The following is a 57,671-nucleotide window of genomic DNA, read 5'->3' as shown; positions in this document are numbered from 1 at the left end:
GCAAATTAGTAATGTCAGTGTACATAAAGCATTACATTCTTTGGAGAGCTCATTACGTTGTCCTTTATTTAAAAATGAAGGTCGAAACTTAATTCCTTTAAAAAGTGCTTACGTACTTGAAGAAAATTCAAAGAAAATAGTTCAAGATATTGTTTCTACAATTAGTAAAACCCGTGAGGCAGCTGGATTTGCAGCCAAAATCTTTCATTTAGGCTCTTTATATTCTTTAACAGTGACAACTTTGCCAAGTATCATTAGTGGGGTAAAACTTAGACGTGGCGAACTAGATATTCAGCTTTTGTTGAGTTCCAATCTCGATTTAATAAAAAAATTAAAAGAAACAGAATTAGATGCAATTATTGTCGCACTAAATGAAACAACCTCTGGTCAAGAATTCGAAAATTTACCGATGTTTCAAGATGATATTTTTTTAGCAGTTAATAAAGATTCTAAATATGTAGTCTATGATGAAATTGATTTAAGCCAACTTAAAGATGAAACTTTTCTAACATTGGCAAAAGGTTTTGCAACACGCAGTGATAGTGATGTCATATTTAAAAAAGCAAAAATTGATCCCAAAGTTTTCTTACAAGTTTCTGATATTTTTACGCTAATTAGCATGGTCAATTCTGGTGTTGGCTTTGCTTTGTTACCTGGACGAATTTCATCGATTTATGAAAGCTCAGTGAAGTTAATTCGATTAAAACAGGAGTATCAAATCAAGCAAGAAATTGGTTTGGTATTTTTAAAAAGTAAAGAGCGAGATCCAAATTTATTGGCGTTGATTGCTGAATGTCGCATGTTTACCCAAAAATATAATGCACTAAACGCACAAAAAGGTAATTTTCCACGTTAAGGAGAATTACCTTCTTCTATTAAGTCTTTATTAACCTACTAACAATTTTACGCATAAAAATAATATAGTAGGTCCCATTAAGCAGCCTAAACCTGTGTGGAAAGTTGCAGTTAATGCACCATAAGGTACTAAACGACGATCTGTTGCAGCTAATCCTGCTGATACACCACTTACCGTTCCAGCTAATCCACCAAAAATCATAGCTGAACGTGGATTATCTAAGCCCATAAATTTTGCAGTCATAGGTGTAGAGACCATAACACAAATCGCTTTTACTAAACCTGTTGCAATAGATAAAGCCATAACTTCTGAACTTGCTCCAATTGCGGCACCTGTAACCGGTCCAACAATATAGGTTACTGCGCCTGCACCAATGGTGGTAATGCTGACTGCATCGCGATAACCAAAAATCCAAGCAAAGATACAACCGACAATGAAAGGAAAAATAGTTCCTAAGAAGAGTGCCAACACACCAATAAAGCCCGCTTTTTTCGCTTCAGTTGCTTGTACTTCAAATGCTGTTGCTACGATAGCAAAATCACGTAACATCGCTCCACCCATCAAGCCAACCCCTGTAAACAAAGCAATGTCTGTAATGCCCTTTTGGCCACCTGTTACACTTCCGCCGATGTAAGCTAAAATTAAACCAATTACAATTGCAATTGCAGAAGCATGCACACGACCTTTGGTTAAATATTTTGACAGCTTGGTTGAAAGCCACATTATTAAAGCAATCAAAGCAAACGCTGTCACTAAACCCAAATGGGTTAAACCATCTAACATTAAATCAAACATGGGCTTTATCTCCTACTTTAACTGTATTGAACTCATCTTCATCTGGTAAAGGTTCGCCTTTTTTATAACGACTTAAACCAGCAATCGTAAGAGTACATACAGCCACTGTAGTAATAGCTGCGAATATCGCCATATGACCACTTGATACCGCAGAAATCACATTTTGTTGTGCTGCCATTGCAACCACAATTGGAATATACATGGTGCCCCAAAACACCACACCCATTTCCGTTTCCGCAGTCATGAAGCCACGTTTATCCATCCAAATTCGAATAAAAATAAGTAAAATCATGGCAATACCAACACCACCAACATTTGATTTCACACCAAACAATACACCTAACATGTCACCCACCACTACACCTACAAGTGTACATAGTGCGAGTAAACCAACGCCGTAAATAATCATGGTAATTCCCTCATTTTCCTTGGGTTATTCCAGTTTCAATTGTCCTTAATATCAATGTTCAATCAGCAATTATTGCCTGTTGACGCATTGCAACTATCAGACTGTCTCTGCGAGTTGTTTGAAATGACAAAACGCTACCTTCTTTAAAAACTTTTCTTGCTAGTCCAGTTAAAACTGAACCTGGTAAACCTTCGATTTGTAACCTTACACCTCGCTCCCACGCCACTTGAACTGTGCTTTCCCAATCAATGGTTCGACACATGTTAAAAATTAAATCTTGTTTAATTTGTTCTGTTGCATGTACTAATCGTGCGGATGTACCACTTAAATACTTAAACTTTGCTGGATGTAAAGCAATATTCTCCATCGCCTGAACCAACTGTTGTGCCTGTTCATCCAATAATTCGCAATGTGATGGCACACTAACATTTAATTTTTTAGCAATCGCTCCCTGATTTTTTGCAATCTCCACGACCTGCGCCATTGCTTGTTCTGAACCAGAAATCACAATTTGGTTAGCCGCATTTAAATTTGCGATATAGACCTTCCCTACTTTTTGATAGACCTCGGTAACCCATGTAATCACTTGCGACTTATCTGTATTCATAATTGCAGTCATTCCGTAGCCAAAAGGATAAGCCTTTTGCATAAGCTGACCGCGTAATGACACTAATTTCAAACCATCTTCAAAACTGTAAACACCCGCCACTGCTGCTGCTGTCCATGCCCCAATCGATAAACCTGCGACATAATCAGGTTGAACTGCTGCATCAAGTAAAATTGCAGAACTGATATATCCCGCCAAATATAAGCACAGTTGTACAGCTTCAGTTGAAGCGAGGGCTTCGGGTTGATCTAAGGTCAGTACATCACGCTGCAAAGCCACAGAAGCACGCTCTAAATAATGTCGTACTAAAGGATGCTCAGGTAAGTCATGAAGCATATTAACTTTTTGAGCACCCTGTCCTGGATATACCCACATCGTACTCATATAAATTCCTTTTCCTGCCAAGGGTTTTCGACTAACACCGCAGCATGGCTAGATTTAAGCAAAATTTTACTTGAACCTGTCGCCCATTCCTTCAATGCCACACCACCTTGTGGCGTTTGTAACTGTACATCCAACTTTTCTGTCGTTTCTTCCAATTGAATCAACATCTGATGCGCAAGCTGCTTATCCAAATAATTTGGCATTCGCATGATTAAATCAATATCACTTTGTGCATGTACAGTTTGAATACCTGTAGCAAGCTCAAAACCAACACTGCCTGTGTAGCCCCATTGCACTGCAAAGCGATTCAGAACTTTTGAAATACTGACTAAGCGCTGTTGCAAATGTGGAAATTGACATAAATCAACATTCACCAACTGCTCTGGACTCACACAACGAATAACTGCAGATTTTTGCATCTGTGTGGCATAACGCTGATGGCGCGCACTGCCACGTATGCCGACTGCAACCATCGATGAATCTGTGATCGCTCGCCTAACCACGACTGGATGTCCAGCTTGCAGAGCTTCTATTGCCCATGCAGGTGCTGAATTTTCCAGTGTTTGAGTGGTCAGGGCCCATAACAAATCATGGGGTTGCAGGGCTTCCATGCTGTTACCAATCTGCAGCCAAACGATCACGAACCAATTTGGATGCTTGTCGATTTACACCATGTAAACGATTTTCTAGTCCAACAGAACCTTGTTGTTGCACATCAACAATTGCTTGCTCAATGCGTTGCTGAACTTGTGCAACATCTGCATCAGTGGGTTGAATAGGATTGGATACCGTTAAAATATCTGTCAGCAACCCCAAACTAGAATAACTTTCAATGTCATAGGCCATCGGAGGAATACTGGCAGCCAATTTTTCTAACTCATCAACAGAACGTAAAGTCACACGAGCAGCCGACTCTTTACCCATTGCATGTACCATGACCCCTTCATCATTCAGGGCAAAAATACGATTAGCCTGATAACCATGCGCAAGAAAAGCACCTGACATCGATTTACCCACCAGTAGACTAATCACAGGATGTTTGGCTAATCTAGCTCTGGCATAACTATCGACAGCACCAGCTAAAGCTAGATAAATCCCGAGCACTTCTTCACGGCGACCATAAGCTTGACTTGGTACATCAACCACACAAATAATAGCGCGCTTAGACTCAAGCTGATGGTCTTGTTGAATCACATCATCAACTGCTTTAGCCAAAGTCCAACCTTCTAAGACACCTACTTCACCGTTACGGGCACGTGGATATAAATTTTCTGTATTGGGTACGACAGCAATTACGCGAACAGCCTGTTGCTGAAAATGACCATCTGCAACCAAAATAGAATCGGTATATTCTGTAACTTGGCGACAACTCGTCGTGAGTGCATTAAACCAATTTAAGCCACGCACTGAAGTGTTTTGATCAATATCATGACTCATAATGACGCTCCTTGATAAAGTGCTTGTACTTGCGCTGGTGTCAATTGCTCAGCAGTATCAATATTTTCTAGACGTGGCAGATAAAACTGATAATTCGAACTGCGATGTAACTGTGGTACACCTTGGGTCATAAAATCTTGAATCTGTTGTTTAATTTGATTACGGTTATCTTCAACAAAACTGTCAATCATGGCACTAGCAGTACGTTGTTGCCCACCTGTGATACTCCAAATAAATGGACGGTCTTTCGAGTCGTACTCTTGAACACCTGCTTCTTGTTCAATGACTTGTGGCCCATTGAGTCCCAGACGACCTTCTTGCGTCATGATTAAATAACTGCATAATCCCGCAGCAATTGACATGCCACCAAAACATCCAACACTACCTGCAACCACACCAATCACTGGACGATACTGGCGTAAATCTACAATCGCAGCATGAATTTCGGCAATCGCTGCCAAACCTAAATTGGCTTCTTGTAAACGCACACCGCCTGTTTCAAGCAACAAAATCGCGGTGGTTGGAATTCCTTTGCGGTTATCTTCAGCCGCCAGTTCAAGCGCACCTGCGATTTTTGCGCCACCGACCTCTCCCAGACTCCCCCCCTGAAAAAGACCTTCAATTGAAATCACGACTACAGGTTGTTGTTGGATAATGCCTTTGGCCACCACCACACCATCATCCGCTTGGGGAACGATATTTTGCTTCATCAACCACGGTGACATAATTCGTTCAAAAGGATCTAATAATTCACGGAAGCTATTTTCATCTAAAAGTGCTTTGACACGTTCACGTGCATTCAGTTCAATAAAACTGGGCTTATTGAGTAACATTGCTAAATCAGCCACGGTTCACCTCCTCCAATGCTTGTTCAAAACGTAAACGTACTACACCTGGGGTTGCACCAAAGTCATGAATATCTGCATGAACTGCGGGGGGAGTTTGCGCACTGAACATCCGTTCAAATAAATTTTTCCAACGCTTCGAGCTTCCATCCACAGATGTGACCACTTGAATGGTTATTTTCCCTATTTCATTCGGCTGCATTAATATTTCAAGGTCGCCTGAACCTACGCAACCAACCAAAGCTTTTTTGGCTGGTGCGGTACTTGCAGGAAACTCAAAATTCAGTATTTCCATTACTTTTCTTCCTATTTATTTTGAATTAAAGTTGTTCAACGCGGTCAAGAAATAAAGTCGCCGCCAATAAATCGGCTACTCCTCCTGGGGAAGCATTCAAACGCATTAAATCTATTTCTAAAAAATTGAATGCACGCTTGCCTGTGTCCGTGGCATACCCCCCTAATTCAAGTACATATTGCGCACCTTTCTGCATCCGCTTTAAACCTAATTCGCCCGAACGGTACAACACACAGGTATCTTTAAGTGTTGCCATCATGGCCAACAAACTGTCTACTCGCGCTACGACTTCAGTGTGATGCTTTGCACGACTGGCACGTAACTGAGGTAAGCCAAAATGCATAATCACTGGGAAAGCCTGTTGTGCCTGAAGTTTTGCACCACCTGCACCATATTTTTTCTGCACATATTGCCCATGACTTTGCTGTTGTTGCGGTATAAATCTATCTTCTAAACAAGCAATTTCTGCTGCAATTTGACAAATTTCGCTTGCCTTGATATTCATTTTCTGGCTATGCATAGCTGTTGCCGTAACCAATAAGCCCAAAGCCCAAATTGCACCACGATGTGTATTTATTCCTTGAGTTTCCATCAACATCACAGCTTCACCATCACGTCCAATTTGCCCAATCGCTTCACGTAAATGCTGTGAAACAGTGCCATGTTCTAAAGCTACTTGAGCCATAGCCTCAAACATTGGTTTTAGGCTTTTGGCTGAGCGCTCCATCAGTTCTAGCGTTAAATCATGATGTGCACCATTCCCTCTACGATCGACCAATGCCGGTTTCGGGGTTAAATTCACCTCATCAATTAAAGCATGGACAGCAAATTCAGCTAACAAACTGCTATAAGATCGTTTCTGATTCTGTACAAATGCATTCATTACCAACTCCTGAATTTTGCAGGCGGTTGATATAAACCATCAGACCATGTCACTAAGTCACTGATATTTTTTGCTGCTAATAATTCACGTGTTGCATCTGTACGACGAATACCTAAATCTTCAGGGAAAACTACCAATCCTTCTTGTCTTAAACGTTCTGTTGTTTTAGGATCTTGCTTAAGCCCAATTTCAGTCACGCCTGCAACTGCTGCAATCATTTCTTCCCGTTCTTGTAAGCTGCTAGCTTTATACAAGTAAGCAATGCCTTCTTCGGTCAATAAGTGGGTGACGTCATCGCCGTAAATCATAATCGGTGCTAAAGGCATATTGGATTTTTTAGCGACATCGACTGCATCTAAAGTTTCCACAAAAGTAGGCTTACCACCCTCTTGGAAGGTTTCAACCATTTGAACCACAAGTTTTTTACCACGTGATAAATAAGTATCGGTTTCTGTCGCACCTACTAAACGCATATCCAGCCAAGCAGGTGTAGCATGACGACGACCTCGTGGATCATGTCCCATATTCGGTGCACCGCCAAAGCCTGCTAAACGACCTTTGGTGACCGTTGATGAATGACCTTGACCATCTACTTGTAATGTTGCTCCAATAAACAAATCAACTGCATATTGCCCAGCAAGCTGACACATCATACGATTAGAGCGTAAGGAACCATCACGACCAGTGAAAAAGATATCTGGACGGGCTGCAATATATTTTTCCATGCCTAGTTCCGTACCGAAACAATGCACACTTTCCACCCAACCTGATTCAATTGCAGGGATTAAAGTTGGATGTGGGTTCAAGGTCCAATTACGACAAATTTTACCTTTTAAACCCAATGATTCGCCATAAGTCGGTAAAATCAATTCTATTGCAGCGGTATTAAACCCAATACCATGATTAAGTGACTGAACATTGTGTCGCTCGTAAATACCGCGAATGGCCATCATTGCCATGAGTACATGCATGGAAGTAATATGCTTTGGATCACGTGTAAATAGCGGCTCGATATAAAAAGGCTTGTCTGCAACCACAACAAAATCGACCCATGAAGCAGGAATATCAACACGTGGTAAATCAGTAACATCTTCAACTAGCTCATTGACCTGTACAATCACAATTCCATCGCTAAATGCAGCAGGTTCAATCAATGCAGGCGTATCTTCTGTACTTGGGCCTGTATAAATATTGCCCTGACGATCAGCTTTAAAGCCTGCAGATAACACTACATTTGGAATTAGGTCGACCAATAGACGTGAATAGAGTTCGATATAAGTATGAATCGCACCGACTTCCAATAAACCATCTTCAAGTAATTGGCTGATACGCAAACTTTGTGTACCTGCAAATGAGAAATCTAGTTTTTTAGCGATACCTTTTTCAAATAAATCAAGATGTTCTGAACGACCTACGCTCGGCATGATCATATGTAAATTATTTAACACAGCAGGATTAGTTTGCGCCAATGAACGCGATAAAAAATCAGCCTGCTTTTGGTTATTTCCCTCTAATACAACACGATCACCTGATGTAATCAGTATTTCTAATACTTTAATAATATCTTGAGTCGGAATCACTACACCATCTGTATACTGGCATACTTGATCGATTTTTAACTGTTTTCTCTGACGGCGTGTATTCCACTTACGCTCTTCATGCTGAACAGAACCTTCCATGTCATTATCCTAGTTTTGTATTGTCGTCTTAGTCTATAAAAGCCTTTTATTCGGGTTTAATCAATCAACCTTGAATCACTTTTATTAACTTGAAGTTAATACAAATTTTGAATATTCATGTAAATATATTTGAAATTAATGAGAATGATTTAAACAAAAAAGATTTTCCAGATAAAAAATCGCAGAGGCGAAATTCATACAGATTATTCGCCTTTTCGCCATGGATTTTACAGCAACAGACACTGCTGAATTAACCAATATTTCTGTCCGTTCAATTAATTCAATCTTCATCAAAATTCGTCATAAAATAGCCCAAACATGTGAAGAAATCTCTCCCTCTGAAGGTGTGAATGTTTTTTCTACATCTTAAACAGACGAACTACCCTTTCAACCATCAGCACAGTAATTTGTATCTCAATTTGCTTAAAATACTCCGTGAAAACCCTCTTTAGCTTCCTAAGCTCCTACCTAAGTACTGCTTTAAAATATTCTTATTCTTTATCACTTCATCGCATAATTATTATTTGAAGTACAATAGGCCTCTTGCATTAGTCGAAATTTGAACAGGGATGACCTTTGATAAGATATTGTATAAATCGAAAATGACTAAAAACCTCGCTTACACAAGAGGTCTAATATGTATAACAAACTGAGCTCATATACATAGATTATTCAAACGAATTCATTCTTTTCGTGTAAATGAACGTTTAGCTCCAAAAGAAACTTATAATTCGTAGAAAAAATATAGTATATTTAACCAAAGAGTATATTTATACATATTGCAAATATGATTTTATTTTTATGCTCCATAGTAAATTTAAGATTATTCTTACTCAAATTATTTACACAACATTATAATTTTATGAAAACATCTATTTATGCTTTAGTTATTTCTATTTTGATTACTTCATCCACAGTTTTATTTGCGGAGAGTCACGATTCGTCAAATTTTAATATCAAGATTACAATTAAAGAGTCTTGTAATATTTCATCTAAAACTACATCGGATCTGGATTTTGGAACAGTTGAACGCTCTTCGCCAGAGGTTTCAACGCAAGGTAATTTGAATGTCACTTGCACTCAAGGCACGCCTTATAATATTTCGCTTAAAAGTAAGCGTCTCATGACTACTCAAACAACACAAATGACGATTCCATACCAGATCTACCAAGACTCAACTCAACAAGTTATTTGGGGCAGTGATGTAAATAATGCTTATACCAATATAGGCACAGGTACAACACAAAATATTCCTATCTGGAGCAAAGTTACTGCTGAGCATACCAATGTTCCAGCAGGAAACTATTCAGATACGGTAACTGCTGTCATTAACTATTAACCTCATTCTTTCTGGCTCTAACTATTCACTTTAATAAGTTAGAGTCACTGTTACAGTATCAACATAATCACCAGCAGGAATTATTAAAGCTTGTGCTGGAACTTTGCCATAAATTGAGATTTGTTGCGTACCACTTGTACCAGTACCTTGTGAATCACCTGTACTTTCCCACGGCTGAGATAAATCGGCACTCCTATATAATGCATATGGAATAAATTGATTGCCATTTCGCATACGACGAGTCGAACCATTATAATTTAAGCCATTATCCAGACTAACTCTCCATGTTGTATTTGTTGGACATAACAAGCTGATGGAGGTAGAACTGCTTACAGAGTGATTTAAATCGCTCACTTGACCAAAATTTAAATCAGGCATGTTATTCAAAACACAACTATTTTCATAATTAGTATCAATTTCAAAATTGTTATTTGCTTGTTTATTTTCAGTAATGACATCTGCAACTGTTGGAACTTTATTTTCACTAAAAGCATATAACATAGACATTGGAATATTATAGCTCTTATAGTGATCAGCCTTTACATTTTGTCCCGCATAAATCTTTCCATAAATCGGGATATTATAAACAACCTTATTTTCGTTAACAGCAACAACCTTATATACACATTTTAAAGTTGAAGGATTTATATGTGTATCTATACGCTGACTAAGTGCTGGATCATAAAATAAGTCATAAGATAGATAAGCAAACTCCCAAGTATCAGAAATAAGACGTCTACGGTTATTGGATAAAGCTGGTTCACCTGGCTGAAAGTAAAAACAGACTGCTGTATTCACAGGTTTCGTTTGATGATTTACCTGACAAGTCACAGTTGCATTGGTATTGCTTGATGTACCTTTACTATTCACCATCCCGAAGCTTAATTTGTTTGCTGAAACCCAACAACTTCCAGAAGGTGCAGCTTGAGTTTCTGGACTATAAATCAAGCCAAATAGCATAAATAAAATTCCAACGTTCAATAGAAGATTGCGGAAAATTAATCTTATTGTCATGTTTGATACGCTTATCTCAGGCAAAATAGCAAACTGATTTATTCGCATGTCTGGTTTCCTAAATCGATAAAGCCAAATTGATCTTTCAAATCAAGCAGCTTCAGTTGACAATATTGTCCTTCATTTTCTATATAAATATTTGAGGATACTGGATTTTCTAAATATACCAAGCCATCACGAGCAACAATAGTAAGCTCTTTACTTTCGCTTGTTGGTAGCTGATCTTGATTCCAGACGCGACTTCCCATTGGGAATATTTGTCCTAAATTATTCAACAATGTAAATTGCACAGTTTTAATTCGATATAGCGGGAATTTGATATATACGCCTGCCCCATTCTGCGGTACTGCATCTATTCGAGTCGTTTCAATTTTATAATCATAAGGTAGACCTAAAGCATCAATTGAAACACTATTATGCTGATAAGCATTTAAATCTTTAACCAACAACAAACCCTTTTTATTCGTTTTGCCAACACTTCTATTTTCAAGTTGCACAGGCACATTTTGCATACCATCTGTAGATACTACAGCAAAAGAACCGAGGGATTGGCGCATTGCAAATAAATCATAATCCATCATCACAACACTTCCCCGAGCTGATGCCATAGAAGTCGTGTAATTCTGACCATTTGCTTTTGAATTTTGTATACCTACGTTCCATTCACCATAATCATTCTGACGTTGTAACTGACCCTGTATCATATAATTTTGTTGATCAGTAAAATTTGCATCAGCCTGCCATCCCCAATCTGGTTGATCTTGTACTGCAGTACGGCGAGCATTCACTGCATATTGCGTATGATCACGATCATGCTGAACAGAAGCCTTCGCATTAGTTTTGCGATCAAGCGGAATATTTAAAGACAAGTAAAATGAATTTTCTTGATTGCCCAAATCACGCGTCATACTCAAATTTAAGTATTGCCGTGATGGAAAGACATAAGACCAGTTAAAAATCAGAAACTCATTTTCAGATTGGTCATATTGCTGACGAGCATAGCTTCCACCAAACTGACCATAATTTGTATTGACACCTAAAAAAGCCTGATCTGACTTTTGGATATAAGCATAGTCCTGTATTGTTGCAATATCAGCAAAATCCTCTGTTGCTTGCTGATGATTCAGTGAAAAGTTAAAAGTCCGATTGCTCCATTGGTAACCCAAGACATAATGTTGCCCAATTTGATCATTTAATTGACTATAACTATACGAACCATTAAAAATACCATACGTTTTCGGTAAACGATGAATCAATCCAAGCCCTGCAAGCTGTAAATCAGGTGCAATTTCTGCGTGACTTTCAATCGTTGTATCTTGAGTTAAACCATATCGATATGAACCATTTGCAACAAAATCATCATCATATTTGAATGACTTCAATGCATAATTGAGCTTGTTCACACCAAAATTAATATCCCAATCGGATAAGCCTTGACGTAATAATTGTGCTGTACCAAATAAGGAAACATTCACGATACGCTGTTGACCATTTAAATCAGTGATTACAAGTTGGGCATCACCCGCACCCGATATCGACGGTACAGTTTGTAAATTAAACTGTCCAGGTTGTGCCTGACTAGTACTTTGCTTCACGCCATTAATGAGTAAATCAATAGATGATGGTAAGAGTACTGAGCCTTTAAACGATTCAAGTGGAGATGTCACTTGATAAGGTTGTAATTCAAAATTACGAGATAACTTTAAACCCGAAATACGTGTTGAACGCGTCCAATCCAATGCTCTAGATTGCGCATCGCCAATTCGTAATGAAATTGCCTTATTTTGGAAATCTTTTTGCCAATACGTATCTAATATTGTACTTTGTACTCTCTCATCAGGATCTTGATCGTTATAAAGATGATTGGCTGAAACACTAAAAATACTTCCTTCAGATAATCCCCATAAACGTAATTCATTCCAGGCACTTAGAGTTATATTATTTTGATTATGCTGAGCATATACATCGTAATTGAACATAATACCGGGCTTATTTTGCTCAGGTCGTATTACGGCTTGCTTAGCGGTTTCATATCCTAGTATCTGTTCATTACCATTTAATAATAACTCAGTGGCTGTAATCTCAATAATTTGTTCAGAAATATTATAAACATAATGTAAACCAATAATATCATTAAGTTTTATAAACTGTACTTTATCATCCATATGAGAAATTACCGATTGAAACTTCAATTTTTGCAAAGTTTCACGGTCAATCAGTAAGTCGTCACCAATTTGCTTAAAATGCCCAAGAATAGATTGCGTAGATTGATTTAATACAATATTAAGATATAAATCTTGACTCGTATTCAACTGAGGTGAAATTTCACTCTCTTGTGCGAAAGATGCTGTTGTGAACTGACAGCACAGACTAACGCCTGCGATCTGAACCCATTTGCCATATCGCTTCGAAAAATTCATCAAAAATTATTTAAGATTCAAAATTTGAGGGTTGCTATCCATATTAATTTTTGCTTCAAATTTTCCATTAGGAAGCATTTGTAGTTGTTCGGGAAAGTTCCAAGACATATTTTGTTGTGCCAATACATAACCAAGTAAACCTTTTATTAGAGGAATTTTTTCACCATTTGGATTGATATAATTCAATTGGCTTATACGTACATGGCTATTGGTATGATTTCGAACTGAGATGGTATTTTGATGATATGCAAACTCAACCTGATCTAATGATGTTAAACCATTACGAGAAGCAATCACTTGATTAGGTTGAAAAAAAACAGGAACAGAATACTGTAACAATAATTGCAGACCTGTACGGTCTTCTTGTAATTTAGTACTTGGTAATTCATCAATGATGAGACGATAAGTTTGTTCTTGCGATTGAGGTAGATTAACAATTTTAATGACACGAATCAGTTGCTTTTCACCTGCTGGAATTTCTGTCACCATGGGACTAGCAACAATATTTTTCGTTGCAGTAAGTACATCTTGACCGTCTTTTTGGACCCACTCCTGCACACGTGTTTGTGCACGAATGGGTTGATCACTAGTATTGGTTAACCAAATTTCTTTTGCATTTTCAGTTGTAGAAAACTTTAAAGAAATCGGTGCAACTTGAAGACTTGCCGCCCACGCAGAGATCGTACAACTACTCATTGCTGTAGCTAATACCCAAGCGAATGCATATTTCTTCATTTGCCCAATACCCTTATCATTTATGCCGTGATATTACTGGAAATCAAATAATCAAATTGAAATTAGTAAGTTACCGTTGCAACCACTGTATCTAAATAATCACCAGCTTCAACATTCGTATTTCCTGCCAATTTTGCATAAACAGAAAGTGATTGAGAATTTCCCGAACCTGTATTCGACAACAGATTTTGTTGATCCCACGCAATCGAATTTTGTAAATCTTGATATAAGTTATAAGCAATTGTACTTGCTGAGCCTAATTTGCTCATTTTCCCATTACCAGCTAAAGCAATTTTATATGGTGTACCCAAAGTACATGTAATATCTAATTGACCATCAGCAATGCGATCGACATTGGTTGAACGATCTAATGCTACAAAATTAATATCTTTTGCATTGCTAAACTTACAAGACTCATTTACAGTAATTTTTACTTTAAATTCCGTCGAATCAGTTGCAGCAATAGATGGAGAACTTACAACAACTAAGCTTGCACCTAGAAGTAGAGAAGAAACGATAATGTTTCGCATAATGACACCAAAATGTGATAAGTCATACAAATTTGCGATGTATTATAGACTTAAAATTAACCGTGTAAAGAATTTACTTTTACAAGTCATTTACAAGCCCCAATTAAACAAATATAAAAATCATCAAAATATAATTGCATTATTAGAATATTTTTTAATTTTTACAAAGTGTTAGTTAAATAAATTTAATACGATTTTCAATTATAATTATTTTGTAACAAGAACACATAAAATGACTTTTTTAGTTAAATAATTTTATATTCTTATAAAAAACTATATATAAAAGTTTAAAATTCATACAATTTAAATTATATGTAGGGTTAAATTTAAATTAATCCAATTCGTTCTATTTAATTTCTTACTCTACAATTTTTTCGTCTTCGACTGAAAGATATATGCTGAAATTATAGGAGACTTCCAATTGGGATATTCTAGACATCTAACTTCTAAAATTTCTCTACCATTTAATTCGGTGTCTTAAAATTCAATTCTTTTTGAATTTTCTGCTGAATATAAAATAAGTCCATGTAAATTTGCTAATGTACAGCCTTTGTAAAATATGCTTTTTGTTCTTCCCTTGTTTTATAATTTCGATCGGTTTGGTTGTACAAAGATTTAAATTGAAATACCGTCTCGAACTAAATAATTAATAATAATTTGTATATATTTATTTAGATCATCTTTAAAAAGCATATATTGTAAGGCTAAACCATAACTTAATGAGATAAGTTCTAAACTCTTTGACTCAGCCTCTTCAGGAGTAATCTTTTTATAAGCAGAGAAAAGTTTAAACAAAATATTAGTAATTTGTTCTTTATGAATTTGCCAAATATATTTATATTCATTAGCAAAATCTTTATCACGTATTGCATACATTTGTAGTTCAATTGAAATTTTTAACCATGATTCATTTTTAAAAAAATCAGTAAGCCATAATTCTAGTTTTTCTTGTAGTGAAGAAGAATTTACACTTATATCAGTTAATATTTGTTGTAATTGAGCATTTTCTTTTTCAAATTGAATCCGCATAAGAGTCAGTAAAAATTCTTCTTTATTGTTAAAATTTGAGTAAAAAGCACCTTGAGTAAATCCCGCATATTTTGAAATATTTCTAATAGATACAGAACTATACCCTTGTTCAGAGATCAATTCGAATCCAGCCTTGATTAAGTATAAACGAGTTTGTAATTGTTTATCATTACGAGAAATTTGATCCTTTTCCATATATCGCTACAAATTATAAATATCACTTGATATCTTAAATTAAATACGATAGTTTTGCGATTAACTTTTCAGATATCAGTCGATATCTTAAATTTAAATTTCAAAACACAGGGAAACTTATGAGTGTAGCCCCATCAAAAAAAATTGTAGTTATTAATGGCCATCCTTCTCAAACTAGTTTTAATCATTCTTTGGTTCACACTTATCTCGAAGCAACTATTCAATTCGGTGTTCAAGTTGAGTTAATCGAAATAGGTCAATTAAATTTTGATCCTAATTTAAAATTTGGCTATGAAAAAAGAATAGAGTTGGAATATGATTTATTAGAATCGTGGAAAAAAATTATAAATGCTGATCATCTCGTATGGATTTTTCCTGTTTGGTGGGGCGGCTTACCTGCTATTACAAAAGGATTTATAGATCGTCTTTTTCTACCCTCAATGGCTTTTAGTTATTATGACAATAGCAACCGTATTCGTGGCAATCTTCAAAATAAAACAGCTCGAATTGTGACTACTTTAGATCAACCAGGATGGACTTATAAGTGGTATTTTGGCGAGCCTAGTACTAGGCAACTCAAACAAGCAACTTTACAATTTTGTGGAGTTAAAAAAATTAAAACAGATTATATCGGTTCTATACGAGGCTCAAGTCTAGCTCAACGAGAAAAATGGTTACAATCTATGGTAAAAATGGCACAACAGGACTGCTCATAATAAAAAGTTTTGGTTTTGCGAGCATCTGTTTGTTTTTCATTTTGAGAAGTATCAACGTTTATGGCGATCAAGCATGGTTAATAATGCCGACATCTATCGAAACGATAATGAGCTTTATGAAGCTGACCAAATATCCTCCATCATTGCTGATTATATTATTTAATGTTGATTTGGGTGTAGTCCTTTTAGTTTTGCTTCAAAAAGTTGAAAGTAAAAACTGGATAAACCCATTGATTGTTTTTGGCTTCGTTCTAATGTTCTTTTATATTGCACACTTATATGTGCTCAAAGCTCTCTATCTAGTTGCGGTAACACTATTTGATACTCCTTATGGCGAATATTTAGGAGTCTCTCGCTTTCATCTTTATGGCTTATTTCTTTGACTTTAAGTATTTTACTCTAGCCACTGAATCTTAAATTCTCAGATTTTAAACATAAGAATAAGCATACTCACATTCTAAAATATTTTTAGATGAATACTTTCCAAACCTAAATAACCTTTCACTTTAGTTACTACGGTGATAATTCATTTTTTGATGTTATCACCATGAAAAATAGAAGAAGATATAAATTTATATTTCACAAAGTTAACTTATGTAATAGTATAACATTACACAAGTTAACTTTCTATTTACTATGATTTCAAAATTATACTTATTGACATCTTGTTCACTTCTATCCCACTTTACTTGGGCTCAAACTGCTAATCTTCCAGAAAAACTCCCAACTATTGTAATTGAGGCTGAACATACAACAAATAATTTAACAAAAAACTTAGTAACCACTAAATTTACCCATGATGTTATCGATGTTCCTTTTAGTCGAAGTTTTGTGTCTGAAGAAATGTTAAAACAGCAAGATATTCAACGTATAGATGATGTTTTAAATCAAGTCAGTGGCGTATTTAGTCAAACGAATTATGGTGGCGGCTTCTGGGATAATTTTTCATTTCGTGGATTTAGTAGCGACCCGAATATCGGACCTCAAATTATTAGAAATGGATTAAGTGTAAATCGGGGTCTAAGTGCTTCTCGGGATATGGTTAATATTGAATCTCTAGAGTTTCTAAAAGGTCCAATGGCTGCACTATATGGTCGAGGAGAAATAGGTGGTTTACTCAATATCAATACTAAAAAGCCATCTTGGGAATCCTCTAGTGAGATCAATTTAAGAGCCAATAGTTTAGAAAAATATCGTGCTAGTTTTGAGCATACCGCCCCCATTAATGACCAATTTGCATATCGCTTTGCTATTGCACATGAAGACAATCAAAGTTTTCGGGACTATGTAAGTAATTCACGCTGGTTTTTATCTCCCCAATTAAGTTGGAAGTTATCCGATCGAACTCAATTGGACTTAGATACAGAGTTTACTCACGTAAAAGGATTATTTGATCGTGGTGTTAGTGCTTATCAGAAGAAAATTGTGATGAATCCAAAAACCTATACAGGTGAACCAAGCGATGGAGATCATTTACAAACTGATAATTTTTATCAAATTCGGCTCACGCATCAATTAAATGACAATTGGAATGTTAAAAGTGCTGTGAGTTTGAAAGATAGTTTATTAAAAGGCTTTTCAAGTGAACCTCGTCGTATACAAAGCGATGGTCGTACTTTAGAGAGGCAGCGACGTTATCGTGATAATAAAAGTGATGATGTATTATTCCAAACAGAAATTTTAGGCACGATCCAGCAAGACTGGGCAAAACATGAAATATTGCTGAGTGCAGAAACAGGACAAATGAAATATCACCAATTACAGCTACGCCGTAATCATAGTTCAGACATACCCAACACAATAGATATATATCAACCTACCTATGGAAAATTTTTACCAGACCTTCCTTTGTTTATTGACACTGAAGATCGACAAAAATACTTCGCCTTCAATGTCCAAGATCAGGTATTTTTAAATGATCAATGGAGTGTTTTACTTGGTCTACGCTTTGATCATGTCACACAAGAATTTGTGAATAAAATTGCCATGACCTCAAATCAAAAAGACTTACAACAAACCAGTCCACGTTTTGGTTTGAACTATCGTTTAAGTGATGCATGGTCAGTCTATGCCAATTATGGACAATCATTTGCAATTAATAGTGGAATGGATCGCAATAATCAAACCTTTGACCCAGAAAAAGGTCAAAGTTATGAGATAGGCAGTAAATACCAACTCAACTCTCAAAGTCTGATTAGTGTTGCATTATTTAAAATGGATAAGGAAAATGTGCTAACAACAGACCCAATGGATAGTAACTTTCAGATTACTGCGGGAGAAGTTTCCAGCCAAGGGATAGAGCTAGATCTCGAAACACAACTGAATAACCAATTATCGCTCCGCGCCAATTATAGTTACACAGATGCACAAATTGAGAAGGATCAAATGCTTGCTAAAGGTTCACGCCTAAGTAATGTTCCTAAACATAGTGGTTCAATCAGTACAAATTATGAATGGTTGTTATCTGACAACTCAAATGTAGGCATTGGGGCAACAGCTGTTCATGTTGGGAAACGTAGTGGTCATAGCACTGATAATGGATTCAATCTTCCTGAATATACATTACTTAATTTAAATGCTTACTATGCTCCAAGTAAGCAAATACGTTATCAGTTCAACCTGAATAATCTTCTAGACAAAACCTATTACACGGCGAGTTATAGTGAGATGTGGATACAACCTGGTGAACCATTGAATGCATCATTAGCATTACAATGGAAATTTTAAATGCTTAAGTGAATACATTAGGGCTAGCTCTTGTCGCAGAGTATCTACTACTAAATGAATTCGTAACTGGCATTGTAGGTGTTAGACAGTCATCCACCATCAACGGAGTGGATCTGGCAGAGGGCTTTCAAGCTATTTAGGTCATCCCGTATCTTATATCTTATTGTAGCTTGGAATCCGAGGCTTTTGGCGAAATGACCACGCCTTTATTTGGCTCTAATGCAGCAGCAGGTGTCGTTGCAAGTTATCAGATGCAAATGCGGGCTTCCACAAATGTAATTGATCATAATTAGCATATGCTTGGGTTGACGCCTCGCACACTATTACAATGGTTAACGGCTTTGTTGCACAAATCTAGCATATAGACTTATTGGGCAATAACATTTCAAAATGAATAGGTCTCCCCCTAAAATCTATCGCATAACCAATGGGTCTTCGTATAATCGGCCTTCATTAATCGAGGCAACATTTCCATTTAGAATAATGTCAGTGATTCACGAGTACTAGAAGATTTACTTGCCCAATTTCCCTTGGATGAGTAAATTTATTCTGTCTATACAGATGGGGCTTATGACACAAAGCATTGCCGACAAGTCATTTAGATCGAGATGTACATGCGATCACTCTGCCAACGAAGAATGCAAAGGCTTGGAAGGTTCAGCAAGCGTGGTCTATGGAGCAGAATGAGTCATTGAAAACAATCAAATGGCCAATAGAATCTCTTTGGAAAAAATGGTCTGGTTATCATCGTAGAATTTTGTTTGAAACTAAGATGCATTGCATCAAATTATTAGGCGATAAATTAACAGCAAGGAGTTTCCCTTTATGCCTTAAATATAAATTACTAAAAGAAGATTTAAATTTTTATATAACAAAGTCTTATAAACATTAAATCAACTTTATTCTTTTTAAAATTAAAATAAGTTAATAATTGTACTATTACGATTTTAAAAATATTAAATTTTGATTGCTTATCAATTTTAAGTTCAAAAGATATAAGAAAATCTGGTCTTTTTAATACTTAACACTTAAGTAAGTTCAATTATAATTATCTTCTTAAAAATTTTACATGATTTAGCTTTATGAAAATATTAGATGGTGGTTTTGGTCGAGAACTTGCACGTAGAGGAGCACCTTTTCGTCAACCAGAGTGGTCTGCTTTAGCATTAACAGAAGCACCTGATATTGTAAAAGAAGTTCATTTAGACTTTATTCGTGCTGGTGCTGAAATAATTACAACGAATAACTATGCTGTCGTTCCATTTCATATTGGTCAAGATCGCTTTGACAAAGAAGTTAAAGACTTAGTACAAGTCGCTGTAAACCAAGCGAAACAAGCAGTTAAGGAAAGTGGTCAAAAAGTTTTAATAGCGGGATGTTTGCCACCACTTTTTGGTTCATATCGTGCTGACTTATTTCAAGAAGATGAAGCTGAAAAGTTAGTAAAACCAATTATTGATACACTTACTCCACATGTTGACTTTTGGCTAGCTGAAACTCAGTCTTGCTTAAAAGAAGTTGAAACCGTTCACGCATTACTACCAAAAGATCACCGTGATTTTTGGGTATCATTTACCCTGCAAGATGAAATAAAACGAGAACAGCCTTTACTTAGATCAGGAGAAAGTATTCAACAAGCTGCTGCAACTATTATACGTGTGGGCGCTACAGCTGTACTGTTTAACTGTTGCCAACCTGAGATTATTTTACAAGCCATCTTAGAAATTAAAAAAATTCTGCCAGAACATGTACAAATTGGCGCTTATGCCAATGCATTTCCGCCGCAGAACAGTCAAGCAACTGCAAATGATGGTTTAGATGAAGTACGTGCAGACTTAAATCCAGATTTATATTTAAAATTTGCTCAAGAATGGCAAGCAGCAGGTGCCTCTCTAATTGGTGGATGTTGTGGGATAGGTCCAGAGCATATTTCAATACTCTCAAAATTCTTTAAGCAGTAAACTTCGCACATGTCTACCACTAAAATTGGCTTACTTTCTTTAACCGCTCTTGTTTTCAGTTCAATGGTCGGTTCTGGCGTATTTAGCCTTCCTCAAAATATGGCTTCTGTATCCAACGGCCAAGCTTTACTTATTGCTTGGCTCATTACAGGTATTGGAATTCTTTTTCTCGCATTTGCACTGCTCTATTTAACTCGGCAACGACCAGATTTAGATGGAGGAATCTATAATTATGCACGTGAAGGTTTTGGAGAACTTATTGGTTTTTGCTCCGCATGGGGTTATTGGCTGTGTACTACCATTGGTATTGTCGGATATGTTGTGATTGCTTTCTCTGGCGTAGGTATGTTCACGGATCGCCCTGATCATGTTTATTTCGGTGAAGGTAACACAATTTATGCACTTATTGGCTCTTCAATATTTGTATGGATGGTTCATTGGTTGGTCAGTCGAGGAATAAAAGAGGCATCATTGGTTAATTTAATCGCGACTATAGCCAAAATTGTACCCATCGTCATATTCATCGTCTTTACTTTCCTTGCATTTAAACTCGACCTTTTTAAACTCAATTATTTTGATTTTTCATTACAAATGCCAGTATGGGAACAAGTCAGGAATCTCATGTTGATTACACTTTGGGTTTTTACAGGTATTGAAGGTGCTGTTGTTTTATCATCTCGTGCAAGGAATCGAAATGACATTGGTCGTGCTACGGTATTAGGTGTATTACTGGCATTAAGTTTTTATGTCTTAGTGACGGTTCTTTCTTATGGTGTGACCAGCCGTATAGAAATAGCCAATATGCATAACCCATCAATGGCTACTATTTTAGAGCAACTAATTGGCTTACCAGGCACAATCATTATTACTTTAGGATTAATTATTTCGGTAAGTTCTTCTTATTTAAGCTGGACACTTTTTGCTACAGAAATCCCCTTTCTCGCTGCAAAAAATAGAGCTTTTCCTAAGGTTTTTCTGAAAACTAATCAAAATAATGTGCCGATTGCATCATTATGGTTAACATCAGTTGTGGTTCAAACTTCATTAATTGCAGTATGCTTTTTCGACAAAAACTATACTCAATTATTATTAATTTCTTCCGTAATGATCTTATTACCTTACTTTTTAGTTTCAGCTTTTTATTTAAAAGAATCATGGAAAAATAAAAGAACCAAACATATCTGGATTGCATTGATTGCTGTGATCTATGCCTCTTGGTTACTTTATGCCGCTGGAATTTCTCTCCTTCTACTTTCAGGTTGTTTATATTTAGTTGGTTTATCTATCTTCTTGTATAGCAGATATACAAATAAAAGAGAGGTTTGCAACAATTTATAAAGTTTAAATTAGGATGGCTATCGTCATCCTAATTTAAATATTAAAAAGGATATACATGTTTATATTTAATTTAAGATCAAGTAAGCTTTTAGAATTAGCTCCCAAAAATTGTGTTAAAAAATGAATTCAAACTTTAATTTTTGGCAAGCATTTTTCCGTTTATTACACATGTATGCTGGAGTTTTTATTGCTCCATTTATTTTTATTGCTGCACTCTCTGGCCTTTTTTATGCTGCAACGCCTCAAATTGAACAATTCATTTATAAAGATGTTTTATACATCGAACAAAGTCATTTAAAGATACACCCTCTCAGCCAGCAAATTGAAAAAGCTAAGCAATTGTTATCTCCTACTGCTCAAATTACTGAAGTGCGTCCTTCTCCCGCAGTAAATCAGACAACACGGATTATTTTTTCAGATTCAGAATTAGAGTTGAATAATGAAGCCATCTTCATTGATCCTTACACACTTGAAGTAAAAGGTCAGTTAGCTGTATATGGAACAAGTGGCTTACTACCTTTTAGAACTAGGTTGGATCATTTACATCGAGATTTATTACTCGGAAGCTGGGGAAGATTTTATAGTGAACTCGCAGCAAGTTGGTTAGCAATTTTGATTTTTACAGGATTTTTTCAATGGTATAAACGTCATAATACGGTAGGCAAGAACAAGACCAATCAGAATAATTACATCAAAAAGCATAGCACTATTGGCTTAGTACTATTCCCCCTACTGCTCTTTGTTGCAGTGACTGGCTTAACTTGGTCTGAGTATGCCGGTGAAAATATTCGAATATTTCGACAAACGCTTAGTTGGCAAACACCTGTTTTAGCGACATCTATCAAAGCCGAATCTACATCTCGAATGATTATGCATCATGAAGATCATTCGATGGTTCATAATGATGCTCCCGTACAAGTCACTTCTAGTGATTTCGACATAGCATTAGATCTCGCTAGAAAATATGGTATAGATGCCGCTCAGATACAAATCAAACCACCTTTAGATAAAGATCAAGCTTGGAGTATTTCTGAGATTCAACTCCATTGGCCTACACAAGCAGATCGCATTGCAATTGATATTTCAAATCACAGAGTAATTGATAAGCTGTATTTTGATGACTATCCATTAATTGCTAAATTGACACGCTGGGGTGTCGATGCCCACATCGGAATTTTATTTGGTTGGATAAACCAGTTGATACTCATCATTTACTCACTAGCACTATGTGTAATGATTCTTTATGCATATTTAGCTTGGTACAAAAAAACAAACTTCAAACAAACGGTAATACAATTTTCAAATTTGTTCTTAAGTGTGTGGACAAATTCAAACATGCTTCAACGAGTTACTCTAGGAACTATATTGATTATTTTTGGGGTGCTACTGCCTTTATTTGGATTCAGCCTAATTGTTGGATTAGTCGCTATCTTTATTGGCAGCATTAATGAGAGAAAAGCTTAACTAATAGTTAGGCTTTTCTCATTAATTCAAAATCTAAATAGGCTTCGTAAAGTAGACCAGTCTTTGTATCCAAAACCTCCACATAGTCCTGCTGCCATAAAATTGTATTTTGCTCAGATACACCATTAAGCTGAATTTTAAGCTTCCCATTATCAGTGAATACAAATTTTCCTTGGAATATTTCAGGTTTTTAGCGTCCACTATTACTAGTCCTAACCAATTTAAATGTTTTGTCTTCCTTAACATCCAAACTGAGTGTTGCTTTAAGGGATTCACCCTCCTGCACCCAGTAATTTGTATAGCTTGCGACGTAGTAATCTTGATCAATGAGATTATAAATATTCGATTGCGCGCACAAGTCTAGTCGTAGCTGAGGAATAGCTCTGAACTATTAGGTTAAATATGCCAATGACAGTCTGGTAAATGATCAAACGCTGAAGGCTGACTATAGGAAGACCCATTGGTTGTGCGATAGTTTTTAGGAGGAGGCCTATTCATTTTAAAATGTTATTGCCCAATAAGTCTATATGCTAGATTTGTGCAACAAAGCTTATGTGACGTTAACTTTACATTCGATTCCATACCTAATTAAACCAGATACTTCATTAGTATGATCACGGTAGGTGCAAATAGAACCATCATAATTCCTGAAATAATCATCGAGAGGCTGGCAATCACTCCCTCCAATTCATGTCGTTGTCTCGCTCGAGCAATACCCATGGCATGTGCGGCATTGCCCAGTGCTGCACCAGAAGCAATATGATTTTTAAACCGCATCCATGACAGCAAAACATCTCCTAACAACATACCGACCAAACCAGTAATTACAGTAAAAAGCGGAATCAAACTGATTGAGCCACCAATTTTTTCAGTAAGCACCAAAGCAAAAGGAATTGAAATAGAACGCGCCAACAAACTATTTTTAACAATGTCATCAAAGTTAAATAGGCTCGCAAAAAACCAGCTGCTGAAAATACCCACCAACATGGCGAGACTAGAACTAATGATCAGCACTTTAAAACGTTGCCGAATCATATTACGATAACGAAATACTGGAATAGCAAACGCCACCGTAATTGGACCAAGCATAGCCACTAAATATTGAGTATAACGGTAATAATCTTGAAATTGCTGCTGTAAAATAAATATCAATACAATGCTTAGAATAGGGACAATAATAATCGGAGATAAATAGATTTTTTGCGTTCGAACAAAGAGTTGCTTTACCATAAAATAGCACAGCACTGTCCAAATCAAGTAAAAAACACCCCAAAACTCAGTCATACTGATCTTCCTGTTTTAAGAGCAATCGTATGGTGGATACAGAAGCCATCATCACCAAAGCCGTACTGATCAAAATCACCAGCAATATTTTCCAGCCACTGGCAATCAATAAGTCCTGATATTGAATTACGCCAACAACGGGCGGAATAAAAAATAGCAATAGTTCAGCCAGTAACAGATCAGCACCTTGTTCAATATGAGTTAACTTCAACCAGTTCATTTCAAGCAAAAATAAAAGCAGAAAAAAGCCGAGTACGCCTGAGGCCAAAGGTAGGTTAAATAGCTTTTGTAATATATAAGCACAACCCCAAACTGCCAAAATGATCACAATTTGATGGCTATAAATTTTCATCCTACTTAACAGATTACGAACATCGAACATGTCAATTTATGTCCGCATAAGCCCGCTCTTTAAAGGGCTGAATAGAGACACGTTTGTATGTTTCTAAAAAGGATTCATGCTCCAAACGCATATCCAGATAAGTATTTAAAATTTCTTCCAAGACATCAGGAATATCTTCTGCGGGAAATGACGGTCCTAAAATATTGCCGATGGATGCATCATGATCTGAGTTGCCACCTAAAGTAATTTGATAATATTCAGCACCTTTTTTATCTACACCTAAGATACCAATATTACCAACATGGTGATGTCCACACGCATTCATACATCCCGATATATTCAGATCAACTTTACCCAAGTTATATAACGTATCTAAATCATCAAAACGGCGCGCAATCGCTTCATACACAGGAATGGATTTAGCATTTGCCAATGAACAAAAGTCACCACCTGGACAGCAAATCATATCGGTCAGAAATCCAATATGCGCGCGTGCTAAATTGCCACGATCTAACACTTGCCATAGTTCAAATAAATCTTTTTGTCGTACATCGGTTAAGGCAATATTTTGTTCATGTGTAGTACGTAGCTCACCAAAGGTATATTGTTCAGCCAAATCTGCAATTAAACACATTTCATCAGAAGTCATATCACCTGGTGCTACACCTGCACGTTTCAAGCTAATCGTAACGATACGATAGCCCTCCACCTTATGTGCATGGGTATTGATATTGAACCAGTGTTTAAACTTTGGATACTTCTGAAATAAAGCCTCAAAATTTTGTTGGTCTAAGTGTTCATACGTAAACGGTTGAAATACTGCATCCATTTGATCTAAAACACTAGGTTGAACCTTGAGCAAAGTTTGAGTATGTATAAACTCAGCTTCAACTTTTTCAGCAAAGCCCGCTGGGGTTAAAGCTTTCACTAAAATTTTAATGCGAGCTTTGTATTTATTGTCACGGCGGCCATGCAAGTTATACACCCGCATGATGGCATCTAAATAGGCAATTAAATCTTCGCGTCCTAAAAAGTGCTTAATTACATGTCCAGCCAAAGGTGTACGCCCAAGCCCACCACCAACTTTAATTTGATAGCCCAACTCACCGACATCATTTTTAACCAGATAAACTCCAACATCATGAAAAGTCGTGGCGGCACGGTCTTGTTCAGGGTGTGCGCAGACCGCAATCTTAAATTTACGTGGTAGGAATGAAAACTCAGGATGGAAAGTACTCCACTGACGAATCAGCTCACAAGTCGGTCGTGGGTCTGTTAGCTCACCTTCAACAACACCTGCATACTGATCTGTAGTGGTATTTCGAATACAGTTGCCACTGGTTTGAATAGAATGCATATGAACCGTGGCCAGTTCTTGCAAAATATCAGGTACATCTTCAAGCTGTGGCCAATTTAGTTGGATATTTTGACGGGTTGAAATGTGTGCATAACCACGATCATACTTCTGTGCAATCTCGGCTAACTTACGTAATTGTGCAGAGTTCATTAAGCCATAAGGCACCGCCAAACGTAGCATTGGTGCATAACGCTGAATATATAAACCATTTTGTAAACGTAGTGGCCGGTATTCTTCTTCTGTCAGTTTTCCTTCTAAATAACGTTGGGTTTGGTCGCGAAACTGTGCGACACGCTCATTTAATAAATTTTGATCAAAGTCTGTATATAAGAACATGGGGATGACCTAATATATGTATAAATATGAAAAAAGTCTGCTTTGAATAAGGTATCAAAACGCAAGCTAAGCTAGAAAAGTTGCCTGCTTTCGAGACACACCATGTTGTAGACAGGTCTGCATATACTCGGCATAGACCGATAATTTTTCATAAATATGCTCTGCATAGAACATATCTTCGACCAACTGCGTTGCCTGCTTTTGGTTATAACCGCCATAACTCAACAATATCTGAGCATTCAATGTGGCGAATTTCTCGCATAAATCGATATATTGCTGATCTTTGTTTTTAAAAAATAATTTCCGCATATTCCATTCAGTACTATCAATAATGATATCTTGCGGATTAGTATGAATAATATGAATTTTGACCTTAAAAAACTGTTCCAACTCTTTAAGTTTTTGCTTATTAAGCGGCAATGCTGTCACTAAAAAAATCTGTGAAACATCAGTTCGACACAATGCTTTAATCAAGGAAAAATAGAAAAAATCTTCATCACTTAAACGGGTATCAGGTAAGTCTAAATAGATATTTAGTGCCTCAAGTACATCATCTATTTTGAGATTTTGTTTTGACTCAACTTGATAGTAACGATTGAGAATATTGAGTACGGTCGATGTCGCTGGGCTGTTATAAATTACAGGACGATTCAAGTTAGCCAAGATAAAAGGGGCAAATAAATATGCGACATCCGCTTGTTTGGCTTGGATAGTAGATTGCACAATATATTGAACTTTAGCTTTGGAAATCTCTCGCAATACTTTAGCACGTAGCAATGTTGCCTCTAAATTTACATATTGCAATTGTAATTGATCCTTCAATTCCTCAGTCAAACTTCGTGTCTCTATGAGTTCTAAGATTACATTCAATTTATCTGTCACAAACATTGCATCACCATTTCACTTTGAACCTATTTTTCATGAGAGTTTTGCATTATTGTTCAATGTTACCCATCTTGATTAACCCGAATATGATGCATTAAAAAATAGCCACTCATGAGACTAAAATAAATTTTGTCGTGTTGTCACTCAAATGTATAGCTACAAAAGCACTGGGAAAAAATATAACAGTGATAAAAATTACACTTCAAACTGTTATATTTTTTTAAGTAATTTTCTGTACCTACCCATTATTTAAATTGTCATGCAAGATAAAGTAATTTCTTTTGATCGGTGGTTTAAATGAAACGATCTCTTACCTTTCATCCTGTTTTAAAAAGCCTTTACTCTATCAATCCTAGGAAACTGTCTGATCTATTCACAGTATGGAGAGTAATATGAGCCTCGGACTCACAGCTTTAGAATTAGCCCGCATACAATTCGCTTTTACTGTTTCTTTTCATATTATTTTCCCTGCAACATCTATTGGTTTAGCATGCTTCCTTGCTATGTTGGAGTGGAAGTGGCTACGCACTCAAAACCCAGTTTATAAAGCCTTATTTAAGTATTGGATTAAGATTTTTGCAGTGGCATTTGCTATGGGGGTTGTTTCTGGCATTGTCATGGCCTATCAGTTCGGTACGAACTGGAGTGAATTCTCACGCATAGCAGGCAGTATCACTGGACCTCTCCTCACTTATGAAGTTATGAGTGCCTTCTTTTTAGAGGCGGGGTTCCTCGGAATTATGTTATTTGGTTGGGGACGAGTCAGCCCTAAAGCACATTTTTTTGCCACATTGATGGTCGCTATCGGCACCTGTATTTCCATGTTTTGGATTTTATCCTCCAACAGTTGGATGCAAACCCCGCAAGGATTTGCCATTGAAAATGGCATAATTATACCAACTGACTGGTGGGCCATTGTCTTTAATCCTTCATTCCCCTACCGATTTGCCCATATGGCAGTGGCGGCATTCCTCGTTTCATCGCTTTTGGTAGTTGGTACAGCTGCCTGGCATTTATTCAAAGGTCGCCGTGATGAGTTGGTTAAAAAATCATTCTCCATGGGTTTATGGATGGTTTTGGTCACGTCATGTTTACAAGTCGTAATTGGTGACAACCACGGTTTAAATACCCTGAAACACCAACCTGCAAAATTGGCAGCAATTGAAGGACATTGGGAAACTAACCGTGATCATGCAATGCCACTGTTGCTGTTTGCAATTCCAGATATGGAAAGTGAACGTAATACAACTGAACTCGGAATTCCTTATTTAGGTAGTCTCATCCTCACGCATTCATTAGATGGTCAAGTCACAGGCTTAAAAGATTTTTCACCTGAAGATCGCCCAAATGTACCCATTGTCTTTTGGAGCTTTCGTGTAATGGTCAGCCTAGGAATGCTGATGGTACTACTCTCTTTGACTGCATTATGGTTACGTAAGAAAGGTTCATTATATGAAAGCTCATTGTTCCATAAATTTGCAATTATTATGGGTCCTACAGGTTATATCGCCTTGTTAGCAGGCTGGGTGACGACTGAGGTTGGTCGTCAACCATGGGTAGTTTATGGTGTTCTTCGTACTAAGGATGGTCTATCTCACTCTGTCACAGCCGATCAGGTGGGTCTCAGTTTAATTATTTTTGTATTGGTTTATACCGTAGTGTTTGGTAGTGGTATTTATTACATGCTCAAACTGATTAAAGCAGGTCCTGCTCTCTTAGACAGTTTACAGCCTGAAAAAACAGCCGGTCCCGGTCATTTTAAAACCCCATTACGTCCATTGAGTGCAGTTGAGGAGTCTCTAGATTCGATAGAACGCTCTGCTCAAGAAAACAAGGAGAAACCGCATGATTGATCTCGTTATGGTCTGGGTCGGTATTATCGGACTCGGTGTTCTTATTTATGTCGTTATGGATGGTTTCGATTTGGGCATTGGCATTCTGTTTCCTTTTATTAGCGGAACGCAAGAACGTGATGTAATGATGAATACCGTAGCTCCTGTTTGGGATGGCAATGAAACATGGATGGTTCTGGGTGGTGCTGGGTTATTCGCTGCGTTTCCTCTAGTGTATTCAACCGTTTTATCAGCGCTGTATTTACCAATTATATTTATGGTGGTGGCCTTGATTTTCCGCGGTGTGGCTTTTGAATTCCGTTTCAAAGCCACGCGTACTAAATACCTCTGGGATCTCGCATTTATCTGGGGGTCAATTTTATCTAGCTTTTTCCAAGGCGTGATTTTAGGGGCTTATATCCAAGGTATTCAGACCACCAATGGAATTTACAGTGGTGGCGGATGGGACTGGTTCACCCCATTTACATGTTTTACAGGTCTAGGTGTAGTGGTCATGTACGCTACCCTAGGTTGTGGCTGGCTCATTTGGAAAACTGAAAAAGAGATACAGCAACGCATGTTTCACCTGATGCCTAGACTGATTATTGCTTTACTCTTTATCTTTGGTGTGGTGAGCTTATATACCCCATTCACCCATCCTGAGATTTCACAGCGTTGGTTTTCTTTACCCAATATTTTCTATTTCAGCCCAGTGCCAATTTTAGTCTTATTGTTTGTTGGGTTGATTCTATCGGCATGCAAAAAACAGCATGATTTAAAACCCTTTATCTATACTTTAGCTTTAGTATTTTTGGCTTTTACTGGGTTCATCATCAGCTTATGGCCGAATATTATTCCACCATCTGTGACCATTTGGCAGGCCGCTGCACCTGAATCAAGTCTAAAATTTACGTTAGTCGGTGCAGTCATTTTAATCCCGATTATTATTGCCTATACTTTCTTGTCTTATTGGGTATTTCGTGACAAAGTTCGTATTGGCGATGAAAGTTATCATTAATTTTAGGAGGCACTTTTAATGAATAAATTGATGACTAAAATGAGTTCTAGCCAATGGTTCATTGTCCTATGGCTAGTTGGATTTCTAGGCTTAGCTCTCATTGCAGGACTGTTCAGATTTTTATTATATTTCGCTTATCCGTGATTATTTTAATAACATCAAATTATTTCTAAATTGGACTTAATTGACTTGTTACAGTAGTCAACTACGATAAAAGAATATGGATAGAAAGTGATTTATCCATATTCTTTCTACATTATTATAATGATCTGAATTTTTATGTATAAATCTGAAAAACTTGCGAATAGCCTGAAACTACTGATTGAAAATGGCATTTGGAAAACCAATGAAAAATTGCCTTCTTTACGTCATCAAGCAGAACTATCTGGTTTTAGCTTGATTACAGTGATGAATGCGTATCAAGAACTAGAAGCACAAGGACTCATCTATTCAAAAGAAAAGTCAGGTTATTTTGTCATCGCACAAGAAGTATCAAATAATGAACATAACCAAAATGTCATGCTAAATCCTAAAATTGAAATTAATTCAACCGTATTTAAATATTTAAAATCTATTCAACCCGACAATATTATACCTTTTGGAACAGCTTTTCCTGATAGCCAATTACTCTACTCATCAAAACTTATTCAGACCTTTAGTCAACTCGCTAGACATAGATTCAACTATGAACAAAATCCTAGCTTACCCCCTGGCAATTTTGCCTTACGTAAATTGATCGCTCAACGTTATTGTATTCAAGGAATTGAAACTGTTCCATCAGACATTGTAATTACATCTGGTGGTCTAGATGCATTGAACTTGTCGTTACAAGCAATGACTCGGGTAGGTGATTATATTTTATTACAACAAACAATTTTTTATGGTGCATGGCAGGCAGCAGAGCGATTGGGTTTAAAAGTAATTACGATTCCAGAACATCCTGAGCATGGAATTGATCTAGAAGCCTTTGAACAAGCGATTCAAAAATATCCTATTAAGGTTTGCTTACTGATGCTAAATTGCCATAATCCAATTGGTTTTACAGTAAGTGATGACATTAAATTTCAATTAGCCAAGTTATTACATCAATATAAAGTTCATTTAATTGAAGATGATGTATATGAGGATCTATATTATGATCATAAAAAACCACTATCTATGAAATATTATGATCAGCAAAACCTGGTTCTTCATTGTTCTTCATTTTCAAAAACATTAGGCGCTAGCTTTCGTGTGGGGTGGGTTCATGCAGGAAAGTTTTCCGAATCTATTCAACATATTCAATTAATGAGTACATTATCAGTCAATTCATTTATTCAAAATGCATTGATTGAATATTTGTCACATCGCCATTATGAAAAGCACTTAAAAGCCTTACGCTTATCATTGAAACGTAATAAAAAACAGTTTTATAATTATCTTACAGAACATTTATCGCCTGTATGTAAAATTGAATATCATCCGTCAGGTTACTTTTTGTGGATTGAATTACCTGAATATATTGATAGTATTTATATTTACAAAATGTTATTAGATCAAAATATCAGTATTGCACCGAGTGTCTTATTTAATGCAAACTTTGTAAAGCAAAATAATTTTTTACGTATTAATTGTTCTTTTGACTTCAATAATCGTATTGAATCTATTTTGTCACAGATAGTTTATTGTATTAAATCTACTATAAAAGACCACTCTATACAGTCTTGATTTATGTTTCTAACGTATAAATTAATTCAAAAAAAATAGCATCTATGCTGTTGTATTTTCAACACAAAAATATAACAGCTAAATAAATTGGTTTAGGTTATGTATGTCATTTGCGAAAATTTCTTATAAAAAAGCAAATAATAGAATTTTTTATAATTTTAATTTTTCTATTTTATCAAGACTTGCTTAAAGTCATTTTTCAGTTTTAGCCAATACTTTTTTTTCTTCATGATGTGATAAATACTAATAAAGATTTGCGTCTGTGTCGATATCACTGCTCCCCTATTCATTCGAATACCAAAATTTATTACCTTGAATGTTTGACTACTTATTTTTTTAGGTTCTTTAACATCTTTTTTACTAGTTCAGCAGAAACCCTTATGGAAGCATAGTTCTTATCAGTGATAACCTTATTACTCACTATCTCATTAGTTTTGTTAAATGCTAAACTATATTAAAAGCTTTAATTTAGAATGAATTTATGTATCAGAACTTACAACATAGCTTTGAAAATAGCGTAATTCTCGTTGTTGAAGATGATTATGATATTGGTGACATCCTTGAAAAATATATAAAAAATGAGAACATGAAAGTCATTCGTGCAATGGATGGGCAACAAGCATTAGAATGTATTAAAACACATCATATTGATCTTATTCTTCTTGATATCAAGCTGCCTAAGTTGAATGGTTGGGATATTTTACAAATTATTCGTCAAAACAATAATTTACCAGTCATTATACTTACAGCATTAGATGATCAAGTGAATAAAATAATGGGGCTTAAGATGGGAGCAGATGATTTTATTATAAAACCATTTAATCCGAATGAAGTGATTGCCAGAATTCAAGCCGTTTTAAGACGAAGTGTTTTTCAAAAGTCTCCAGAAAATATTATTGTTTACAAAAGCATAGAAATAAACCTTGAAAATCATCAGGTGTATATTTTACAAAATACGTATAAACAATTACTTAGCTTAACTTTAACTGAGTTTAATATTTTAGTTCTAATGGCTAAAACACCCAATAAAGTTTTTACCCGCAACGAGTTAATTCAGAATTGTCTGCCTGAGCGAGATGCACTTGACCGCACAGTTGATAGCCATATAAGCAAATTAAGAAAAAAACTTGAGGAAATCCAAGTGCTAGGATTATTGATAAATGTTCGTGGCGTTGGTTATCGGTTAGATCAAAGCAATGAAATTTAAAATTATAAAAAATTCAATTGGTATTAATTCCCAATTTATTCTCATGATGAGCCTTCTAAATTTAGGCGTTACATTTTTATCTTTTGCATTGGGATACTTCGTATATAGTTGGGCAATTAAGATTGGCTTTATAGATTCCCAAAGTCTTAATTCCAATGAATTTTATATTACATCTGTAGACTTTATTTGGTTATTTTTAGTTTTATTAACTGGTTTTTTTCTATCAACCCTTTTAGCTTATCGATATGGTAAACGCTATACACAACCTATTAGTGAGTTAGCCAATGTTATCCAACAAATTCAGCAAGGCAATTTATCATTAAGAATTGAAGAACCACATCATCATATTCCTCATGAACTCAGGTCACTGATTCAAAATCTTAACGCGATGGCGAATCAACTAGAAGTTTCGGTAAAAAACTCAACAATCTGGAATGCAGCTATCGCACATGAACTCAGGACACCTGTGACTATTTTACAAGGCAGATTACAAGGTATTGTTGATGGCGTATTTACAGCCGATCACAAACTACATCAAAGTTTATTAAATCAAGTCGAAGGATTATCTTATTTAGTTGAAGACCTGCGCACACTGACTTTAATTGAAAATAAGCAATTTCGCTTAGAGCTACAAAGGACGAATTTGAAAGCCAGTATTTATAAATGCTTGCAAATGTTTCATGAGCGCTTTCAATTCAAAGGTTTAAATGAAGTGGTTAATTTGACTGATGAAAACGTGTTATGTGATGTAAGACGTATGGAGCAAGTTTTAATTGCATTTTTCTCAAATGTCTTAAGATATGCCAATCCAGGGCAGCTGATGATTACGACTTATAAAACACAAGAAAATTGGATTTTGATGTTAGAGGATGAAGGTCCAGGAATTGATGAGTCTCATCTTGAGCACTTATTCAAACCGTTCTACCGCTTGGAAGATTCCCGATCTCGTTTAGATGGTGGTACTGGCTTAGGACTAGCCGTCATTGATGCGATCATTGAGGCTCATCAAGGTCGCCTAAATTACTCTAAATCAAAGACATTAGGTGGAAGCTGTTTTACAATACAATTAAAAACTTATTCACCCTTGAATCAGTAAAAATTGATTCCAGTGAAAAAATATATCAGTCACAATCAGATGATCTAGTACATCTTAAACTGAGTAGAAACAAAGAAAATATGAAGTAAGTTGAAGACTAAATGGTGAGCTAAAAATTGCGCTTTCAGCTCACCAATTTAGCGTATCAATTTGATATTTTTTGTTTAGAGAATTTTTCTACAGTTCCCATTACAACGATAAAAAAGATAGGGACAAAAACAATAGCGAGCAAAGTTGCACTGATCATTCCCCCAAAGACGCCTGTACCAATTGCCTTTTGGGTTTCAGAGCTTGCACCAGATGCAATAACCAATGGGATAACACCACAAGTAAATGCGAGCGAAGTCATTAAAATTGGACGTAAACGCAATTTTGCAGCGGCAACAGTTGCTTCAACTAAGCCCATACCTTCTTCTCTGAGTGCTTTCGCAAATTCAACAATTAAAATGGCATTTTTAGCTGATAATCCGATAATCGTAATCATGCCGACCTTAAAGAAAATATCATTTGGCATACCTCGAATCATGATCGCGATAAAGGCACCAATTAATCCTAATGGTACAACTAACATCACTGACAGCGGAATTGACCAACTTTCATAAAGTGCAGCTAAGACCAAAAATACAACGAGCATTGATAAAAGTAGTAAAAATGTCGTTTGTGATTCTGACTGCTTCTCTTCTAAAGAAATACCCGTCCATTCATAACCGACACCTTTAGGGAGTTGTTTGATTAATGATTCCATTTCTGCCATAGCTTGACCAGAAGATATACCAGGCGCAGGACTGCCTGTGATACTTAATGATGGGCGTCCATTATAGCGATTGTACTGTTGTGGAGAATGTTGCCATATAGGTACAATAATCTCAGACATTGATACCAATTTACCACTTTGACTATTGACCTTGATTTGTAAAATATCATCAATATTCATACGTGATTTGGCATCAAGTTGCACGATTACTTGCTGCATACGATCTTGATTTGGAAAATCATTGATATACATTGAACCCATTGAGGTTGAAATAATATCTGTGACATCACTAAAATTAACACCAAGTGCTTGTAGCTTGTCACGATCAATTTTAAGTTGCACTGAACTTCCATCAGGTAAACCTTCAGGATAAACATCTACAACCTTTTTACTTTGAGCAGCAAGTCCAAGTAATTGTTCTTCTGCTTTGCGCAATGCTGGCATACCGATATTGCCACGATCTTGTAATCGTAATGTAAAACCAGAAGAGTTACCTAACTCATCAATGGCTGGAGGCAATACAGACATTGCTTGTCCTTCAGAACTTTCAGCCATCGCCTTATTTGCATTACTTACGACTTGTTGTGCAGTAATCGTACGGTCTTCAAATGGTAAAAGATTAGTAAAGTACATTGCTGTATTTTGTCCAGACCCACTGAACCCGAACCCCAAAACTGCCATATTGTCCTTAATGCCTGTTTCTTGATCCAAGTGTGTTTGAAACTCAGAGACAATTTTTCGAGTACGTTCTTGTGTTGCATCAGCAGGAAGTTGAATGGATGTCATAAACCAACCCTGATCTTCTTCTGGCATAAATGCAGTAGGAACTTGTTTAAAGCTAAGAATAAGAACAATAATAATGCCAAGGAAACATAACATGGCAGCAACTTTATGTTTGATAACCATAAATAAATTATGTTCATATTTATTATTTAACTTTTCAAAACTACGATCAAACCATCCAAAGATCCCTTTTTTCTCATGATCTTTATCAATTGGTTTTAACATCGTTGCACATAAAGCAGGTGTTAAGGTTAAAGCGAGAAAAGCTGAAAATAGAATAGAAACTGACATAGTAATGGTAAATTGGCGATAGATAATACCAACTGCACCCGATGCCAATGCCATCGGCAAAAATACTGCTGCTAAAACCAAGGTAATTCCAATAATTGGATTGGTGATTTCCTTCATGGCTTTAGATGTTGCTTCAACAGGTGATAATCCTTCCGATGCCATGATCCTTTCAACATTTTCAATCACAACAATCGCATCATCGACAATAATTCCGATCGCCAACACCATACCAAACATGGTCAGTACATTAATTGAAAAGCCTGCAAGTAGCATTACGGAGAATGTTCCTAATAGTGCTATAGGCGCAACAATGGCAGGAATTAAGGTATATCTAACATTATGAAGAAATATAAACATCACAATGAAAACTAAAACCATTGCTTCTAGCAATGTCACAATGACTTTTTGAATTGAAATTTTAACAAATGGAGCGGTATCATAAGGAATTGAAAATTTCATTCCTTCAGGCAAAGAAGCACTTAATTGATCTATTTTTGCTTTTACACCTTCAGCCGTTTTTACAGCATTTGCACCTGGACTCATTTGTATTGCGATAGCTGTAGAAGGATTTCCATTTTCTAAAATTGCAAAATTATACGACTGCCCACCCACTTCGATACGGGCTACATCAGACAGGCGTACGTTGGCACCATTTTGATTGGAACGTAAGCTAATATTTTTAAACTGTTCAACAGTTTCTAGTTGTCCTTGTGCAGTCAAAGGAATCGTAATTTGTTGTCCAGTTAAAGCGGGAACATCACCTATACGACCTGGTGATATGGGCAAATTTTGATTTTGAATGGCTGTATTGACATCTTTAATGCTTAAGCCATAAGAAACTAAACGATCTGGATCTACCCAAATACGCATTGCTTTTTCAGCACCAAAATTTTGTACCTTCCCAACACCTTCAACACGTTTAAGTTCTTCAATGACATAGCGGGTCATATAGTCGCTGAGATCAATTTCTGAATATTTATTGTCAGGTGAGTTTAAGCCAACCATCATCAAAAAGCCTGATGAGGCTGCATCTACCATGAGTCCTTGTTGTCGTACAGGCTGAGGTAATCTTGATTCTATCGCTTTGATTTTGTTCTGAACATCGACTTGAGCAAGCTCGACATCAGTACCTGGTTTAAAAGCTGCTGTAATCGTTGCACTACCTGAGCTATCTGAACTTGAACTGTAATAAAGTAAATTTTTTACACCTGACATTTCTCGTTCAATGAGCGTTACCACACTATCATTGAGTGTTTTTGGTGTAGCACCTGGATACATAGCTGTAATACTAATTTGAGGGGGAGCCACGCTTGGAAAGCGAGCAATTGGTAGTTTAGGAATACTGAGTACACCTAATAAAATAATAAATAAGGCAATCACCCATGCAAAAATAGGACGACGAATAAAAAATTGAGCCATTATTTCTGCCCCCCATTTTCATTATTCGTTACAGGTGCTTGCCATTGTTTTACTTTTAGTTGCTGATTGGGTTGAATACGGTCAACACCCTCGACAATAATTTTTTCACCAGCTTGAATACCTTGAGTTACAACGTAGCTGTTTTGATAACGCTGACCCAGTTGCACAGTTTTACTTTGTGCCTGCCCCTTTTGGTCGATAACAGTTACATTCGCCTTACCACTAATATCATGTTGTATAGCCTGCTCTGGTACTAAAATCGCATTATCAACTTTTGCTCGGCTCATGTTGACACGGACATACATACCAGGAAGTAATTTTTGATTGTCATTATTCGCTAAAATACGAATCGTTACATCACCCGTATCAGGATCTACCTTGGTATCTGAAAATAAAATTTCACCTGTTACACTGTACGGTTGACCTTGGCTATTTAAGATTTCTACATGATGGCTTGCATCAGACAAGTTTCCTTGCTGCAAGGCTTCCTGTAATTTTTCATAATCCGTAATGGATTGTTTTACATCAATATATACCTTATTAATTTGCTGTATTAACGCCATCGCATTCGTATCACCTTGACTTACTAAAGCACCTTCGGTCACTAAAAGCTCACCGATAATTCCAGAGATTGGTGCTGTAACTGTTGCATACTTTAAATTCAGTTGTTGTCTAGAAAGTATGGCTTCCATTTGTGCAACATCAGCTTTCGCTTTACGGTATTCTGCTTCAGTATTGTTAAATTCTTGCTTACTAATTGCATTAACTATGACTAATTCGGCATAGCGCTTCAACAAAACCTGTAAACGTGCAGCTTCAGATTCTGCTCGATTCAAACTTGCTTGATTACTTTTTACATCCGCTTGGAATATTTCAGAATTCAGCTTAAAAAGTGATTGACCCGCTTGAATATATGAGCCTTGTTTAAACAGAACTTTATCAACAATTCCGCCGACTTGAGGTCGAATTTCAGCCATACGATATGCGACTACTCGCCCTGGAAGGTTTTCAATTAAACTAATTGATTGCGCTTGTACAGTCAGGGCACTTACTGTTACCTCAGGTATTTCAGCAGTATTTTGGTCTGAATTTTCTGATTTTGCACAACCCATCAAAAGCACAGTCGTGATAACAACAGTACTCACTAAACGATGACTTTGCTTCATGGTTTTTACTAGATAGTATTAGATCGTACTATTTTGAAAAAACTTTGTTTACGGATGGCTAATATTGTGTGGAGATTGTGTGGAGAAAGCAGGAAAATTGCATAATTATCATTTTGGAGACCATGGAAATTACTTCTAAAATTAAAGGGTTTAAAATAGATTTTTCCTTAAAGTAGAGCTAAGACTCATTCTGTTTAAAATAAATGAATCTCAAATACGCAAATCATTTTATACTTTTTAGGTTGTTCTTGGATTTTTACAGCTAAGTTCATGAACTTATAAAACATAAGATATCTAAGACTGTAGCCTACATAACGTTGTTGTAGCTACAAATCAGTACCGTGAAGCTTAGAAATTATATTCACGTTGCTGAACCCTAATGAACATAATATTCGTTCTGCAAAATCCTACGCTATCTAATTCGATCTATGTGGTGATCTAGTTTTATAAATAATAATTTGATTTGTTTTGGGGGGGGTCTAAAAATCCCATTCACCACGAGCAAACTTATGTTATTGATTATTTTTAACCTGACTATTATTAATCAACCATCATTTCACACATTGCATCATTTTCTTATTCTACACTCAGCAACCAGATCATATTTTTTGTATTCGATTTCAAATAGTTGATATTCCATTATTTATTAAATGGCACATTTTTTGTCAATAAAAAAACCACATAAAGTGGTATTTTTTATCTAACTTGAAGCGTTTAATGCTTAAAGAGAATTCGTTTGCTCACTTGGAGTAAGTGGTTGAACTAAAACGATCTCACCTTCCTCTACTTTATGTCCTTCAGTTTTAGCAATGACCGCGGTTGCCACACTATTACCAATAATATTCGTTGCAGTACGTCCCATGTCTAAGAAGTGGTCTACTGCAAGAATCAGCAAAATACCCGCTTCTGGAAGTTTAAACATTGTTAATGTTGCAGCAATCACTACCAACGATGCGCGAGAAACACCTGCAATTCCCTTACTAGTGATCATCAGTGTAAGTAATATTAATATTTGTTGTGAGATACTTAAATCAATGTTATAGGCTTGAGCAATGAATAACACTGCAAATGACATATAAATCATTGAACCATCAAGATTAAATGAGTAGCCTAGTGGAAGTACAAAGCTAGTAATACGCTTTGGTACACCAAATTTTTCCAATGCTACAATTAGTTTTGGGTAAGCGGATTCACTACTTGCTGTTGCAAAACCTAATACTACAGGTTCACGAACAGTCTTAAGCAAACGAAATACATCTTTTTTCAAAAAGATATAGCCAACAGTAATAATCACAGCCCAAAGAATGAAAAGACTGGCATAAAAAGAGCCTATAAAAACACTATAGTCTATAATTATTTGTGGTCCTTTTAAGGTAATTGCAGAAGCAATTGCCGAGAAAACAGCAATAGGAGAAAACATCATAACGTAATCGGTAATACGGAACATAACACGACACAATTCATCAATAATTTTCGCAATTACCGTACTCTCATCTTGCTGATGATGAACATAAGCTAAGGCTGAGCCAAAGAAAATAGAGAATATAAGAATCTGTAAGATTTCATTGTTCGCCATCGCCTCGGCGAAACTTTTTGGAAAGATATGTGTAATAAAAGCTTGTATATTTAAACTTGTTGCACTGATACCCACATCAACAGGTGCTGTAGGAATTGGGAGATTCATTCCTGCACCAGGTTGTAATAGGTTTGCCATGCTCATACCTAAAAGTAAAGAAATGAGAGATGCACCAATAAACCAACTCATGGCCTTAAGTGTAATAGAGCCTAATGATGATGACTTACCCATTGAAATCAGTCCTGAAACAATTGTTGCAAAGACCAATGGTGCAATAATCATTTTAATTAATCTTAAGAATACATCTGTAAGAATTTTAAAATATGATGCAATATTTTCAGCTTGAGTCGTACTCAAATGACTATGAAAAAGCCAACCAATTAGTATTCCAGAAACCATAGCAACTAAAATAAATTTTAATAGTTTTTTCTGATCCATAAAAACTTCCTTTTAATACCCTAAAATCGATAAAAACATCTCATTTTTTATAAAATGTTTTTATGTTGTTCCATCCAAGTCAAATATCCATTTAACTTAGGGCTGTTGGCAAAATTTATAGAAAGTAGATCAGAATTAAAAATGCAAAAATGGATATTTCCATGCAAAATTTGCATGGAAATATCCACAATAATATATAAAATGCCAATGACATTATTCATTTAATAAATTTAAAGATTGTTAATATTTTTTAAAAAGCCGCATCTGGTTACTGACAATTAAACATTTCCGATCATAATATTTCTTTACAACTTCTTAGACTTCTTTTCGCTTATGAATGGAGGCATTATTTAGAATTAACAAACAGTTCCGAGATGAAATATCTTTCAATAAATACTCAAGCCAACTTGTAAATAGCTTATGGTCACATGTTCGATTAAACACAGTAAAAGTGATACGCTGAACTTGATCGGACTGCACTGAGATAGTCCATCCCATTTTATGTAGTCTTGATATTAGAACACTATATGAAACTTCATACGCGAAGTGACTCTTAAATAACGGAATGAGATCTTTTGCTTGTTGAAAATGGCATATTATTAACAAAGGTTTTAATCAATGGCTAGACTCAGAATAACTGAAGCGCTGCCCATATTTTCAAATTTTGGTTGATCGAGTTTTCTTATTTATTTTTAATCAAAATCCAATGTTGTACGAGCAATATGGAAAGTCATATATACTTTTGATTTGTGTCCAGTAGAATCATACGCTTGCATCACTTTCACATAAATCTTCGGAGTAAAATTTTGGCATATTTTTATAGCTAAATCATTTTTTATACTGTAGCTCAAAATAGATTTTTAGCTATAAAATCCAATCCAATATCAATCACTATTCTGATTAAATAATATCTAATTTTGCGTATTCTTTAGTTAATACTTTTCCTACTAGAGAGCTAAGCCATTATTCAACCTTCTTGGGGCATTACGAAATAATAAGTTGACTACAGCTTAGCTATACTAAAAATAGTTTTCGATATTTTAGTATTTAAATTTCACATTTAAACGAACCATCATTGGATCACCCCAATTGACCAACTGAGCATTCGGCGTTGTTCCAGCCAAATATTCTTTATCAAATAAGTTTTTAATGCTTAAGCCTGCGCCCCAACTTTCCGCGTCATAACCTGCATTTACGTCAATCAATGTGTAACTTGGCAAATATACAAAATCTGTATTGCGTTGAGCCGTACGTGAACCTTGATAGCGAATACCCGCTCCGATATTCCACCCTAGCTTATCTGGACTAAAATAATATTGAGTAGATAATGAACCTGCATTTTCAGGCACATGATTAGTTCGTTTACCAATCTCACTAGCAATCACGCTTTCAGTGACTTTTGCTGTAGGAATATAACTATATGTTGCCGATACATTCCATTGCTCAGTTAATGTTGCGGCAAGTTCTGCTTCAAATCCTTGGGTAACTTGCTCCCCTGTTTGAATTGAAAAATTTCCAGATGCATCTGATTCGGTGACATTTTTACGGGTCAAATCATAATATGCCATATAGCCTTGCAAGCGCTGATCCAAAGCCTGAAACTTTATGCCTACCTCTGCTTGTTTACCTTCCTCTGGATTGAGCAAGGTGCCGTTTTCACCAGAATCAGTTACAGGCATAAATGAAGTGGAATAACTAAAATAGGGTGCAAACATATCATTGATGCGATACATAACTGAAGCATTGCCTGTAAAAGCATTATCTGAATTTTTAGTGGTCGTGTTTTTTAACACACTATCAATTTCAACTTGAGTCCAATCATGACGACCTGACAATCCAATAATCCAGCGATCATCAATTTTAATGGTATTTCGTAGATATAAACCTGCATATTGACTATAGGTAATTTCCTGACTAGGTGCGCCTATTTTTTTAATACTAACATTGCCATAGCTCGGATTATTCGCATTAAAATCATTAATCGTATCTGTTCGACGATAATAATCACTGCGCTCTCGCATCATATCTACACCAGCCATCACATCATAGCTGACAGAACCGAAATCAAAATTACGCTGTAAGTTATTATCTAAAGTATAGTTAGTATCTTGCTTGTCTTGATTGTTAATTGCCCGTTTAATGATTGGTAGCGTATTTGTCCCTGATGCTAATATTGCATTCCCTTTTGTATCCGTTTTTGTTACTGCAAAATTTTGTTTAAAAGTCCAATCATTATCAAAGTAATGCGCATAATTTGCGCCAACCCGATACACATCTACATCATAGCCATAACCAGGCTCACCAAAAAATAAGCTTGGTGAATACTTTTTATAATTACCGTTACTATAGGGAATACCCTGCTGACGAATATAATCACGATGCTGATAACTAGCAATAACTGATAAATCATCTTTATCGTCTAAATCAAAATTATATGATGATGCAATATATTGATTTTTAAAATAAACATAATCTGTTGGATCATCTTGATCCGATACTCGTCCAACTACACGAAAAGCGCCTTTTTCAGTTTCGTTAGGCGCATAGTTAATGTCAAACGTACCTTCTTTTAAGCCATAGCTGCCATAACTTAAACCAGCACGTGAAAATGATTCTGCTTGTGGTCGTTTAGTGGTCAAATTGACAAGACCTCCTGGCAAAGCCAATCCAAAGCCCACAGAAGTAGGACCTTTTACGACTTCAATAGACTCAAGCCCAGAAATATCTTCTGCTCTTAGTACATTGTCTGATGCTTGTACACGTAATCCATCAATATAAGTTTGTGAACTAGAAATTTGCCCACGGATAATAAAATCATCCCAACCCCGACGTCCATATTGCCCAGATGTAACCCCTGCAACCCCATCTAAAGCCTCTGCAACTGTTTTGGCTTGTTTCTGTTCTAATTGTTGATTCGTAAGAACACTAATCGACTGTGCGGTTTCAAATAAAGGGGCACTTGACCGAAGCACTGCACTAGCTTTTTGTGCAGCATAGGCTTTTTCGCTATTTTCAGCCTGTATAGTAATGACGGGCAATTGATTAATGCTAGGAGTTTTCTCTACATCAGAGTCCGATTGAGCCTGTGATGCAGTTGCCATCAAGGCAAGTACTGAAAATGCTAAGGTAGATTTATTAAACCACATGACACAAAAACCACAAATACAAACATAAACCGTAATTATAATCATTTTCATTTATTATTGTTGCTATTTATTTAAATAAGTTAAATATTAAAATGCTTTGTTGTACAAAAAATTAAAAATAAAGTTCCCATATCACCTCAAATTTAAGAGACTACTTGGCTATGAGGTCGTCCTAGCTCCATAAATTTATTGATGAGTACAGCTGTTTAGTCCTGTCTTATGATCAAATCTATATCTCGACTCTCTTTACACATAGTTATAGGTTTTGTTCAGAGCATCATTAGATTCTGTAGGTGAGATTGTATAGCTCCAGATTATTCCAAGCCTCTCATTTTCCCACTAGCTTAGGTTATAATAATTCCCTCCCAAAATATGGTTGATCTATTATGAACACCTCCAATGACCCTTTACACGGCAAAAAACTTACTGATATTTTGGATGAATTATTGGATTACTACGGCGGCTTTGAAGGCTTAAATCGCAAAATTGAAATTAGATGTTTCTGTATAGATCCAAGTGTTAAATCATCATTGCGATTCTTACGTACCACACCATGGGCACGTGAAAAAGTAGAAAACTTATATTTGTATGTCTTACGCCAAAAAGCCAAACAGAAATCGTAGCTATCAAAAACCTAGCCTTAGCATACTATTTTATATCAAATAATAATCTACACTTATTGAATAGTCGCCAATTTTGTAAACACCTTTGAATTAGTGGTTGGACTGCTACCACTCTCCTAAATAATACTGTGACTAAATCTAGAACTTGCCAAATCTTATAGTGAATTATGTTTTGTACTATAAATGCTGAAAAAATCCAAAAATCAACCAATTACATGGTTGATTTTTGATTTATAAAAAAGATCAATCCCTTTGAGTCTATCAATACATTACTTTTCTAAAGCATATGCAATCACATAATCGCCATGATCAGGTGACTGACGTGCCCCACCTGCGGAAATGACCACATATTGCTTGCCTGTTTTTGGAGAAATGTAGCTCATTGGTGTACCTTGGCTACCCACAGGTAAACGCGCTTTCCATAATTCTTCACCATTTGATGAATTGAAAGCACGTAAGTAGAAGTCTTGCGTTGCAGCAAAGAATACTAAACCACCTTGTGTCGCCATTGGACCACCAATGGTTGGCATACCAATCGGTGCTTTTAAACCCATTTTAATACCCATTGGACCTGTATCTTCAACTGTGCCTAAAGGTATCTGCCAAGCCACTTGACGCGTTTTCATATCAATCGCAGTCATGGTCCCGAAAGGTGGTTTTTGACATGGAATGCCTAGTACCGACATAAAGCGGTTTTTATTTACTTTATACGGTGTGCCTTTCATTGGTACTGCCCCCATCCCAGTATTAACCTTCTCTCCACCGCTAGCTTCAAGTTTCAAGTCTTCAGGCGTTTGTTTAATTAGCTGAATCCACAAACCTAGGCGCATGTCGTTGACAAACATATAACGATGCGTTGGGTCAAATGCAATACTGCCCCAGTTCATACCACCTAATGAACCCGGAAAACTTAAAGAAATGTCAGAACCCGGTGCCGTGAATAGACCATCATAACGCATCGATTTAAAATTAATACGGCACATTAATTGATCAAATGGCGTTGCGCCCCACATATCCGATTCAGTCAAGGTTTGATTACCAATTTGTGGCATTTCAACTGAACGTGGTTGGGTTAAACTGTACTGTTCATCAGGAATATCTGCCGCTTTTACAGATTGCTCTACTACTTTAGTTAGTGGTTGACCAGTAACACGGTCAAGTACAAAGAACTGACCTGACTTGGTTCCTATTACAACAGCAGGTTTGGTTTGTCCGTTTTGCATTGGAAAATCGATCAAACTTGGTTGCATCGGTAAATCGAAATCCCAGAGATCATTGTGAACGGTTTGATAAACCCACTTTTCTTTACCTGTGGTTGCATCTAAAGCCAGAACAGAAGAATTGTATTTATGATCCACAGGTTGACGGTTTCCGCCCCACACATCGACTGATGAACTTCCCATCGGTAAGAATACAGCGTTCATTTTCGGGTCATAAGACATTGCAGCCCAAGAGTTAGCTGAACTACGTTTATAAATTTCACCTGGTTTTAATACATAGTTTGGATTTGAATTGCGTGGATCAAAGGCCCAACGTAGTTGTCCAGTAATCACATCATAGGCACGGATAACGCCACCTGGCATATCCGCTGCAAAGTTATCAGCAATACGACTCCCGACGATGATGCTAGTACCTGCAATGGTTGGCGCCGAGGTCACCTCAAAACGAGGTGCTTGCGTGCCCGCGCCTAGACCTTCCAATAAGTTCACTGTTCCATCGACACCAAAGTCTTTACAGCGTTCGCCCGTATCTGCATTGACGGCAATTAAACGACCATCAGGGGTATTGGTATAAACACGACGTGGACATGCAGTATTATTTGCGACCAAAGTAACAGCATTAGCGCCTGTTAAAGTTGGTTGCACCAAGGCTTGAGTTGAGTCAAAGTAACCTACACCACGACACCGTTCCCAAGCATCGGCTTTAGAGTTTACTTCGGCTTTCCAAATTTGTTTACCTGAGTCTGCATCTAAGGCAATGATGTTGTTATGCGGTGTACATAAAAAGACTTTCTCACCAACCTGTAAAGGGGTGAGCTGGTCTTCTGCACCATTACCTGTACCTGAGGTCATATCTCCTGTTTGAAAACGCCATGCTTCCTTTAGCTTGGACACATTATTACGGTTAATCTGATCCAGTGCAGCAAAACGACTCCCACCAGCATCATTACCATAGTGTGACCAGTTCACTTGTTGAGTTTGCGCTGTTACAGGCACGAGTGGTAGTTCTTCACCATTGGCTTTCACCGTTGGGTGTGGAATAAACATACCATATAAACCACCGAGCATGCCTAACACCGTCAAACCACCTAAGGCATATGCTGGTGCTGATGGTGCAATTTGAAATTGGTACTTACGAATAAAAGGTAAAGTAAAACATAGTGCAGCAAATAATCCCGCAGGGAACATTAAACGTGAATGGAGTGCCCAAAAATCCCAACCCGCATCAAACACTGCCCAGATAATAGTTCCTAGAAAAACCAATGCAAATATCCAGACACCCAATGTTTTTTTTCTAAAAATAAACACTGCTGAAATGATGGTCAATAAACCTGCTATCAGGAAATACCATGAACCACCTAGACTAATCAGTTTTCCACCACCGATTAAATAAAATAAGCCAGTTAGCAATAAAGCCAAACCTAATATAAAGCACCATATTTTAAATATGGGTTGAGATTGCGCTTCGGACATACTTTTTACTCCAAATGCTGTGTTTTAAATGATCTCTCCTACTTTATTTTGAGCATCATTCATATCACATCCAAACTTTTGAGCATCCACAATTAACTTGCTTCAACAATGAAAAAAGAGTGTTTAAATTCAGCAACAGTATCGCTTACATTTTAAACACTCTTTCACTTTAAATACGATTAAAAATTCATCTTAATGCTAAGACCTGCCACCCAAGCATCATCCACTTCTTTTACACCAGAAGGTTGATAGATATATTGTAGGTTGGGTCTGAGCATTACCGCAGGTGACCACTGATAGGTATAATTCAATTCAACATTGAGTTCGTCATGTTGAATTGGGACATAATCGTTGGCAAGCGCGTCATAACGGTAATAACCACGGCCTTCGTTGGTGGCTATTTGCTTGTTCGTCACACGGTCATTTACCACATAGTTAGCCAATCCAAAACCGATGGAATCATTTGGGCGGCTATCAAAAGGGCCTTTGTACCAAAGTGCTAACTGTTGCGTACTTTCAACAGCGGTCGTGTCTCGGTCATTGATGACCCCATTAAAACTGATATATAAACCGCGTTTAGGATCAGCCCCGTGTTGGGTCAGTTGTTGTTGAGCATTCAACCAGAAACTATATTTACCATCGTGAATTATTCCTGACGTACCTACATCTTTAGCTTCTGCTGTGGAATACAGTGCACCGAATTTATATTCGCCCTGTAGACCATTAAATGTAGCAAGTTTAGGTTTCCATGCCAGTTCAACTGGAATGGTGGCCCCTTCGACATTGTCCATATCTAGGTTAAAGCCATCACTGTCCGAGTCTGTTTTGACATTATCTGGGTTGACTTCATAGACCCCAACGCCAAGTGACCAGTCTGGTGCAAATTGGTATTTAACATTGGTGCCCCATAAGCTAACAGGCCAGTTATACCAAATCGAACCGATGGATTTTCCAAGCTGCCCACCACACAAAAGTAAGTTCTGAAATTCACATTGTGAGCTGTTAAAGTCATCGGACATGCCCATACGACCAATCTTAAATTGGACATTGTTGTCGTCAAAACCAGTTTTGATCCATGCTTGAGTTAAGCGCCAAATTTTGCCACGACCATAAATTTCTTGGCTGTTGCCTAACGTACTTGCACGAGGGTCTTTAATTCGTTCAAGCGTTAAGGCATTACCATCACGTTTAGTCACCATAATTGCTGCGGTAGTATTTTCCCAACCTGCAATTTTGTTTAAATCAAAATTGGCACCTAAGGTCAACTGTGCAGCATTATCAAAACTACTGTCATCATTATAACCACCAGCCAAATTGGTCGCTGCTTGACTCATAATCGAAGCTGTAAATTTATAACCTTGATCTTCTAGTTGCTTCCGCTCACCGTTCCAATCACCGAATAACCATTGACGATCTGCCGAATAAAACTCATTGGCTGAAGTAAATTGACAACAAAGTAAAGCCAAAGATAATGTACCAATTTTTACAAAATGTGTTTTTAAAATTGATGGTTTTAATAATTGTTGTTGCATAACCAAATATCCTTTTTTTGTGAGGAAAGCTCAACTCAAGTGAACTTTCCATGCGATTTTTATTATTTAATATGAATGGCTGAGCTCAATTCAGAAGTTGCACCTAAATGGTCGGTCATATTGGCGGTGACACTAGCCAGACCACTTGCCACCTTCCAGATTGCTTGACCTTGACCTTGCGCATTTGTCATCACAACTTGAGTACCTAAATATTGCTCTGCTTCTTGACTCTTCGTTTGAGGATTTGCAAAGAACTCAACCTGATAGCGTTGATTCGGTTGTGCTTGAACTGTAGCAGTGACTTGACCTTTGCTATAACTTAAACGTGGTGCTTGAATGTTTTGGTTTGGGATCGCGTTACAGCCTTGTTCATTCGGCTGGGTACAGGTTTTTTGAAGTTTCGCATCCTCAATAACCACACCACCACCACGAGAACCGACAAAACCTGCATGCTCTAGCGCTGGCACTGCAAACACAATTGAGCCTAAACGTTGATTGGATACACACGTACCACCCGCTTCACAGCGTTTAATATCTTTGCCATTATTCCATATTAAATTTTTGGTCAAGGTTGTGCGGGCATTGACATCTTTTTCTGAACGTATTGCAATACCCAGACGGTTCCCATGGACTCTATTGCTGTCAAAAATGTTGCCATCACCTGTGAGATTAAAGCCAATTGAGTTATTAGTCAGTTCATTATAAGCAATGTAATTACGCTTCCCCCAGTTAATTTGCAAACCATCCGAATAGTTTTCAAATTTGTTCCCAACGACTGCATTGTCATTGCCCCACAGAATTTCAATACCTTGAGATGGCTCAGGATTAACTTTGGTTGAGGTGAACAAGTTATTCGCTATAAGGTTAAATGCTGCACCACGGGTAAGCTCAAGACCATCGCCATTATCCACAAACAGGTTATTCAAAACTTTGTTATTATTGGTAGTCGTCGAGGTTGGATTACCCTTACCATCATCACCCGTCAGCATCACACCTGAACCACCATAGTTATTACTAATACGGTTATTTTGAATCAAGTTATTACTTGAACGGTTCACCAAAACGCCAATACAGAAACGATGAATATCAAGACCTTTTAGCGTTATACCATTTACATCTTGCAGGACTAAACCTGGTAAGGTCATGGTACGGACATTAGTCCCATACTGTTCAGGATTTGCTCCTGGACATGCTTTAGCACCCTCACCTTTAATATAGTTTGAACCATCAAGCGCAATAAACTCGCCTGTTTTATCCCATTGCGTTCCAATGATCTTCACTGAAGATTTAATTGGTGGTAAAGGCTGATTCAGTTTAATGGCATAGGGTGCTTGTCCTACCGCTTGGATGAGAATTTCATTTTCTTGTGCAGTATTGGAATTGGATTGTTCAATTGCCCAACGTAGGGACCCTTTTGCCGTATCATCCTGATAGCGGTCTACCACATAGGTTTCTGCACTGACTAAACCTGAAGTAGCTAAACTCAATACTAATGTGGTCAAACGTAAGGTTGATGGTTTCATATTTTAAATCCTTTTCTATCCATGAATATAAATAACACAGTGCATTTAAGGGGTTGGCTGTACTGTTTTCAATAACTGTTTGAGTTGAGTCACATCAATTTGACCCGGCGCAGAGGCTTCACCAATCATGCCGAAACTTAAACTGCCCCCCATATTGGCAGTTGCGACACGTGAAATCGTCCCTAACTGCCCCATCGACATAGTCAGCAATGGTTTTTGACTTTTTTGACTTACAGCCAGCGTGGCATTCATGAGGGTAAAGACATCTTGTTTTGACTTGGGCATCACCGCAATTTTAAGAATATCGGCACCCATTTGATCTTGTTTTAGCAAGCGATTTTCAATGTCTTGTTGCTCAGGTGTTTTTGCAAAATCATGATTCGACATAATCACCAACACGTTCTTGTTATGCGCCAATTTGATTAATTTCGTTATACTGCCTACATCTCGAAACATTTCAATATCGAGCAATTGCATAAATGGCTTTTTCAGGTAGTCGCTATAAATCTTTTCATAGTCTTGGTCAGACACCGTCATTTTCCCGCCTTCGTTATGAGTACGAATGGTGGCAATTAAGGGTTTCTCTTTTAAAATTTGATTGAGTTGCTGACCAAGTGCGATGACTTTTTGGGTGTCGGCAGAGAATTCCAATAAATCGATGCGAAATTCAGCTACGTCTGCATTTGGATTACTAGCAATAACTTGCGCTTGAGCAATGGCTTGCTCTGCTGTTTTTGCGGTAATCGGTACAATAGTTTTGACAGGTAAGTCACCAATATTGAGATTTTTTACCATATAATGTTGTGTCGTAGGAACAACTTCGGCTGAAAATACCGTAGGCATTGCGGCTAAAACAGCACTACTTAAGCAAAGTTGCATTGCAATTTTTTTAATCTTCATTATTACATTTCCTTGTATTTTCAATAGTCTTCTTCTGTCATCAAGAGCAAATATACGTGGGATGGATGAAATGGATCATGCCATCACCACGTATAAACATTTTTCTCTCATTGATATAAATTGTTTTACGTTTAGTTTGGCTTAGATATCTAAAAAGACAGTTTCATCTTCACCTTGAACACGAATATCAAAGCGGTACACCACCTCACCATCCCGCTCTTCACGTTTTGCGATGAGGGTTTGACGACGAGGTGCCCACTCAATACCTTTCAGTACAGGATCTTGTGCATTAGCTTGGGCTTCATCTTCAAAATACACACGGGTATTCAAGCCAATGTTAATTCCGCGAGCAAAGATAATCAGTGCAATATGAGGTGCCTGAGTTGTCCCTTTACGTCCTAAAACTGAACCCGGTTTAATGGTATTGAAACTCCAAAAACCAGTTTCGAAATCTGCGCCTGTACGTCCCCAACCATGGAAGTGTGGATCGGCTACTTTACCTTGAATATCCTCCGCACTTGGATACACACCGTTGGCATCCGCCTGCCAAATTTCAATCAAAACATCACGTAGTGGTAAACCTAAGCCGTCAAACACTTGACCTTCTAAGCGAATACGTTCGCCTAATGTTTTTTCTTGAACTAACTGATTGTTAAAATTATTTTTAAATACTTCGATGTTTGCTTGTTGTGGCAACAAACCAATGTGTACATATGGCCCACCTGTTTGAGATGGAGTTTCATGCAACTCTTGAAAGTTCCAATGGTTCATGTTGTTCTCCCTGAATTAAGTCAAATCATTTTCAAAATAAGTCGCACGACGCCCACGTAAAGTGATGTCAAAACGATAACAACGACTGTCTGCTTCAATAAAGTTACTCTTGTCTTCAAGAGCAATCAGTGCGCGACGTTGTTCTTCTGAAGGAATGGTTTTAATAATCGGACACGAATCAATCAATGTATCGCCTTGAAAATAGAACTGTGAAATGAGTCGCTGTGCCCACCCATCAGCAAGTAATGAAAAATGGATATGCGCAGGACGCCATTCATTAATACGGTTACGCCAAGGATATGGACCTGGCTTGATGGTGCGAAATACAAAATATCCATTTACATCGGTCATCATGCGACCACAGCCGCCAAAGTTTGGATCCATCGCACCAATAAACTGATCATTTGGATGGCGATAACGACCAGAAGCATTGGCTTGCCACACTTCGAGCAAAGCATTTTTTACAGGGCGACCAAATTGATCACGAACATAGCCATGCACAATAATGCGCTCACCGATCGGTAAAGCTTCTTTGGCATAATTTAAAATCAAATCGTTATCTTTAGGCCCAAACTGTTCGGCACTAAACTGTGGTGAAGTCACTTCTGTTAAAGTTTCTGCAATCGAAATCAAAGCATTTTTTGGCGAGCGTAATACACTGGTTTTATAGCCTGGTGCATATGCTGGCGGATGATCTTCTGTATTGCGTTGTGCATAAGCACCTAAAGTAATTTGCGACATGTGACGTCCCTCTAAATCTTGTTCCATTACTCTTGATTAGTTTGTTCTTGGCTGAGCTGCTGCTCGCTCAGTTTTTGCGGAGCAATGCCCAAATCTGCAAAAACTTCTTCTGCCATGTGCATGGCTGCATTGGCTGCGGGTAAACCAGCATAAAGTGAGCAGTGCAATATCAACTCTTTTAAATCGTCTTTGGTCACACCATTGTTAAAACAAGCACGTAAATGCATACGAAGTTCATCTTCACGACCCAATGCCAATAACACAGCAATCGTGACTAAGCTACGGGTGTGACGTGGCATCCCTGGTCTAGACCAGACTTCGCCCCACGCAAAACGACTAATAAAATTTTGAAAGTCAGTATTAAAATCATTCAAATTTTCAAGTGAACGACCTACATGCTTTTCACCCAGTACTTCAGTGCGTACGGTAATTCCTTGTTCATAACGTTGTTCATCATTCATAGGAGAAACCTCAATTAAGTCGCATCGGTATGTGCGACCAGTGATTTAACAAAAATAGCGACTGCTGCTGCTGTTGCTGGAATTAAGAGCAAGCTTAAAATGGCGGTAAATGACCAATCATTACCCAGTAAAACTGCGCCGATCCATGCACCAAATACCGCGCCAAAACGACCAATACCCGACATCCACGCAATACCTGTTGCACGGCACTGAGTTGGATAAAAACGAGCACTTAGTGCAGGCATTGCCGACTGCGCACCATTAATCGCAACTCCTGCACAAAGCACTAAAATGGCAAGTAATGTTGGATTAGCTAAGTTCTGTCCTACGGCAAATGCAAAAATCCCTGCGACAAAGTAAAAACATGCAATAATCCGATTCGGGTTGAAACGATCCATTGCCCAACCAATAAATAATGCACTGAGCACACCGCCAAACTGGAATAAACCACCAATAAATGCAGCACGTTCCATGGTTGCACCAGTTTCACGCATCAAAGTTGGCAACCAACTGGTGAGCAGATAAATCATCACCAAACCCATAAAATAGGTCAGCCACAATAAAACCGTACCTTTGACATATTTCTGAGAGAACAACATGCTAAACACGCCTTTCTTCTTCGCATCGTCAGTTTTTTCTTCAGGCACATGAAATTCAGTTGCACCCTCTACTTGAGTTGGTGCAATACGTGACAAAATTTGATGAACTTTTGCCTTATCACGTCCTTTAACAATCAAGAAACGATATGATTCTGGTAGGAAGAAAACCACCACAAACATCAAGATCAGTGGAGACCAACCGCCCAATAAGAATAAGCTGTGCCAACCAAAGGTTGGGATCAACCAACTGCTGATGAAGCCACCTGTCGCCATACCTAAGTTGTAACCACAGAACATACAGGTCACGAGTAACGAACGAGATCGTTGTGGGCAATATTCAGAAAATAGTGTGGTTGCATTCGGCATCGCTGCACCTAAACCAATACCCGTTAAAAAGCGTAGTACCACCAAGGTATTTAAATCAGCCGCATAGGCCGATGCCAAAGTAAAGCCACCAAAAATCAGCATCGAAACACTTAAAACAATCTTTCGCCCAAAGCGGTCAGCAGTTGGACCAGACACCAAAGCGCCAATAATCATCCCACCTAAAGCCGCACTCATGACTGGCCCCAGTTGCGAGCGGTCTATCCCCCAGTCTTGTGCTAAAGCTGGAGCAATAAAACCCATTGCAGCAGTATCAATACCGTCAACAAAAACAATGAGAAAACATACAATTGCGATCAACCACTGATATTTGCTAATCGGTGCATCATTAATCAGTGCTTGTGCGTCTATACTCGTTTTTTGAGTAGCGTATTCCTGAGACGCCATACCTGCCTCCTTGGGCTGAAAGTCCTTTTAAAAATTCTTAAACTATTGAATAGATCCAATAAACTGACTGAGAGCTTGATTAAACAGCTCAGGTTGCTCAATATTGGACAGATGCGATGCATCAATCACCGCTAATTCACTATTTTGAATCTGTTCTTGCATATAGATGCCATCTGCCACTGTCGTGACAGGGTCAAATGCGCCTGCAATTACTAAAGTTGGAATGTGAATCTGTTGAATTCGAGTAGATAGATCTGCTTGCGCAAGCGCTCGGCAAGATTCTGCATAACCCAATGCTGACGTAGTCGCTAAAGACTGAATGGTACGTTGAGCCAAAGCATCGTGTTGATAATCAAACTGCTCACTAAACCAACGTGTGTGCGTAGTCGCAACCAAGTCTACTAAGCCATTGGCCGTCACAGTATCTGCACGCGCATTCCAACCGTCTTCATTCCAAATTTTGGCTGCTGAATTCGCAACAGTGATGCTATGAAAACGATCTGCATGGTGAATACCTAACAACAAAGCCGTCATGCCACCCATTGAAATACCGCAGAAATGTGCTTTTTCAATGTTTAAATCGTTCAAAATATCGATCACATCTTCTGCAAGATTTTGTACAGTGGTCTGCTCAATCACATCACTTTCCCCATGACCACGGGTGTCATAAGTCACCACTTTAAACTGTTGTTCAAAGGCGACAACTTGGGGTTGCCACATGTCTTTATCTGTGCCCAATGAATTTGAAAACATAATCACTGGTGCATTGTCTTGCCCACTGATTGCCACGGATAAAGTTTTGCCTTGACGATTGGTCATCGTGATATTCACTTTGCCTCTCCTTTTGCTTCCTGCAGAACTGCATCAATCTGATCTTGAATATTGCCGAGATATAATGCAGGTTTAAAAATTTCTGAAATCTGAATTGCACTAAAATAGGCCTTGACTGGATCGAGTTCAGTAATGACCTCTTTTAAGTGAACACCTTTTTCAACCGCCGTTTTGCATGCAGCTTCAACCACATGATGTGCCTGTAAGCGCCCCATATGCGGTGCCAAAGCCATCATCACAGCTTCGGCCATAATCAAACCCTGTGTGCAATCTAGATTACGTTGCATATTTTCAGCATTGATTTGCATCCCTTGTAAAACATCTAAAGTACGCTCTAAAGCACCCGCACAAAGTTGGAAAATTTCAGGTAATGCTAGCCATTCTGCATGCCATCCGCCTATGCTACGCTCATGTTCCTGTACCATACTTTGATATAAACTCGACATCAAAACTGGAACACGATTAGCTGCTGCCAGAACGGAAGCAGCAGCAACAGGATTACGTTTATGTGGCATTGTTGATGACCCACCACGCCCTTTCGCTGCAGGCTCAAATCCTTCTGCAATTTCAGTTTGCATCATCAATGACCAGTCACGCGCCATTTTTCCCAAATTGCCTGTCACCATCGCTAAAACACTTGAGATCTCAACAATTCGATCGCGCTCACCATGCCATGTACAGTTCGGTACTGTCAGTTGTAGCTGTGCTGAAAATGCATGAATGACCGCTGTTCCTTGAGTTTGTAATGAAGCCAATGAACCAACAGCTCCACCCAATTGCGCCGTGAAGACACGCGCTTTCATGGCTTCAATACGTGCTAAATCACGATGAAATGCCGAAGCCCAGCGTGCGAATTTATGCCCCAAAGTAATCGGTAAGCCTTGTTGTAACCATGTGCGTCCAATCATCACTTGCGAGCGATATTGTTCAGCTTGATTCAATGCAGTGCGGTAACATTGATGAATTAAAGACTCAATCAGTTTCAGTGCTGTTCGACATTGCAGAATACAGGCAGTATCTAAAATATCTTGACTGGTTGCACCCCAATGTACATAACGTGCAGCATCTACATCGCTTTGTTTCACAATTGCAGTCAATTGCTTCACAAAAGGAATCGCGATATTACCAGCCAAACCTGTTGCAATCGCTAAAGCATCAAAATCAATTTGATTAATCGCAGTATGGGTAATTTGAGATATTGCGATTGCGGCAGATTCAGGAATGATACCAACCTGAGCCTGTGCTTTTGCCAAGGCAACTTCAGCCTCAATCATGTAAGACACCAATGCACGATCACTGAAAATTTCAGTCACCTCTTTTTGGTAAAATAAGCTGGCATATAACTGGCTCATAATAGATATTCCTAAAATTTTTTTTAAATTTTTTTAATAATCAGAGCGATACCTTGACCGACCCCAATACACATTGAGCAAAGCGCATATGTACCACCTGTTACTTCAAGTTGGTTGAGTGCTGTGGTGACTAGACGTGCACCCGAAGCACCCAACGGATGACCTAATGCAATAGCACCACCATTTGGATTGACATGTGTTGCACCATCTTCAAGACCTAGGTCACGAGTAACCGCCAAAGCTTGAGCTGAAAATGCTTCATTCAGTTCAATCACATCCATCTGCTCTAATGTTAGATTGGCTTGTTTGAGTAGCTTTTTGATGGCAGGTGCAGGGGCAAAGCCCATAATGCGAGGTTCAACACCGACAGTGGTTGCCCCTATGATTTTGGCACGTGGTTTTAAACTATATTTTTCAACAGCTTCATCAGACGCAATCAATAAAGCGGCTGCACCATCGTTAATACCTGAGGCATTTCCCGCTGTCACAGTACCTTCAACTTTGACCACGGGTTTTAACTTGGTCAGAGCTTCAATTGTGGTGGCACGTGGATGTTCATCTTTTGCCACCACAATTGG

The 57,671-nt window shown here is 37.5% G+C and carries 47 protein-coding genes and 4 pseudogenes (1 of these 51 running past the window's edge); 17 read left to right on the top strand and 34 right to left on the bottom strand.

The window, feature by feature from the left end:
* A protein-coding gene (locus FW754_RS14000; protein WP_446324974.1) for a LysR family transcriptional regulator crosses the window boundary here: on the top strand, positions 1-856 show its 3' portion. The gene continues 92 nt to the left of window position 1, outside the view; 856 of the gene's 948 nt are visible here — the last part of the coding sequence; the start codon falls outside the window, past its left edge; the stop codon is at positions 854-856.
* A gap of 30 nt (positions 857-886) precedes the next feature.
* Here the strand turns inward: FW754_RS14000 and madM are convergent, their stop codons facing one another.
* Genes madM through mdcA form a run of 9 tightly spaced genes read right to left on the bottom strand, consistent with a single transcriptional unit; the run spans position 887 to position 8,190 of the window.
* A complete protein-coding gene (gene madM / locus FW754_RS13995) occupies positions 887-1,651 on the bottom strand; it encodes a malonate transporter subunit MadM (protein ID WP_446324973.1) in 765 nt (254 codons plus the stop codon).
* Complete coding sequence (gene madL, locus FW754_RS13990; RefSeq protein WP_409510062.1) at positions 1,644-2,060, bottom strand: malonate transporter subunit MadL; 417 nt, start codon at positions 2,058-2,060, stop codon at positions 1,644-1,646. The genes madM and madL overlap by 8 nt, the downstream gene beginning before the upstream one ends.
* A gap of 58 nt (positions 2,061-2,118) precedes the next feature.
* Complete coding sequence (gene mdcH / locus FW754_RS13985) at positions 2,119-3,051, bottom strand: malonate decarboxylase subunit epsilon (RefSeq protein ID WP_446324972.1); 933 nt, start codon at positions 3,049-3,051, stop codon at positions 2,119-2,121.
* Positions 3,048-3,662 carry a malonate decarboxylase holo-ACP synthase gene (locus FW754_RS13980; RefSeq protein WP_446324971.1) on the bottom strand — a complete coding sequence of 205 codons (615 nt, stop codon included), beginning with the start codon at positions 3,660-3,662 and terminating at the stop codon, positions 3,048-3,050. Before FW754_RS13980 ends, mdcH begins: the two co-directional genes overlap by 4 nt.
* Before the next feature lie 4 nt (positions 3,663-3,666).
* Positions 3,667-4,488 (bottom strand): biotin-independent malonate decarboxylase subunit gamma, encoded by an 822-nt coding sequence (gene mdcE, locus FW754_RS13975; RefSeq protein WP_446324970.1) that lies wholly within the window; start codon positions 4,486-4,488, stop codon positions 3,667-3,669.
* Positions 4,485-5,321: a biotin-independent malonate decarboxylase subunit beta gene (locus tag FW754_RS13970; protein ID WP_446324982.1), complete on the bottom strand. Its 837-nt coding sequence runs from the start codon at positions 5,319-5,321 to the stop codon at positions 4,485-4,487. Before FW754_RS13970 ends, mdcE begins: the two co-directional genes overlap by 4 nt.
* 7 nt (positions 5,322-5,328) lie before the next feature.
* Positions 5,329-5,628, bottom strand: coding sequence for a malonate decarboxylase subunit delta (locus FW754_RS13965; RefSeq protein WP_409510058.1), 300 nt, complete (start codon positions 5,626-5,628; stop codon positions 5,329-5,331).
* A gap of 25 nt (positions 5,629-5,653) precedes the next feature.
* The gene (locus FW754_RS13960) at positions 5,654-6,511 is read right to left on the bottom strand and encodes a triphosphoribosyl-dephospho-CoA synthase (RefSeq protein ID WP_446324969.1); all 858 of its coding nucleotides are present in this window, start codon (positions 6,509-6,511) and stop codon (positions 5,654-5,656) included.
* Positions 6,511-8,190, bottom strand: coding sequence for a malonate decarboxylase subunit alpha (mdcA, locus tag FW754_RS13955; protein WP_446324968.1), 1,680 nt, complete (start codon positions 8,188-8,190; stop codon positions 6,511-6,513). The genes FW754_RS13960 and mdcA overlap by 1 nt, the downstream gene beginning before the upstream one ends.
* A 178-nt stretch (positions 8,191-8,368) precedes the next feature.
* Here mdcA and FW754_RS13950 point away from each other — a divergent pair.
* Positions 8,369-8,539, top strand: a pseudogene (locus tag FW754_RS13950) (IS1595 family transposase); the annotation flags it as partial.
* A gap of 438 nt (positions 8,540-8,977) precedes the next feature.
* A complete protein-coding gene (locus tag FW754_RS13945) occupies positions 8,978-9,529 on the top strand; it encodes a Csu type fimbrial protein (protein ID WP_446324967.1) in 552 nt (183 codons plus the stop codon).
* Between the two features lie 30 nt (positions 9,530-9,559).
* On the opposite strand, the gene FW754_RS13940 is transcribed toward FW754_RS13945, so the two are convergent.
* From FW754_RS13940 to FW754_RS13920, 5 genes are all read right to left on the bottom strand, one after another.
* Complete coding sequence (locus FW754_RS13940; RefSeq protein ID WP_446324966.1) at positions 9,560-10,489, bottom strand: Csu type fimbrial protein; 930 nt, start codon at positions 10,487-10,489, stop codon at positions 9,560-9,562.
* 92 nt (positions 10,490-10,581) lie between these two features.
* On the bottom strand, positions 10,582-12,963 hold the full coding sequence (locus FW754_RS13935; protein WP_446324965.1) for a fimbria/pilus outer membrane usher protein: 2,382 nt from the start codon (positions 12,961-12,963) through the stop codon (positions 10,582-10,584).
* A 6-nt stretch (positions 12,964-12,969) separates the two neighbouring features.
* A complete protein-coding gene (locus FW754_RS13930) occupies positions 12,970-13,698 on the bottom strand; it encodes a fimbrial biogenesis chaperone (protein WP_409510051.1) in 729 nt (242 codons plus the stop codon).
* 62 nt (positions 13,699-13,760) lie between these two features.
* Positions 13,761-14,228, bottom strand: coding sequence for a Csu type fimbrial protein (locus FW754_RS13925; protein WP_409510050.1), 468 nt, complete (start codon positions 14,226-14,228; stop codon positions 13,761-13,763).
* A 615-nt stretch (positions 14,229-14,843) separates the two neighbouring features.
* On the bottom strand, positions 14,844-15,452 hold the full coding sequence (locus FW754_RS13920) for a TetR/AcrR family transcriptional regulator (protein ID WP_409510049.1): 609 nt from the start codon (positions 15,450-15,452) through the stop codon (positions 14,844-14,846).
* Positions 15,453-15,571: 119 nt separating this feature from the next.
* On the opposite strand from FW754_RS13920, the gene FW754_RS13915 reads away from it, so the two are divergent.
* The 7 genes and pseudogenes from FW754_RS13915 (at position 15,572) to FW754_RS13885 (ending at position 23,658) form a co-directional block, all read left to right on the top strand.
* A complete protein-coding gene (locus tag FW754_RS13915) occupies positions 15,572-16,168 on the top strand; it encodes an NAD(P)H-dependent oxidoreductase (protein WP_446324964.1) in 597 nt (198 codons plus the stop codon).
* Positions 16,165-16,640: pseudogene (locus FW754_RS13910) on the top strand (hypothetical protein); the annotation flags it as partial. The gene FW754_RS13915 and the pseudogene FW754_RS13910, both read left to right, overlap by 4 nt.
* 164 nt (positions 16,641-16,804) lie before the next feature.
* Positions 16,805-18,895, top strand: coding sequence for a TonB-dependent receptor (locus tag FW754_RS13905; protein WP_446324963.1), 2,091 nt, complete (start codon positions 16,805-16,807; stop codon positions 18,893-18,895).
* A 479-nt stretch (positions 18,896-19,374) separates the two neighbouring features.
* Positions 19,375-19,715: pseudogene (locus tag FW754_RS13900) on the top strand (transposase); the annotation flags it as partial.
* Positions 19,716-19,977: 262 nt separating this feature from the next.
* Positions 19,978-20,856, top strand: coding sequence for a homocysteine S-methyltransferase family protein (locus tag FW754_RS13895; protein WP_409510046.1), 879 nt, complete (start codon positions 19,978-19,980; stop codon positions 20,854-20,856).
* A 9-nt stretch (positions 20,857-20,865) separates the two neighbouring features.
* On the top strand, positions 20,866-22,194 hold the full coding sequence (locus FW754_RS13890; protein ID WP_446324962.1) for a basic amino acid/polyamine antiporter: 1,329 nt from the start codon (positions 20,866-20,868) through the stop codon (positions 22,192-22,194).
* Between the two features lie 120 nt (positions 22,195-22,314).
* The gene (locus FW754_RS13885; protein ID WP_446324961.1) at positions 22,315-23,658 is read left to right on the top strand and encodes a PepSY-associated TM helix domain-containing protein; all 1,344 of its coding nucleotides are present in this window, start codon (positions 22,315-22,317) and stop codon (positions 23,656-23,658) included.
* A gap of 190 nt (positions 23,659-23,848) precedes the next feature.
* Here the strand turns inward: FW754_RS13885 and FW754_RS13880 are convergent.
* From FW754_RS13880 to FW754_RS13860, 5 genes and pseudogenes are all read right to left on the bottom strand, one after another.
* A pseudogene (locus FW754_RS13880) lies at positions 23,849-24,031 on the bottom strand (hypothetical protein); the annotation flags it as partial.
* Between the two features lie 215 nt (positions 24,032-24,246).
* On the bottom strand, positions 24,247-24,942 hold the full coding sequence (locus tag FW754_RS13875; RefSeq protein WP_446324960.1) for an LrgB family protein: 696 nt from the start codon (positions 24,940-24,942) through the stop codon (positions 24,247-24,249).
* Positions 24,935-25,324: a CidA/LrgA family protein gene (locus tag FW754_RS13870; protein ID WP_446324959.1), complete on the bottom strand. Its 390-nt coding sequence runs from the start codon at positions 25,322-25,324 to the stop codon at positions 24,935-24,937. The genes FW754_RS13875 and FW754_RS13870 overlap by 8 nt, the downstream gene beginning before the upstream one ends.
* A 1-nt stretch (position 25,325) precedes the next feature.
* Positions 25,326-26,978, bottom strand: coding sequence for a nitrite/sulfite reductase (locus tag FW754_RS13865; RefSeq protein WP_446324958.1), 1,653 nt, complete (start codon positions 26,976-26,978; stop codon positions 25,326-25,328).
* A gap of 66 nt (positions 26,979-27,044) precedes the next feature.
* Complete coding sequence (locus tag FW754_RS13860) at positions 27,045-27,866, bottom strand: hypothetical protein (protein WP_446324957.1); 822 nt, start codon at positions 27,864-27,866, stop codon at positions 27,045-27,047.
* Between the two features lie 389 nt (positions 27,867-28,255).
* Here FW754_RS13860 and FW754_RS13855 point away from each other — a divergent pair, with 389 nt between their 5' ends.
* From FW754_RS13855 to adeS, 6 genes are all read left to right on the top strand, one after another.
* Positions 28,256-29,716 carry a cytochrome ubiquinol oxidase subunit I gene (locus FW754_RS13855; RefSeq protein ID WP_446324956.1) on the top strand — a complete coding sequence of 487 codons (1,461 nt, stop codon included), beginning with the start codon at positions 28,256-28,258 and terminating at the stop codon, positions 29,714-29,716.
* Positions 29,709-30,713 (top strand): cytochrome d ubiquinol oxidase subunit II, encoded by a 1,005-nt coding sequence (gene cydB, locus FW754_RS13850; protein WP_446324955.1) that lies wholly within the window; start codon positions 29,709-29,711, stop codon positions 30,711-30,713. The genes FW754_RS13855 and cydB overlap by 8 nt, the downstream gene beginning before the upstream one ends.
* A gap of 18 nt (positions 30,714-30,731) precedes the next feature.
* Positions 30,732-30,857, top strand: coding sequence for a DUF2474 domain-containing protein (locus tag FW754_RS13845; RefSeq protein ID WP_446324954.1), 126 nt, complete (start codon positions 30,732-30,734; stop codon positions 30,855-30,857).
* A 135-nt stretch (positions 30,858-30,992) separates the two neighbouring features.
* A complete protein-coding gene (locus tag FW754_RS13840; RefSeq protein WP_446324953.1) occupies positions 30,993-32,420 on the top strand; it encodes an aminotransferase-like domain-containing protein in 1,428 nt (475 codons plus the stop codon).
* A gap of 481 nt (positions 32,421-32,901) precedes the next feature.
* On the top strand, positions 32,902-33,627 hold the full coding sequence (gene adeR, locus FW754_RS13835; protein ID WP_409510035.1) for an efflux system response regulator transcription factor AdeR: 726 nt from the start codon (positions 32,902-32,904) through the stop codon (positions 33,625-33,627).
* Positions 33,617-34,723, top strand: a complete 1,107-nt coding sequence (adeS, locus tag FW754_RS13830; protein ID WP_446324952.1) for a two-component sensor histidine kinase AdeS — start codon at positions 33,617-33,619, stop codon at positions 34,721-34,723. The genes adeR and adeS overlap by 11 nt, the downstream gene beginning before the upstream one ends.
* 145 nt (positions 34,724-34,868) lie before the next feature.
* Here the strand turns inward: adeS and FW754_RS13825 are convergent, their stop codons facing one another.
* The 4 genes from FW754_RS13825 to FW754_RS13810 all read right to left on the bottom strand — a co-directional run bounded on the left by FW754_RS13825 (position 34,869) and on the right by FW754_RS13810 (position 44,296).
* Positions 34,869-37,973, bottom strand: coding sequence for a multidrug efflux RND transporter permease subunit (locus FW754_RS13825; protein ID WP_446324981.1), 3,105 nt, complete (start codon positions 37,971-37,973; stop codon positions 34,869-34,871).
* The gene (locus FW754_RS13820) at positions 37,970-39,136 is read right to left on the bottom strand and encodes an efflux RND transporter periplasmic adaptor subunit (protein ID WP_409510032.1); all 1,167 of its coding nucleotides are present in this window, start codon (positions 39,134-39,136) and stop codon (positions 37,970-37,972) included. The genes FW754_RS13825 and FW754_RS13820 overlap by 4 nt, the downstream gene beginning before the upstream one ends.
* Positions 39,137-39,857: 721 nt before the next feature.
* Positions 39,858-41,150: a dicarboxylate/amino acid:cation symporter gene (locus FW754_RS13815; RefSeq protein WP_446324951.1), complete on the bottom strand. Its 1,293-nt coding sequence runs from the start codon at positions 41,148-41,150 to the stop codon at positions 39,858-39,860.
* 1,040 nt (positions 41,151-42,190) lie between these two features.
* The gene (locus tag FW754_RS13810) at positions 42,191-44,296 is read right to left on the bottom strand and encodes a TonB-dependent siderophore receptor (protein ID WP_446324950.1); all 2,106 of its coding nucleotides are present in this window, start codon (positions 44,294-44,296) and stop codon (positions 42,191-42,193) included.
* 386 nt (positions 44,297-44,682) lie between these two features.
* Here FW754_RS13810 and FW754_RS13805 point away from each other — a divergent pair, with 386 nt between their 5' ends.
* Positions 44,683-44,919, top strand: a complete 237-nt coding sequence (locus FW754_RS13805; protein ID WP_409510030.1) for a VF530 family protein — start codon at positions 44,683-44,685, stop codon at positions 44,917-44,919.
* Positions 44,920-45,188: 269 nt separating this feature from the next.
* On the opposite strand, the gene FW754_RS13800 is transcribed toward FW754_RS13805, so the two are convergent.
* From FW754_RS13800 to FW754_RS13750, 11 genes are all read right to left on the bottom strand, one after another.
* Complete coding sequence (locus FW754_RS13800) at positions 45,189-47,612, bottom strand: glucose/quinate/shikimate family membrane-bound PQQ-dependent dehydrogenase (RefSeq protein ID WP_409510029.1); 2,424 nt, start codon at positions 47,610-47,612, stop codon at positions 45,189-45,191.
* A gap of 179 nt (positions 47,613-47,791) precedes the next feature.
* Positions 47,792-49,144, bottom strand: coding sequence for a carbohydrate porin (locus FW754_RS13795; protein ID WP_446324949.1), 1,353 nt, complete (start codon positions 49,142-49,144; stop codon positions 47,792-47,794).
* A gap of 62 nt (positions 49,145-49,206) precedes the next feature.
* Positions 49,207-50,667 (bottom strand): NosD domain-containing protein, encoded by a 1,461-nt coding sequence (locus FW754_RS13790; RefSeq protein WP_446324948.1) that lies wholly within the window; start codon positions 50,665-50,667, stop codon positions 49,207-49,209.
* Between the two features lie 45 nt (positions 50,668-50,712).
* On the bottom strand, positions 50,713-51,570 hold the full coding sequence (gene aroD, locus FW754_RS13785; protein ID WP_446324980.1) for a type I 3-dehydroquinate dehydratase: 858 nt from the start codon (positions 51,568-51,570) through the stop codon (positions 50,713-50,715).
* A gap of 138 nt (positions 51,571-51,708) precedes the next feature.
* A complete protein-coding gene (gene pcaG, locus FW754_RS13780; protein ID WP_409510026.1) occupies positions 51,709-52,338 on the bottom strand; it encodes a protocatechuate 3,4-dioxygenase subunit alpha in 630 nt (209 codons plus the stop codon).
* Positions 52,339-52,353: 15 nt separating this feature from the next.
* Entirely contained in the window at positions 52,354-53,079 is a 726-nt protein-coding gene (gene pcaH / locus FW754_RS13775) for a protocatechuate 3,4-dioxygenase subunit beta (protein ID WP_446324947.1), read from the bottom strand.
* 26 nt (positions 53,080-53,105) lie between these two features.
* On the bottom strand, positions 53,106-53,540 hold the full coding sequence (gene pcaC / locus FW754_RS13770) for a 4-carboxymuconolactone decarboxylase (RefSeq protein ID WP_419348335.1): 435 nt from the start codon (positions 53,538-53,540) through the stop codon (positions 53,106-53,108).
* A 14-nt stretch (positions 53,541-53,554) separates the two neighbouring features.
* A complete protein-coding gene (locus tag FW754_RS13765; protein WP_446324946.1) occupies positions 53,555-54,910 on the bottom strand; it encodes an aromatic acid/H+ symport family MFS transporter in 1,356 nt (451 codons plus the stop codon).
* Positions 54,911-54,952: 42 nt separating this feature from the next.
* Entirely contained in the window at positions 54,953-55,729 is a 777-nt protein-coding gene (pcaD, locus tag FW754_RS13760) for a 3-oxoadipate enol-lactonase (RefSeq protein WP_446324979.1), read from the bottom strand.
* Positions 55,730-55,737: 8 nt separating this feature from the next.
* On the bottom strand, positions 55,738-57,093 hold the full coding sequence (gene pcaB / locus FW754_RS13755) for a 3-carboxy-cis,cis-muconate cycloisomerase (RefSeq protein ID WP_446324945.1): 1,356 nt from the start codon (positions 57,091-57,093) through the stop codon (positions 55,738-55,740).
* A 23-nt stretch (positions 57,094-57,116) separates the two neighbouring features.
* On the bottom strand, positions 57,117-57,671 hold a 555-nt coding region (locus FW754_RS13750), incomplete at its 5' end, for a thiolase family protein (RefSeq protein ID WP_446324944.1).

The organism is Acinetobacter sp. 1207_04 (assembly GCF_052850415.1).
Note: the sequence above shows the minus strand (reverse complement) of the source record. Positions and strands in the feature narration are given on the sequence as shown.

Coding starts and splice junctions, on each gene's coding strand:
- madM (WP_446324973.1), bottom strand. CDS start 1,651: ATGTTTGATTTAATGTTAGATGGTTTAACCCATTTGGGTTTAGTGACA.
- madL (WP_409510062.1), bottom strand. CDS start 2,060: ATGATTATTTACGGCGTTGGTTTACTCGCACTATGTACACTTGTAGGT.
- mdcH (WP_446324972.1), bottom strand. CDS start 3,051: ATGAGTACGATGTGGGTATATCCAGGACAGGGTGCTCAAAAAGTTAAT.
- FW754_RS13980 (WP_446324971.1), bottom strand. CDS start 3,662: ATGGAAGCCCTGCAACCCCATGATTTGTTATGGGCCCTGACCACTCAA.
- mdcE (WP_446324970.1), bottom strand. CDS start 4,488: ATGAGTCATGATATTGATCAAAACACTTCAGTGCGTGGCTTAAATTGG.
- FW754_RS13970 (WP_446324982.1), bottom strand. CDS start 5,321: ATGTTACTCAATAAGCCCAGTTTTATTGAACTGAATGCACGTGAACGT.
- FW754_RS13965 (WP_409510058.1), bottom strand. CDS start 5,628: ATGGAAATACTGAATTTTGAGTTTCCTGCAAGTACCGCACCAGCCAAA.
- FW754_RS13960 (WP_446324969.1), bottom strand. CDS start 6,511: ATGAATGCATTTGTACAGAATCAGAAACGATCTTATAGCAGTTTGTTA.
- mdcA (WP_446324968.1), bottom strand. CDS start 8,190: ATGGAAGGTTCTGTTCAGCATGAAGAGCGTAAGTGGAATACACGCCGT.
- FW754_RS13945 (WP_446324967.1), top strand. CDS start 8,978: ATGATTTTATTTTTATGCTCCATAGTAAATTTAAGATTATTCTTACTC.
- FW754_RS13940 (WP_446324966.1), bottom strand. CDS start 10,489: ATGCTATTTGGCTTGATTTATAGTCCAGAAACTCAAGCTGCACCTTCT.
- FW754_RS13935 (WP_446324965.1), bottom strand. CDS start 12,963: ATGAATTTTTCGAAGCGATATGGCAAATGGGTTCAGATCGCAGGCGTT.
- FW754_RS13930 (WP_409510051.1), bottom strand. CDS start 13,698: ATGAAGAAATATGCATTCGCTTGGGTATTAGCTACAGCAATGAGTAGT.
- FW754_RS13925 (WP_409510050.1), bottom strand. CDS start 14,228: ATGCGAAACATTATCGTTTCTTCTCTACTTCTAGGTGCAAGCTTAGTT.
- FW754_RS13920 (WP_409510049.1), bottom strand. CDS start 15,452: ATGGAAAAGGATCAAATTTCTCGTAATGATAAACAATTACAAACTCGT.
- FW754_RS13915 (WP_446324964.1), top strand. CDS start 15,572: ATGAGTGTAGCCCCATCAAAAAAAATTGTAGTTATTAATGGCCATCCT.
- FW754_RS13905 (WP_446324963.1), top strand. CDS start 16,805: ATGATTTCAAAATTATACTTATTGACATCTTGTTCACTTCTATCCCAC.
- FW754_RS13895 (WP_409510046.1), top strand. CDS start 19,978: ATGAAAATATTAGATGGTGGTTTTGGTCGAGAACTTGCACGTAGAGGA.
- FW754_RS13890 (WP_446324962.1), top strand. CDS start 20,866: ATGTCTACCACTAAAATTGGCTTACTTTCTTTAACCGCTCTTGTTTTC.
- FW754_RS13885 (WP_446324961.1), top strand. CDS start 22,315: ATGAATTCAAACTTTAATTTTTGGCAAGCATTTTTCCGTTTATTACAC.
- FW754_RS13875 (WP_446324960.1), bottom strand. CDS start 24,942: ATGACTGAGTTTTGGGGTGTTTTTTACTTGATTTGGACAGTGCTGTGC.
- FW754_RS13870 (WP_446324959.1), bottom strand. CDS start 25,324: ATGTTCGATGTTCGTAATCTGTTAAGTAGGATGAAAATTTATAGCCAT.
- FW754_RS13865 (WP_446324958.1), bottom strand. CDS start 26,978: ATGTTCTTATATACAGACTTTGATCAAAATTTATTAAATGAGCGTGTC.
- FW754_RS13860 (WP_446324957.1), bottom strand. CDS start 27,866: ATGTTTGTGACAGATAAATTGAATGTAATCTTAGAACTCATAGAGACA.
- FW754_RS13855 (WP_446324956.1), top strand. CDS start 28,256: ATGAGCCTCGGACTCACAGCTTTAGAATTAGCCCGCATACAATTCGCT.
- cydB (WP_446324955.1), top strand. CDS start 29,709: ATGATTGATCTCGTTATGGTCTGGGTCGGTATTATCGGACTCGGTGTT.
- FW754_RS13845 (WP_446324954.1), top strand. CDS start 30,732: ATGAATAAATTGATGACTAAAATGAGTTCTAGCCAATGGTTCATTGTC.
- FW754_RS13840 (WP_446324953.1), top strand. CDS start 30,993: ATGTATAAATCTGAAAAACTTGCGAATAGCCTGAAACTACTGATTGAA.
- adeR (WP_409510035.1), top strand. CDS start 32,902: ATGTATCAGAACTTACAACATAGCTTTGAAAATAGCGTAATTCTCGTT.
- adeS (WP_446324952.1), top strand. CDS start 33,617: ATGAAATTTAAAATTATAAAAAATTCAATTGGTATTAATTCCCAATTT.
- FW754_RS13820 (WP_409510032.1), bottom strand. CDS start 39,136: ATGAAGCAAAGTCATCGTTTAGTGAGTACTGTTGTTATCACGACTGTG.
- FW754_RS13815 (WP_446324951.1), bottom strand. CDS start 41,150: ATGGATCAGAAAAAACTATTAAAATTTATTTTAGTTGCTATGGTTTCT.
- FW754_RS13810 (WP_446324950.1), bottom strand. CDS start 44,296: ATGTGGTTTAATAAATCTACCTTAGCATTTTCAGTACTTGCCTTGATG.
- FW754_RS13805 (WP_409510030.1), top strand. CDS start 44,683: ATGAACACCTCCAATGACCCTTTACACGGCAAAAAACTTACTGATATT.
- FW754_RS13800 (WP_409510029.1), bottom strand. CDS start 47,612: ATGTCCGAAGCGCAATCTCAACCCATATTTAAAATATGGTGCTTTATA.
- FW754_RS13795 (WP_446324949.1), bottom strand. CDS start 49,144: ATGCAACAACAATTATTAAAACCATCAATTTTAAAAACACATTTTGTA.
- FW754_RS13790 (WP_446324948.1), bottom strand. CDS start 50,667: ATGAAACCATCAACCTTACGTTTGACCACATTAGTATTGAGTTTAGCT.
- pcaG (WP_409510026.1), bottom strand. CDS start 52,338: ATGAACCATTGGAACTTTCAAGAGTTGCATGAAACTCCATCTCAAACA.
- pcaH (WP_446324947.1), bottom strand. CDS start 53,079: ATGTCGCAAATTACTTTAGGTGCTTATGCACAACGCAATACAGAAGAT.
- pcaC (WP_419348335.1), bottom strand. CDS start 53,540: ATGAATGATGAACAACGTTATGAACAAGGAATTACCGTACGCACTGAA.
- FW754_RS13765 (WP_446324946.1), bottom strand. CDS start 54,910: ATGGCGTCTCAGGAATACGCTACTCAAAAAACGAGTATAGACGCACAA.
- pcaD (WP_446324979.1), bottom strand. CDS start 55,729: ATGACCAATCGTCAAGGCAAAACTTTATCCGTGGCAATCAGTGGGCAA.
- pcaB (WP_446324945.1), bottom strand. CDS start 57,093: ATGAGCCAGTTATATGCCAGCTTATTTTACCAAAAAGAGGTGACTGAA.